The sequence below is a fragment of the Sphingobacterium sp. 1.A.4 genome (genome assembly GCF_002734245.1).
GTDB classification, from domain to species: domain Bacteria; phylum Bacteroidota; class Bacteroidia; order Sphingobacteriales; family Sphingobacteriaceae; genus Sphingobacterium; species Sphingobacterium tenebrionis.
Map to the genome: position 1 here is coordinate 1 of NZ_PEAZ01000118.1, position 57671 is coordinate 57671.

Genomic DNA, 57671 nt, shown 5'->3' on the forward strand with positions numbered 1-57671 from the left:
TGTAAGGGGAAAGGGACATATCTGCAAGATGGGGATGGGCCAGGTCAGAAAGGTGCTGTACATGGCGGCAATATCCGCCATCAGGAGCAACACCGCCTGCAGCGGGCTTTATGGGAGGTTGATGGAAAAGGGAAAACCCTACAAGGTCGCAATCATAGCAGTGGTGAACAAACTGATCAAACAGGCATTCGCCATCGCAAAATCTGGAAAGGGCTACATCGCAAAAGCGGCCTAATCAGAATATTATTTGGAGAAAATTTAATTTATTATTTGGATATATACACAGTTCATTGCGAGGATAAGCGTCATTGCGAGGAACGAAGCAATCTTTGAACGTCATAGTGAGGGTAAGCGTCATTGCGAGGAACGAAGCAATCTTTGAACGTCATAGTGAGGGTAAGCGTCATTGCGAGGAACGAAGCAATCTTTAGCCTTTGTCATCCTGAGCGCAGTCGAAGGATCTGTACGGTTACATACGAACAGATGCTTCGACGATGCTCAGCATGACATGCGGGAAGATTGCTTCCTCGTACCTCCTCGCAATGACGGGTAAAGTTCCTCGCAATGACGAAAACCTCCTACCTAAACAATATCCTGTTTAGCCATCAAATATCTTTCCGCTTCCAGCGCAGACATACAACCTGTTCCAGCTGCAGTAATCGCCTGACGGAAAACATGATCCTGCACATCTCCACAAGCAAAAACTCCCGGAATATTCGTCGCTGTACTATCTGCTTTGGTAATCAAATAACCAGTCTCATCCATATCCAAAACACCTTGGAACAATTCCGTATTCGGTTTATGCCCAATCGCCACAAAAAATCCAGTAATATCAATATGACTTACCGCCTCTGTCTGGTTATTCTTCACGCGAAGTCCAGTTACAACCTGACCATCTCCTAAAATCTCCTCAGTCTCGGTATTATACAATACCTCAATATTTTCGGTGTTCATCACGCGGTGAACCATGGCCTTAGAAGCCCTGAATTCATCACGACGAACCAACATATATACTTTTCTAGCCAATTTTGCCAAGTAAGTTGCCTCTTCCGCTGCTGTATCTCCAGCGCCTACGATCGCTACATCCTGACCTTTAAAGAAAAATCCATCACAAACCGCACAGGCAGATACTCCAAAACCATTGTACTTTTGCTCCGAATCCAATCCTAACCATTTAGCCGTTGCACCAGTAGCGATAATAACAGTCTCAGCCTCAATATGCTTAACCCCATCAATCTCTACTTTATGTATACCACCATCTCTTGAAAAATCAACCTTTGTCGCATAGCCGAAACGAACGGAAGTTCCAAAACGTTCCGCTTGCGCACGAAGATCTTCCATCATAACCGGACCAGTAATCCCTTGCGGATATCCCGGAAAATTATCTACTTCTGTAGTCTGGGTCAATTGACCACCTGGTACCATACCTGTATACACAACAGGTTTTAAATCGGCTCTAGCTGCATAAATAGCTGCAGTGTAACCCGCAGGTCCAGACCCGATAATCAAACAACTTACTCTTTCTATTTCTTCCTCAGTTTTCATCATAATATTATATTGGTTCTATTTCTTAAACTTATCTTGTAAACCTTTCAACATATCATCCGTGATCGGTTTTGCCGGTTCTTGTTTTTTATATGCCGGTTTTACCACATTAGACGGTCTTACAGGCTCACTTGTCCCTTGCTTATTTTCTTTTCTTTTGTTCTTGTAATCGTTCCATATATTCTCCAACACCTTTTTGGTGTACAAAGGGAAATCGCCATTCTGCATCCATGCATAATAACTTGGCTCCACCTCGAAAATATCCACCACCTTTCTGCCCTTATGTTTACCAAAGTTGATCGTTGGATCACCATCTTCATCAAATACCAAACGGCCAGCAAAATCCACTGGCTTGCTCAAGTTGGTAAAACTATGCAAAGCTTCCACATCATTCACCACCGGTTTACTTACCTGACCGTGCTTGTCTTCATAATCTACCCCATCGTATTTACTTAACTGGGCTTTTAACACTTCATAGGTAGCTCGCACATCCGCCTCTGCCGTATGGGCATTCGTCAGGTCTTGATCACAGTAAAATTTATACGCCGCCTTCAATGTCCGCTGTTCCATTTGATGGAAAATATTCTGTACATCCACAAATGCACGGCCATCCAACGAAAAGTTCACGCCAGCACGAAGGAATTCCTCCATCAGCATAGGCACATCAAATTTATTGGAATTATAACCAGCTAAATCAGCGTCGCCAATAAATTCTGCAATTTCTTTTGCACGAGCCTTGAAAGGAGGCAAATCTTTTACATCTTCGTCATAGATACCATGAAACATGGATGACTCTGCTGGAATAGGCCTTTCAGGATTTACCTTAAGCGTCAATGTTTCTTCTTTTCCTCCAGGAGAAACCTTTAATATCGACACTTCAACAATTCTATCGGTAGCAACATTCACACCGGTAGTCTCCAAATCGAAGAATGCTAAAGGTCGCTTTAAATTCAATTCCATGCTGTTTTTTTAATTACGGTTTTTCAAAGTTCCCAAAAATACAAAAACTATCCATCAGAACAGCCTAGTAGCACGACTAAAAAATTAATTCATTGTAAAATTTTTGATTTCCCAATTCATGATTTACCTTTGTCGCATCAATGAAGAAATGGTTAATATATCTGCTTATTCCTGTTATGTTGCTGCAGAGCAACAGTACTTTGTTGATTTGTACCTCTTTTTATTACAACCAAAATTATATTGAGAAGTACCTCTGTATTCAGCGGAATATGGAAAACAACAATTGTCATGGCCAATGTTACCTGGCTAAAAAACTAAAAGCCCAACAGGAACATGAACAGGAAAACTTCAAAGTAAACCTACAAGAGAGCATTTCTATGCTTGAATTGGTGTTTTCTTTACAACGCCCGATTTCCGCGGAGATCGCTGAACAACCCTACAACCTCTTCGCTTCCAACCTGCATCCAAAACTATTGGTTGGAGGTCTTTTCCGTCCCCCTCTCATTTAATATTCTTTTTCAACCAAATTCCTATTACTATATCCATGATGTGGTCAGGAATCCTATTGAATATTTTATTTAAACGAAAAAACCATGAATATCAGATTATTCCTATGTTGCCTATTAATAGGTAGCACCTTATTCTCTTGTCAAAAAAATGACATCACTTACGATCAGAACAAAAAAGGATCCGTTAAGCTAAAGTTTGACCATATTGTTTCCGGAAAAACACTGCAATTGAAAACTGGCGAATACAGCAACAGTTTTAATGAACGTTACAAGATCGACATCCTTAAATATTATATCAGCGACATTAAACTGATCAATGATCAGGGCAAGGTGTTCATACTACCAAAAAAGGAATCCTTTTTTCTGATCGACGCGGAAAAACCGTCCTCCCTATTCCCCATGTTTGAGGTACCGGAAGGAAATTACACCCATTTGCAGTTTATACTAGGCATCGATGAAGAAACCAGTAAATCTCCAGCCGAAAATAGAACAGGCGTTTTAGACATTGCGACTTCAGGCATGTACTGGGGTTGGAATTCAGGTTATATCTTTTTCAAAATGGAGGGCATTTCTGACGCTGTTCCAAATGATAGGAAGCGGTTTGCCTATCACATCGGTTTATTCGGTGGCTATGATAAACCCACTAAGAACAACATCAAAACCATCGACCTGGATCTAGGCAAAGCTGGTTCCGCACAGGTTAAGGCAGGTTACAGTTCGGATATACATCTTTTGGTCGATATTGGTAAAGCTTTGGATGGCACAAATAAAATGAGCATCGCAAAAAATCCAATGGTCATGGTGAGTGGTCCTAATGATCTTATCGCCGATAATTATAAGGATATGTTCACGCACGACCATACTCACAACCAACAAAAACTCCCAAATGAATAGGCAGATCTTTTGGGTAATGGTGACGATTTTAAGTTTGGTATTTGCCTGCCAGAAATCAGAGGAAATCATTGAAAACAAGTTCAGGGGCTTTAAAAAGCCTCTGAATTTCCCTGAACCCACCTATAATTTCGCTGGTAATCCTATTTCGGAGAAAGGCTTTGCATTGGGAAAAAAATTGTTCTACGACCCAATCCTTTCAAGAGACAATAGCATTTCCTGCGGAAGTTGCCATATTGCGCAACATGCCTTTACACACCATGGTCATGATGTAAGTCATGGAATTGAGGACAGGCAGGGAACACGCAACAGCATGCCACTCTTCAACCTGGCTTGGAACAGATCTTTTTTTTGGGATGGCGGGGTATTCCACCTCGATCTATTCCCCATTGCCCCAATCGAGAACCCCTTGGAAATGGATGAAAAACTTAGCAACGTATTACAAAAACTCCAACAGTCGAATACATATCCAAGGCTATTCAAGGAAGTTTTTGGAACCTCTGAGATCAATAGCATCAACATGTTCAAAGCCATGTCGCAATTTATGGTCATGCTGGTTTCCGATCAGTCGAAATACGATAGAGTAATGCGAATGGAAGCAACCTTTTCGGCAGAGGAAAATGCTGGCTATGTAATTTTTCAAGCCAATTGCAATGCCTGCCATCAGGAACCTTTGTTTACAGACCAACAATACCGGGATAATGGTATTGGCGAAAACAGCATCAAGGATCAGGGTAGATTCGAAATCTCCCAATTAGAGGAAGACCGTTTGAAATTTAAGGTGCCGAGCCTACGAAATCTGCGATACACTGCTCCTTACATGCATGACGGGCAATTCAAAACGTTAGAAGCAGTCATCAATCATTACCGCAGGGAAATAAAGGCGACCAAAAATCTGGATCCCTTTTTAAAAGAAAAAATTAAAATCGAGTTATCAGATCTGGAAGTCCAACAATTAATGGCCTTTCTCAACACATTGAACGATGACAATTTTGTTAACAACAGCTTATATCACGAATTCTAATGAAAAAAATAATCTTATCCGTTTTTTTATTTCTCCATTTTGTACCCACCTTTGCTTGCGACATCTGTGGATGTGGCGTTGGAGGTAACTATATCGGACTTTTGCCCGATTTCAACAAGCGCTTTGTCGGATTACGCTATCAATTCAACAAATTGACGACACAGTTGGACGTACAGGGCAATCGATCAGTATTAACTACTGATGAAAAATATCAATCCATGGAATTATGGGGCGCATGGAACATCAAGGAGAAATGGCGAGTCCTCAGCATCATCCCCTATAACTTCAATGAAAAATTTACTGAAGGTAATAATTCGTTAAGGAGAAAAAATGGTCTAAGCGACCTGGTCATCCATGGTTATTACCAAGTGTTTGGTCGATCTAGTAGTTCTAAGCAGAATAAACTTATCGTACAAGGCCTTTGGTTAGGTATGGGCTTGAAGCTACCTTCGGGTAAATACGATGTTCAGGAACAAAAAAACGCACAATCCGTAAATCCCAATATTTTTCAATTAGGAACAGGATCTTTAGACTTCATCCCAAGTTTGATGTATGATATCCGGATTCAAGATTTTGGAATCAACAGTAACGTCAGCTATAAGATCAATACCGAGAACAAAGATCACTATCGTTACGGCAATAAAATAGCAGCCAATGCCTCAGCCTATTATAAGATCGCTTTGGGAAAGGACAAACGAATAGCTCCAAATCTAGGATTAGCCTATGAAAACCAATGGAAAGATCGGAATAATGATTTTTTGGTCCATGAAACCGGAGGAGATTTGCTGAATGGAAGTATTGGAGTGGAAAGCAACTGGAACAGGCTCTCCCTAGGGATTAATTTCCAAAAACCGATACATCAGGACCTTGGAAACCATAGGATACATGCTGGGAACAGGATCTTAACCCATATCTCCTATTCCTTTTAAATAATAAGCTAAAAAATTGGAGAAATTTTAATGTCGAATAAAAAAAGCAGCTTTTAAAAGCTGCTTTTTCTATATTTTATAAAGCTTATCTATAAGCTACAAGATTATTAACCTAAAACTTCCTTAAGTCGTGTAACTTGGTGATCCACCAATTTCTGAAGTGGGCCGGAAGCCATCATCTTCATCATCATATTCAGTTCAGCTTCAATAACAAACGTAGCTTTTGTAGTTGTTTCTGTTTCTGGTTCCACTTTCCAACGCAAGGTAATTGCAAATGGTGCTTCTTCCGATGGTACACTAACTAATTCTTTGTTCTCTATACGTTCGCTGATTCTCAACGCTAGTTTTGCCATGTTTTTGATGGTGAACTTCGCTTCATCAGCAGTTGAGGTCCAGTTATAGATATTATCTGGCATCAATTGCTCATGGTTGTTCAAATCTGCTAGAAATTGATAAACCTCTTCTAAAGGTTTATGGATAATGGTAGAATTTTGAATGATAGTCATAGCGAATAATTCAATTATTATAATTCAGGGTTCCAAGAAGCTGGATCTTGTCTCCATTTTTCCAACAGTTCAATATCCGATTCTTTGATATAACTGTTTGAGGCAGCTACCCGAATCAAGGCCTCATAATTACATAAACTGTGGAAAGTACATTTCGCATCTTCAAAGTTTTTGCGGGCTTCATCCAAACCGTAAGTAAAGATTGAAACCAACCCCACCACATTGCATCCTGCTTCGCGTAAGGCTTTAACAGCGACTAAGCTGCTTTTTCCTGTAGAAACCAAATCTTCCACCACAACTACACGTTGACCAGAAATCACCTCTCCTTCAATAAGATTCTGACGACCATGATCTTTCGCACTGCTGCGTACATAGGAAAAAGGTAAACCTAGATCCTGTGCTACAAGTACACCTTGAGGGATACCTGCCGTTGCCACACCCGAGATCATATCCACCGATCCAAATTCCTCTTGGATCAATTGGGAAAGCTTCTGACGGATGTATGTACGGATAGCGGGATGAGATAAAGTTACTCGATTATCACAGTAGATTGGTGACTTCCAACCCGAGGCCCATGTAAAAGGACTTTTAGGTTGTAATTTTATTGCTTTAATTTGCAATAAGGATTCAGCAACTTTTTGTTCAACCTCATTTAAATAATTCATGGCACAAATTTATAAAATTTATATGAACCAATCTCTGTTAATTTTGGCAGATTTCACCCCTCATATAAAAGAAAATGTTCAAACGATTGGTTTACAAGACATTGATTTGGAAAAACTTTTTATAGAGTCTTCAAAACTTCAAGAAAAAACAATCTACTTATACATACACGAAAATTTCCAAAAAGTTTTCAAGAATATCATCAGTACCACCAGGATTATTAAAGCTGCTGGAGGCTTAGTAAAAAACGGAAATGGCGAATATTTATTTATTCACCGATTGGGAAAATGGGATCTTCCAAAAGGTAAAGTGGAGGATGGTGAAAAGATGAAAGAAGCCGCCAAAAGAGAGGTGGAAGAGGAATGTGGCGTGAAGATCAACTACCTAGGAAAAAAAGTGGCCACTTCATACCATACTTATTACATGCGAGGAAAGTTTGTGCTTAAGCAAACAAAATGGTACGATATGGGTGTGAATAAAATCCCTAAACTTACTCCCCAATTAGAAGAAGATATTGATGCCGCGGAATGGCTTAAAGTCTCCGAACTGAAAAAAGTAAAGGATAATACCTATCCTTTGATCTATGATATCGTAAAAAGAATAAAAACCGAAGCCGCTATATTGTAGCCGTAGTAAAAGCAAGGTAAAAGCATCATGTAAGTATGGTGTAAGTGCCTTTTGGCACTTACACCTCACTTACATGTCACTTACACATCACTTGCAGTAAGAACCAAGTATGGTCTTGTCATAGTTTATTTCTACCCTCTGAAAACCGAAATTTATTCACCTTTTCGAGTTTAGAATCAAGAGATATACCATATATGCCCAATGATTTTTTAAGTTCCATCAGATCACTGGCTTTTAAGACTAGATCATATTTTGAATCATTTAGGATTCCTTTCCATCGAAAATAATTTCCGAAATTATCTTGTAAAACATCGGCAAGCTCTCGGAGTGGCACATTGTCAACTGCAATAATTTGATGTCCATCGGATGAACTAGTCCGACTGAAACCATTTTTATTTTTATTTAAGGACGTTTGAATTAAATTATTATCAAAAATTCCAAGTTCAAACACTTCAACTGTATGCAAATTGGAATCCATTTGGATGTTCAGTTTATTCAATAATGCATCCACTCGCCAAGCACTATCCAAATAACGATTACCTCCTTTATAACAATAATCTACTTTAAGGTTTTCCAAAGAATCTGATAGTTCAATTGAGGAGGTACTGATACCCATAAGTTCAGCGGCAAAGACACGGAATGGAACTGCTAATTTATAGGTAAATCTTGAATCTTGATGCTTGTATGAAAATGATTTTGAGAAATTATTAGAAGTACTCCTTTCCAAAAATAAATATTCTATAATTGAGGGATTATTGTAGATGGCCATAAATTCCGCTGCCATTTCCTTTGCCTTCTCCACTTGGCCACCTAGATTCGTATTTCTTACACTTGCTATGGCAGGAGGTTCGGAGTTAATGGATTGAATCTTGGTAGATTCTACCGTAATATCTTGATTGTTTATAAGCGCCTCAAGCATTTCCGAAGTGATGTCTTTAGGGTTACCTTTCCATTTCACCGTTCCTTTTCGATCTAATAAAATAGCTGTTGGAAGGGTTTTTATATCAAAGATTTTATGCAGATTTCCAGTACTGTCAGAAACGGCATGGGTTTCAAAAGAAAATCGTTCTACGATTTGTTTTGCTTTACCGACATGCTCATCAGTAATAGATAAGAAATATAAATCTTTAACCTGGCTAAATTTTTTCTGTAAACTATTGATATGTGGCATACCTTCTAAACATGGCGCACACCAAGTGGCCCAAAAATCAAGCAGAATATACTTATTCTTGAGATTATCTGGTTTTAGATCGGTATTTATACCTGCTGTAAAATGTAGGTCTTTACCAGGGGTTAAGGATTGTGCATGACCATCGATTGACGTGGAAGCTAGAAGTAGGGTATAAATGATTAAATTTCTGAATGCTTTCATAATAATTAGATTTTCAATAAAAATATATACTTTTAATAAAAATACGATTTTTTCGTAGATATTTGAAAAACGTTCATATAGGCTTCGCATTCAGGTTTTAACCGGTTTGAGGGTTTGCCTGACGTTTCTTGAAGATAATAACCAAAAAGGTTACTATACCCATTAAAAATGGATAGTATAAATATTGCATGACATCAACTGGAGACATCAGCGGTAGATTTTTTTCGGATAAAAGCACATTGGCTGCTGCCATAGCGGCCAATATTTGTGCTCCGTAGGGCACTATGCCCTGGATAAAACAGGAAACCGTATCCAAAATACTCGCCACCCGGCTGCCCTCCAATTGGTTCTTATCGGAAATTTCCTTGGCAATAGGCCCCACGATAACGATGGTAATGGTATTGTTGGCAATGGCTAAATTGACCAAGGATACCAGAAAGGCAATACCTAGCTCAGCAGCCCTTTTAGAATTGATTCTTTTGGTGACCATGTTCAATAAAAATTCAATACCACCGTTCATCCGGATAATACCCACTACCCCACCGATGATCAAGCATAATATACTCAGTTCGAACATCCCTGCAAAACCATCGTTAATAGATTTTAAAAATCCTAAGAAATCAATGGATTGGGTAAAGAAACCAATCAAGCCGGCGGACACAATGCCAATGCCTAGGGTCCAGATCACATTGACCCCTAGTAATGCCAATACAAAAACCAATACATACGGTACTATTTTGACGAGTTCAAATGAACCGACTTTGATATCTTCAGCATCTGCCAACATTTGCCAACCCATCACACTGTAAATAATAAAAACAAGGATAGCCACAGGTAATACCATTCGGAAATTTACCTTAAATTTCTCCTTCATGCCTATTCCTTGGGTCCGGGTTGCGGCAATGGTCGTATCAGAAATAAAGGAAAGGTTATCCCCAAACATGGCCCCTCCAATAACTGCGGCCAAGGCGATAGCCATAATCCCTTGGATGTTGTTTTCCAATCCTACGGCAATGGGTGCCAAAGCCACGATGGTTCCAACAGAAGTTCCTAAAGAAGTGGAAATAAAACAGGAAACCAGAAACAAACCGGCAATCACAAATTGCGGCGGAACGTAAGTAAGCGCAAAATTGATGGTAGATGATATGGCACCGATATTCTTGGAGACTTCACCAAAAGCGCCTGCCAATAAGAAAATCAAGATCATGATCAGGATGTTCTCATTTCCTGCTCCCTGGGCAAAACCCTTCAATTTTTCTTGGAATGTGATCTTAGGGAATTGGAAAAATGCTACAAATAATGCCAATACAAAAACGACCAAAACGGGTAATGCATAAAAATCACCCAATATATAAGAGCCTGCAAAATAGATTACTACAAAAAACAATAAAGGTAGTAAGGCCCAAAATCTGCCTTCTTTCATAAGCCTAGATTAATATTTACGTGGTTCAAAAGTAGCACATTATCATCAGAATCTATAAATCCATATTTAATTTTAATTAATTATTATTTCATTGGTAAAAAAATATATGTAACTTTAAGAACATCACCATTTTAAACTTAATGATAAACTAACATGAAAAGGACACCCTTGACCACTTTAGTACTCTTACTAGTTGTGGCTTTCGTTCTCGTATTTGCAACAACTTGCTTTGGTATACGTTAAGTCATTTTAAAACAGTAAAGGGGCTATTTCCATTGAAATAGCCCCTTTATTTATATCCTAAATTCAGATAGCTGATTGAACTAATAAGTGTCTTTTATTTTTTTTCATTGTTTTCTTCCCAGAAGTCAGCATTCTTGAGTCCAATAGCTTTTGGATCAAAAGTTGGATCTTCGATCCCGCGCTTGCGCTGTTCTTTATAGTCCTTCCATACCTTCATGGCAATTTTACTCATTAATAAAATAGCGATTATATTGACCCAAGCCATCAATCCCACACCCACATCACCTATCGCCCAAGCCGTATCAGCTTTACGGATAGTACCAAAATAAACCGTAGAAAGAAATACAACCTTGAAAAGTAATCCAACAATCTTTTTGGCTCTTTCATTTTTGATCAAGTAGGCAATATTGGTATCTGCATAATAGAAATACGCCATAATGGTGGTAAAAGCAAAGAAAAATAAAGCGATAGCTACAAATTCATTTCCAAAACCAGGAAAATGGTGGGAAATAGCGGCCTGCGTAAATCCATTATAATCTACTCCTGGAAGATTTTCAGTAATAAATGTAGTTGCTTTACCTGCCGCATCAACTTCTGTTACATTATACATCCCAGTGAACAGGATCATCAAAGCGGTAGCTGTACAAACAAATAACGTATCTACATAAACAGAAAATGCTTGGACAAGTCCTTGTTGTGCAGGATGGTTAACCTCTGCTGCTGCAGCAGCATGAGGAGCAGTACCCTGACCTGCTTCGTTTGAATATATCCCCCTTTTTACCCCCCAAGCAATCGCCATTCCTATAATTCCACCAAAAGTAGCATCCACACTAAATGCCGATCGGAAGATCAAGGAAAACACCTCTGGGATCTGTTGGTAATTCATTCCGATGATGATCAAGGTCATTAGGATATACCCTCCTGCCATAAATGGGACCACATATTCAGCTACAGTCCCCAATCGCTTAACACCTCCAAAAATGATGAGTACCAAAAGTATCACAATGCCAATACCGGTGTAATTGGTCGGAATTTCAAAGGCATTAAATGCGGATGATGCAATGGCATTACTTTGAACACCAGGCAATAATAACCCAGCACTGATTACGGTCAACACCGCAAATAGAATAGCATACCATTTAACACCTAATCCTTTTTCAATATAATAAGCCGGACCACCACGGAATTCGTTCCCTTCCTTCCGTTTATATAACTGCCCAAGCATTGCTTCCACAAAAGCAGAAGCAGATCCTAAAAAGGCAATAATCCACATCCAAAAAATCGCGCCCGGTCCTCCATAAAAGATCGCTGTTGCTACCCCGATAATATTTCCGGTACCCACACGACCGGATATGGCCAATGCAAACGCCTGAAACGAGGAAATCCCTTCATCAGATTTCTTTTTGGCAAATAAAAGCCGAAGCATATCCTTGAGGTAGGTTACTTGAAGAAAGCCGGTTCGGATTGAAAAATAAAGCCCTGTAATTAAACAAAGACCTATAAAGACTTCACTCCAGACTAGTCCGGAGAAGGTTGAAATAAAATTATCCATTAATTTGGTTTATTGAGTTATTTATCATAAAACATTGTAAAGAAACTAATTTTTTGAGAAATCATCGGCAAAAATCATTTTTTTTAATTTTATCATACTTTTATTCCATATTTGAGTGCGGAATCTATTCAAGTTAATTACACTAACACGAACCCGATTGATTATGCCTACACTAACTTTGCATCGAATTAAAATTCTTCTGCCTTTTATGTTAACAATTGGGCTGCTTTCCTCTTGCCGAAGCATGAAAAATTTGGAGATTAAGGATTTGCTTCAACATAGCAACTGTAACCAGCAGAACATCTATCAATATAGTTTGGATAGCCTTCCTATTCCCTTACATGAACGCGTGATATCACCATTGCTAAAGGATCGACTGTCTTTCAACAATCTGAACATGGCAAACGCCATTGGCATCCTGAATACCATTACCCGGTATGCTGAATTGCGAGCGAACCCAAAAAGCAAGGAAGATCTGCAATATCGAGTGGAGATTTTGGAACTTAAACAGGAAATCGATCATAAGATCAATATGTCTTCTCTGGAGATTTCAGCTATTTCCTCGGAAATGGATTGTGAAGAGGAGCGCACCAGCCAGATTGCAAATTACCTGATCGGAAGGAGTAATGAACGGGAATCGAAACTGACCATCAGTGCGATTGTGGTGGGCGCCTTAGGCGCCATTTTAACGGAAGGGATCATCAAAAATGACAAAGCCAGTTCCGTTGTGGGCATCAGTACGGGTTTGGCAGAAGCTACTTTTGGGGTGATGATGTTGATGAACGATGAATCCATAGAATTCCATCATAAACGGAATGCATTAAAGGATATCTGGTTTGGCTCGCCCGTTTCCCAGAACTTCCCTCCTGCAGTATGGTATTACCTAAATTATAAGAGCCCAGAAAATGGTTTAAATAATTCCTTGCGTGAGCAGATTGTTCAAAAATGGACGAGTTTTGGGCAGATCAACAAGAAGCCGGAACAGGAACTATTGGATTTGTATTTTGGTACGGGCGGAAAATATAGCAGTGAGCAACTGGAAAACCGTGCGGATATGTATGATCAATTAGAATCAAACATCAATCTGATGAAGCAAGATCTGAAAGCCCTTTCCTTGGAATTGGAGAAAATCTAGGCCAAATTCCCAGCTAGGAATACTGTTCTAATTATCAAGAAATAACCGTATCTTTGCGCCATGATTAATGTATCGAATCTATCCCTTCGTTATGGAAAACGTATTCTATTCGAAGATGTCAACTTAAAATTCACTCCAGGAAATTGTTATGGTATTATCGGCGCTAATGGTGCTGGAAAATCCACGTTCCTAAAGATCATTTCTGGTGAGGTAGACCCTACCTCCGGTTCAGTTGCATTCACCCCAGGTGAGCGTATGTCTGTATTAAACCAGAACCACTATGCTTTTGATGAATTCACCGTCATTCAAACCGTATTGATGGGTAACCAGGATCTATACAAAATCATGCAGGAGAAAGATGCCATCTATATGAAGGAAGATTTTTCGGATGCAGATGGAGAACGTGCTGGAGAATTAGAAAGCTTATTTGCCGAGATGGATGGTTGGAATGCGGAAAGTAATGCCGCTACTCTATTGAGCAATTTGGGAATCAAAGAAGAGCAACACTATAAATTGGTTAAGGAATTGGATGGTAATGAAAAAGTAAGGGTATTATTGGCCCAAGCTTTATTCGGAAAACCGGATATCCTGATCCTGGATGAGCCTACCAACGACTTGGACATCAACACCATTGCTTGGTTGGAGGATTTCTTGGCAAGCTATGAAGCGATTGTCTTGGTTGTTTCCCACGACCGTCACTTTTTGGATGCTGTATGTACGCATATTGTGGATATTGACTTCGGAAAAATGTCCATCTACACAGGTAACTATACCTTCTGGTACGAGTCTTCTCAATTAGCACTTAAACAACGTGCTGATCAGAATAAGAAAATGGAAGATAAGGTGAAGGAACTTCAGGAATTTATCCGTCGTTTCTCGGCCAATGCTTCCAAATCCAAACAGGCTACTTCCCGTAAAAAGGCGTTGGATAAAATCAATTTGGATGAGATCAAGCCTTCGAACAGAAAGTATCCAGCGATCATGTTCAACTTGATGGACCGTGAACCGGGAGATCAGATTCTGAACGTGGAAAACCTTGGTAAAACAGTGAATGGTGAAGTTTACTTCAAAAACATCAGCTTTATGATCAATAAAGGGGATAAGATTGCTGTACTTGCTGAGAATAACTTAGTTACTTCTGCCTTTTATGATATTCTTGCCGGAAGAGATAAGGATTACGTTGGGGAATTTAAATGGGGTATCACGATTACACCTGCGGATATGCCGATTGAAAACGCTGCTTTCTTTGAAGGCCGCGAAGAAAATTTGGTAGATTGGTTAAGGGATTATACCACTAAACCGGATGCGGATGAGCAATTTATCCGTGGATTCTTAGGGAAGATGTTGTTCTCTGGCGAAGAGGTATTGAAGAAATGTTCAGTACTGTCGGGAGGAGAGAAAATGCGTTGTATGTTCTCCAGGATGATGTTGCAGGGTGCAAACTTCTTGATCTTTGATGAGCCGACCAACCACTTGGATCTGGAGTCTATTACCGCATTGAATAATGGTATGAATGATTTCAGAGGATCGATGTTGTTTACTTCACGAGATCATGAGTTGACGCAGACTGTAGCGAACAGGATTATTGAATTGACGCCTAATGGAATTATTGATAAGTTGATGACTTATGATGAGTATATAAACTCGGAAGCTGTAAAAGCCCAAAGAGAGGAAATGTATAGGTAGGTAAACTGGTATTGCGTCATTGCGAAATATGCTTCATTGCGAGGACGAGTTTGCGTCATTGCGAGGAGGCACGACGAAGCAATCTTTAGCCATGTCATGGTGAGCGTAGTCGAACCATCTGTTCGTTTGTACCCGTACAGATCCTTCGACTACGCTCAGGATGACAAAAAAAAGAAAGGATGACATTAAAGAAAGATTGCTTCGTTCCTCGCAATGACGTTTTAGGTTCCTCTGACGTAAAAAAACTTTACCCCTTCCCTTCCAACTCCGCGATCAACTTTTTCTTCACTTCCTTCAAAGCAAAATCTTTTGCTTCCGCATAGGAAATCCCATAGATCCTTTCTTCAGGATGCAGATCAGCAGGAAACCTAACCAACAATTTATCATAATAATCATCCAAGGCTTCCCGAATTGGCATTTCATACGACAACCTCAACTGAAACCTCCTGATCAACGCAGAATCAATAATATCCACATGATTACTTGCAGCAATCAACACACAATCCTCCGGAAAATAATCAATCAATTGAATCAAGGTATTCACCAATCTACGCATCTCCCCTACATCATTCTCATCCTCGCCCCTAGCCTTACCAATCTGATCAAACTCATCCAAAAACAAAACGGCTTTATCCCTTCCAGCACGATCAAAAACCTGCTTTAAATGCTGCGAGGTCTCACCAATCCTGGCATTGATCACATTACTTAAATTCAAGATAATCAAGGGTTTTCCCAAGGCTTTTGCAATACCTTTGGCACTAGTCGTCTTGCCACATCCCGAACTACCAAACAACAATATTTTATTGCTTACAGGTAATCCATAGCGACTTAATTCCTCCACATAAAGATTTTCCTTAATCAATTGATTAATACTCTCCCGATTGCTTTCACTCAAGAACACATCCTGAATATCAATCGCCTCCTTATCCTTAATAATTAAATCCTGTATATGCATGGTTCAAAACTATGAATGCCAAAGGTACATAATTTAATTCTTCACCATCATCCGATTATCACTGGAATTCCTATCGATCAAAATGTTATTCGGATCAACGCCCACTTCAATCGGCTTTTGATCCAAGATCAATTTCACCTTATTATTGATCTTATCAATCTTCACTTTCTTCGAATAGATCGGATTATCTTCCATCTTCTTGGAAGCTTTCCCCTCTTTCTTATCCCCATAAACCGCAATCTCCACGTAATCCTGCAAAGGCAATGACTTAATTTCCTCTTTTCCATCTTTCCCTTTCAGCATCGTACCTTTCACATCCTCAAAGACCTCCTTCCCTTTCGGGTCGGTTCTATATTTGGATACCTGGAAATCCATGGTCAACTCGTATTTACCATTTTTAAGATCCTTTACGGTCACATCATTGACTTTATTATCATAAAGCGTGATGGTTTCGAACATATCCTTGATGAGGTATTGCAAAGAATCTGGCGTATGCTGTCTCAATAGACCAACAAATTCCAACGAAGTAGTATATGGCGGGTTTTGAAAGGCCGTCCTGTTCAAGTATTCTTTCAAAAAGTTATTGAATGGCTTCTCCCCGAGGTATTCACTCATGGCATACATCACCACAGAACCCTTGTTATAGTGGATATAACCTTGGTTTTCATTGAACATCAATGGATTTTCCCCTAAGTGCTCTGCTGCTCTACCTTGAAGGTATGAATCCAAGGCATCTTTCAAGTACCTACGCATCTGTCCCTTCCCATACGTTTGCTCCAACACCTTTAACGAGCTATATTCTGATAGGGATTCCGACATCATGGTTGCCCCTTTTACCTGTGCACCTATCACTTGATGCGCCCACCATTGGTGTGCAAATTCATGCGCAGTAACCGAATACGGATAATCGACCGCATCCTCCTTGCTTTCATCGATTTTTGCAATAAAACCGATGGCTTCCGAAAAAGGAACTGTATTGGCGAATGCCTGAGCAAAAGTACCCACAGTTTTAGGGAACTCGATCACACGCATTTGATTGAACTGATAAGGACTATAGTTAGCTTCATAATAATCCAAGGATTTTTTCATGGAAGCCATCATGCGATCCAAGTTGAAATCGTGGAATGCATGGTAATAAATCTCCAAATCCTTGCCTTTATACTTCTCCTTCTTAACGTTGAATTTAGCAGAAATGAATGCATAGAAATTGAGGATTGGTGCATCCATTTTATAATGGAAATAACGCTTCCCATCTTTTTCCCATTCCTTTTGCAGGTATCCAGGTGCAATGGCAATCTGATCGGTATTGGTGCTCAATATCGCTTCAAAATTGATCCAATCGGCATCTTGGCTGATGTAATTATTCCCTAATTTACTGCTGTCTCTAGGATCCGCCATGCGATCCTTTGGAGGCAATCCATATTTAGCACGAACATCGTTGTTCTCAACCTCCGCCATATGCACATAAGTAAGCGAAGGGAAGATACTATTATTGAAAAAGGTACCATTTCGAATCACTTCTGAACGATCATCGAGAAAAGTATGTGGCTTATTCTTGATCTGATAAACCACCTCCATGCTATCACCCGGCATCAATGGTTGAGCAAGTTTATAAAGTCGCACATGGAGTACACTATCGTTCAGGACTTCTTGGGCATTGTTCTTAAAACGAATATCTGTAAGCAGATCACCTTCGGAATAATTCAGGAAAATCGAGTCGATAGCATGATCGGTTTTATTCTGGTAGGTAAAACGCCCATTGATGAACAAGTTTCTGTTTTTGGGATCCATATCCACCTCCACAAACACACCCGTCAACCGAGGAGCAGCCATTAAACTGTATTTTTTGTATTTCTTCTCGTAATCTACCCGCTGCAGTTCATAATCTTTGGAGGAAAGAAAAGGTTCCGCTATATTATTATGGTGATAAATCGCATAACCTAACCCCACAAAAGCAACTAAACTAATCAACATAGGGATAGCAATGGCTGGTTTAAAGCGGTTCATCGCTAAAGCAAACTTTTCTTTGATACCCGAAACAATACCTCTTCGCCAGAATATCAAGGTGATGGCAAACAAGACAAGCCCTAACAACATCCAATATAATCGATAATATAGGAAAGGTCTAAGATTTCCATAACCATTCATATCTGAATAGTCAAATCCCGGATCGGCATTAAAAATAAATATACGTTGCTCTACGCCGATCTGAGGTAAAAATGGCGCACCAATAATCACAAAAAGGCAGATGATAAATCCGATAAAATAGTTCTTAAAGAAGCTATGGACAAAAAGTGCAAAAAGGATCAGAAAAATAAAGGACAAACTGCCCAACACATAGATTTCATAAAGGTAGTGCCCGATTTCGAAATGATAATATCCTTGATAGATCTGATAGATCAAACCATTCAATAAACTGACGGTAAAAACAGTAAGTACCATTTTGTACAAAGCCAAAGCCTTTGAAAGGAGCTGTACCCAGTTTGGTACCGAAGTAGCATCCAACAACAGGTTCATATTCGCTTGTCTGGAACGTTGGATCAACATACCGGCAAATAGCATCACCATGATCAACAAGAAGAACTGGTACATGCCGGACATGGTTTGCAACATCTGCCAAGTAACCGGATAAGTCGTGGTTCCATACAATTGTCCACTGATGCTCAAGGCCATCAATACGAACAAAAAGGCAAATGCCATGAGGATATAAAAAGTCCAATTCCGAATCAAGAACTTATAATCGATATGTGAAATCCGCCAACTTAACTTCAGGTTATCCCAGAAACCATGGTTATAAGTAACCTTAGGAAGATTGATCGTAATGATACTTCCGAAATTATCTTTTACGGTTCTAATTCCCTCTTTTGCACGTTTGAACGTAAAGGCCGATTGGGAAAAACTGAAGGTTTTATAGACAAAAGTTAAGATGATCAAAGCTACCCCCATCCAGATCAATCGGTTATAAAGCAGGACACCTTTGATTGGCAAGAGGTTGACATTTCGCTCATTCACACTCCAATATTTGGTATAATACTGAATCGGTTCAAAACCAAAAGGATCCAGTAGGGCCACCATATACCGATTGTCCACATCGCGCGTATAGATATCCAACAAGCTTTGAAGCAATAAGAGGATCAATACGGCAATAAACCCTACATAGATACTCCTTGTAAAAGTGACCAAGGCGAAGATGATACTGCCAAACAACAGAAAATTCGGGAATATGGTCGCAAAAAATCCTTCTACATAAGCCCTAAAATTGTTAGGTCCCAATAATTGAGCATTAATATTAGGGAAAAATTGAGCAGCATAATAACCTAAGGCACATAATAGGGCTATGATGGTCACCATGACCAAAGAGCTCAGGAATTTTGCCGATAAGTAGGTGGGTTTATTTAAAGGATAAGAAAATAAAAGGGTATGCACATTGTACATGTAATCCCTGGCCACCGATGCGCCAACAATGGTAGGCAACAGAAAGTAGATCAATGTGGCAAATGAATTAAAAAATGCCGCAATACTTAAAGGTGCATTGATATAAATTGGATTGGTTGTGGTGGAAGTAACACCATCAAAAGCTCCCAAGTTGGATAAAGAGGTAAACAAAGCCAATCCAAAATAAATGGCACAATAGACATAAAACACAGGTTGCTTCAACCAACGCTTTATTTCAAAGAAGAATATGGTACTAAACATGAACGATATCCTGCTTTAATGCAACAAAATAAACATCTTCCAAAATAGGCGTAGCCGGCTCGAAGGATTCATCCGGTCGAACATCATGGTAGACACGAATATTTAAGGTATTATCCTGGTTATAATTCGAGGAGATAATATTATGGATGCTATTCTGGGTTTCAAAATCAGCACGTTCGATTCTTTTCTTCCATATTTTATCCTGAAGATGGGTGGTGCCTTCCACAGAAGAACCACGGAAAAGTACTTTTCCCCCATTCATGATGGCCAATTCATGGCACAACTCCCGTACATCATCTACGATATGGGTAGAGAAGATGACGGTATGCTCAGCACCTATCTCACGCAGCACATTCAAAAAACGATGACGTTCTGCAGGATCCAGACCCGCAGTAGGCTCATCCACGATAATCAATTTAGGATTGTTCAACAACATCTGGGCAATTCCGAAACGTTGTTTCATACCTCCTGAATACCCGCTTACGCTCTTATTTCGGAATGCGGCAAGATTGGTGATCTCCAATACCTCGGAAACTATCTTCTTTCTATCCTGACGGTTGCTGATGCCTTTAAGGTTGGCAAAATAATCCAAAAGGTCTTCTGCAGAAAGGTTGGGATATACACCAAATTCCTGCGGAAGATACCCTAAAACTCTTCTTAATGCATTTTTTTCTTTTAGAACATTGATATCGCCGAATTGGATTTCGCCTGAATCTGGAGATTGCAAAGTGGCGATTGTCCGCATCAAGGATGATTTTCCGGCTCCGTTTGGTCCTAAAAGTCCGAACATGCCTGGGCCGATGTTCAGATTGACATTATCTAAAGCCTTAACACCATTATTATAGGTTTTTGTAAGGTTGCTGATCGTTAATTCCATAATTTATTTACTTAGTTTATAATTAGTCGTTGAAATAATGATTTCGTAACAGAAAATTATGAAATAAAAAAGGAGCGACCAAATGGTTCGCTCCTTAAGAGATTTTCTATTGTTGTTGAATATCTTTTATTTTTTATAATATTTCATCGCTTCAGGGATTAGTGATTGCAACTGATTGATACGACGGGCATCACTCGGGTGAGTACTTAACCACTCTGGAGGTGATCCGGTTTTACCGGCCGCCATTCTTTCCCAGAATTTAACAGACTCCCGTGGATCATATCCGGCCATGGCCATCAAGATCAATCCAGCTCTATCAGCTGCCAACTCATCCTTACGGGAGAAGCTTAATGAACCGATCTGGTAGCCAACACCATACAATTGGTTGATGATACCTAAATATTTGTTATCCGACATGGCACCAGCAGCACCCAATACCTGTGCGCCCAATTGAGCTGCCATTGCATTGGATACTTGGGCAACGGAATGTTCTTCGATCGCATGTGCAATCTCATGACCCATTACCGTAGCTAGACCAACATCATTTTGTGCGATAGGTAAGATACCTGTATAAACCGCAACTTTACCACCTGGCATACACCAAGCATTCACATCATCACTCTGCACTAAGTTAAATTCCCAGTTGAAATCGAATTGGTCTGCGAGACCTCTTTCCTGCAAATATTTGTTCGCTGCCGCAGCGATGTTATTTCCCACACGTTTTACCTGTGTTGCAGCGGATGTTCCTGTTACTACCTTAGATCCATTTTTGCTTAAAAAATCCTTGTATGCTAAAGCAGCCTGTTCGTTCACAGCTTTTGGATCCACCAATTTCAGGTATTTTCGACCTGTAATTGCCGATGTAGCACATCCCACCAACGAGACTCCCAAAAGGAACATGCTTGTGTATTTAAAAACCCTCTTCATAATATGTTGATTTAGTTTATCAATAGTTTTTCAATCATTTTGAAATACTTAACAAATCTTGTACCCAAAATGTTTAAACTTTTGATTTTTTCTTGAACAAGTAAATTTTAGACTCATGCCCTTTGAGTAGGCGTTCAATGTTTTTTTGATGGGTGACCAGGATCAAGGCACAGATAGCAATGCCATATAAAAGAATGGAAGGTACCGTTGTCTTAAAAATGAAAGCAATGCTGAATGGAAAGGTGAAACCCGCCATAATAGAACTTAATGATACATAATGGGTAACAAAAAGAACGATTAGGAACACCGAAACACACATTAAAGCGGCCGGCCAATGGATAGCCAGGACCATTCCGAATAGAGTAGCCACTCCTTTTCCACCTCTGAATCCTGCAAATATGGGAAACAAATGCCCTAATACGGCGATAACACCTAAGGCTAATTGGATATTGACAAATTGTGGGGCATCATGGTTGCCCACTAAAGAACTATCTAATAAAAATGGGAGATTGGTGGCTGTCCACCCCTTTAAGATATCGACAAACATCACAATGGATCCTGCCTTTTTACCTAAAACCCGGAATGTATTTGTTGCACCGGCATTACCACTACCATACTCCCGAACATCAACCCCATAAAATGCCTGCCCAAACCATACAGCCGTGGGAATAGAACCAAATAAATAAGCTAATATGACGATTCCTACCAGGTAAAATGATATCATATCCAGCAATTTACTAAATAAGTTTAGCTTTTAGACTTAAATCCAGGCTTTTAACAGAATGTGTCAAAGCACCCACCGAGACATAGTCAACCCCAGCTTTGGCATAGGCCGCAATGGTGTTCAAGGTAATACCACCAGAAGCTTCAGTAACCAATCGACCAGCAACTAGTTCTACCGCTTCACGCACCTGATCTGGAGAAAAGTTATCGAACATGACGCGATCTACTTTTTCCAGGTTCAAAACTTCTTTTAATTCCTCAAAATTGCGAACTTCTACCTCGATAGGTATGCTTAGGTTATTTTCTTTTTTATAGGCAAATGCGCCATTTACAGCTTGTGTGATTCCACCTGCGTAATCCACATGATTATCTTTGATCAGGATCATATCGTATAGACCAAAACGGTGGTTCACCCCGCCCCCGATCACTACGGCACGTTTTTCTAAAAATCTTAATAAGGGAGTGGTTTTGCGGGTATCCAAGACTTTGCAGTTTGTGCCTGCGATAGCTTGCACATATTTTGAGGTCTCCGTGGCAATACCCGACATGCGTTGCATGATGTTTAATACCAAGCGCTCACCTTTTAAAATATCATGGATCTTGCCTTTTAAACGGAAAGCGATTTCACCATACTTGACAGCAGTACCATCTTGGATTAATTTTTCAAATTGAATGGAAGGATCTAAATAGTGAAAGATTTCCTCGGCAATATCAACACCTGCCAATATCCCCTCTTCTTTGACCAATAATTGGGCTTCTCCTAATTGAGAGTCATCAATTGTAGATAAGGTTGTAAAATCGCCATTCCCCACATCTTCAATAAATGCTTCTTTTACAAATTGTAATAGCTTTTCTTTGAATTCTCTATCCATTTAGCAACATAAAATTAAGCGAAGATGAATAAAATTAAATTTATATGGAAACTAAAAGCTAATAAAATTAAACATTATTCTATTCGAAGCTCAGTAATAAGGGATTCCCCATTGTGCTGGTTAAACTTCAGAAAGATTCGGTATGTACCAGAATTAGCTTTTAAGTTATAAACAATATAAAAACTCGAATTGTTACGGTTAGTGTGCTGCAGTTGTTTGATTTCGGAAGTCTTGTTGGACCGGAAATAATCGCTCAATAAGAGCTCGGCTTGGAATTTCGTGTATTGACCAGAGTCATTCTTGATGGAAACAGCGACGTTCTGCCCAAAAAAATTGGCTATTGCTTTCGCGTTATTCGTCTTAAATGCCTCTGCGATCTGCCCACTCAGATTGCTCTGCCAGAATGTGAAAGACATTAGGGGCAAGATTAAAAGCACTACAATAACTCGCAAGAACTTAAAAGAAAACCTGTTTAAAATTCGTATCATGATTGACTTGGTGCACAAAACACGCGCTAACTAGCAAATAAAAATTCAATTAATTTCCAAAAAATCAAATTTTTCGCAACCAAAACTATGCCAAGGCATAATATTTCAAGTATATTTGTGTAATGAGTTCTGAAAATAGTAAAGTAGCTTTAATAATCCTGGATGGATTGGGCTACGGAAAAAACGATCAATCAAACGCAGTATTAGCTGCAAGTACCCCATTTTTAGATCACTTACTTTCAACCTACCCTAACTCAAAACTGGAAGCATCAGGCGAAGCTGTGGGCTTGCCTGCTGGTCAGATGGGTAATTCTGAGGTAGGACATATGAATCTAGGTGCAGGTCGTATTGTTTACCAAGAATTAGGAAGGATCAACAAAGCTGCTCGGGAAGGTTTTTTTATGGAAGACCCTACGATACAGGCTGCCTTTGAATATGCAAAAACAAGTCAATCCAATATACATTTTATCGGTTTACTTTCAGATGGTGGTGTGCATGCACATATTGACCATTTAAAGGCTTTATGTGATGCCGCACAGGCAGCACAGTTTGGAAATGACCAGGTCTTTATCCATGCGTTTTTAGATGGACGGGATACGGATCCAAACGGAGGTGTTGGCTATGTTCGTGATCTACAGAACCACTTAACGCATTCGGTTGGAACCATTGCTTCTGCTATAGGACGTTATTACGCCATGGATAGGGATAACCGTTGGGAAAGGGTGAAAGAAGCCTATGATCTATTGACCAGAGGTTTTGGAACTCCTTCCACAGATCTTATTGCTTCGATCGAATCTTCATATCAACAGGAAATCACAGACGAATTCTTGAAACCGATCGTTATGGTGAATGCCGATGGTACACCTAAAGCGGTGATTAAGGATGGTGATGTGGTGATCTGTTTTAACTTCCGTACCGATCGTGGTCGAGAAATCACTCAGGCATTAACGCAGACTTCTTTCCCAGAATATGCAATGCATCCTTTGTCCTTATATTATGTGACCATGACCTCCTACGATGATACCTTCAACGGAGTACATGTTATTTTCCATAAGGACAATCTCACCCAGACCTTGGGCGAGACATTGGCATTGAATCAAAAGACTCAAGTACGGATCGCAGAAACAGAAAAATATCCGCATGTTACCTTCTTCTTCTCCGGAGGAAGGGAAGAACAATTCCCTGGTGAGCATCGTTTATTGGTACCATCTCCAAAGGTGGCCACTTATGATTTACAACCGGAGATGAGTGCTTACGGAATTACCGATGCAATCTGTAAGGATATGGTCGAGAATGCACCTGATTTTATCTGTCTGAATTTTGCTAATCCGGACATGGTTGGACATACAGGTGTTTTTGAGGCGGTGGTAAAAGCTGTGGAAACTGTTGATGCTTGTACAAGGAAAGTTGTGGAAACGGGATTGGAGAATGGTTATTCATTCATTATCCTGGCGGATCATGGAAATTCGGAATTTATGGTTAATGAGGATGGTTCGGTAAATACAGCGCATACAACAAATCTGGTTCCTTGTGTTTTGATAGATAAAACCTATAAACATATTAAGGATGGAAAATTAGGTGATATTGCTCCTACTGTATTGCGTTTATTGAATGTTCCGATTCCAACTGAAATGACTGGTGATGTCTTGGTTTATTAAAATATGTTATGGTGTAGTGGCTGTTGGGCTGCTTGGAATGCTGATGGCCTGTTCAGATCCTGCTACAAAAGATAATGGAAATTCGGAAAAGGTGCTGTATTTCGATCTACCCTCCTATTTCCAGAAAGAAATTGATTCGTTGAAGAAGTTGGATCCGATGGTGGACAAAACGGTGGCAAAGGATGAGCAGGAGGAAACCAAGAAATTGAAGATCAAGGATTGGGAAGCTGAATTTGCAAGCTTTAAGAATATTGATTTGAATAAATCGGCATATGCGGATTTTATTCAGGTTGATTCTAGTGATAATCTATTGGAATATAGTTTTAATGATCCTAAATCAGATCTTTCATGTGTGAGGATTGAACTTGATGGAACGGGTAATCCTAAGGTTATTACGGTTCAAAGGGATGTAAAGAATAATTTGTATCATACATCAGAGTTTTTGATGTATGAGAAAGGGAAGTATTATATCGTGGAGAAAAACCAGGATGTGAAGGTAATGGGCGCGAATAAGTATAAGGTGCAAGGGCACTTTGGTTCTTAGGGGCTCAGTCAATACATCCTGTACGTCATTGCGAGGAACGAAGCAATCTTTCCGTCATTGCGCCCCACTCGCGTCATTGCGCCCCACTCGCGTCATTGCGACCCACTCCGTCATTGCGAGGAACGAAGCAATCTTTAGACTTTTTCATCCTGAGCGCAGTCGAAGGATCTGTACGGTTACTAATGAACAGATGCTTCGACGATGCTCAGCATGACATGCGGGAAGATTGCTTCCTCGTACCTCCTCGCAATGACGTATTCGGCCGCGTTTACTCTTCCTGATACCTCACCAATGAAATCACATTTTCACTAAATCGGCTCAATCTTCCTGCGCTATTTAAAAAATCCAAACTAATCACAAAACAATAGGCGGCAATCTCCCCGCCCAATTTCTCAATAAGCTTACTTGCAGCCACTACTGTCCCACCAGTCGCCAACAGATCATCATGCACCAACACCTTTGTCCCAGGCAAAAAAGCATCCTCATGCATTTCAATAGTTGCCTGTCCATATTCCAGCTTATAAGATTCTGAAATACAATGAAACGGCAACTTTCCTTGCTTCCGAATAGGAATAAACGGTTTATTGAGCTTTTGCGCCAGCAAAAAACCAAAAAGAAAACCACGGCTCTCAATTCCTGCAATCACATCAAACTCAACATCCTTTAGCCCATCCGCAAAAGCCTCTACAGCTTCCGCCACTATTTCTGGATGCTGCAAAAGCGGAGTAATATCCTTAAATACAATACCCGGTTTTGGAAAATCATGGATATCCCTAATAATGGTTTTTAATTTTTCTTCGATCATAAATCCCTAGCAAAATCTAAATATGGCTCAATTTTACGCAAAAAATCCAGATCAAGAATAAGAATATTCCCTAAATCTTCAATTTTCTCGAATGGCCCGTGCTGTATCCTATAATTCACAATGGTCCTTGCTTTCTTATATCGGATATAGGGATGCTTTGCCAATGAATCAATTCCGATTCTATTGATGAAAATTTTATCATAAGCCAAAGGCTGATCAAGCAATTGTTCTTCAATCTTCTGAAATAACTCAGGCGTCATTCCATAATCCTCCATCAATTGTTCCTTTTTATGAAATCCACCAAGGGCATTCCGAAATTTAACAATCCGGCTGGAGAAAACCGGACCTATTCCGCGAACCTGCATCCAACCCGTAGTATCAGCTTCATTAAGACTGATTTTATAAAGCGGTTCTTTTTTACGAACAAAGGAATACTCCTCTTGAGATCCTGAACTCGGTTTTTGATGAAAACCACCACTCCCTATTTCTTCCTCAGCAATCCGAACAAAAGGAAGCAATTCCTTAAATTTTGATTCCGAAATAGAATACATCCTGGAAAGATCTTCCACTTTCCGAAATCTCCCACCCTTTTTTCTGTAATTGATAATTACTTTAGCTTGATCTGGACTTAAACCCAGCTTTACCCAGCCTTCTTTTGACAAATGATTAGGATCAAAAAAGAAATAATGAGGTATCATTTTTTTTCCAAACCCCTCCTTGGATGGTTCAAAGTCTTTATTCAAAGAATCAGAATAATTATGGAATTGATCCTCCTTATCCATATATCCCAAACCATCATCTGCAAAATCACCCCTTTCATCTTTTGACTCTTCTGAAAAAACCAAGGTATAGCTTAGACTTTCAGGAGACCTCCAAAAAGGCATCATCATCTTCAAAACGATCAAAAAAAGCAACAATACCAATAAAACAAAAATCCCCTTTTGCTCCTTCTGATTTAATTGGAAATAATCGATCAAGCGTTTCATTTGGTCAATAGTTTTGGTTCTAAACAAATCATGATTAAATTTGGGGCAAATTATCGAAGACCACAACATGCATTTTGTCCGTCCTATATTTTTTCTTAAATACCTTTATTCCAAAGCGATTTGGAGAAAAAGTAAACGAGAAAATAATATTTATTTAACCTTTGATGATGGACCTATCCCTGAAATAACAACTTGGATTTTAGACGTTCTAAAAGAAAAAGGAGTTAAGGCGACTTTTTTCTGTGTGGGAGATAATATCCGAAAAAATCCTGCCATTTATCAGCGATTACTTGATGAAGGTCATGCTGTTGGAAATCATACCTACAACCATAAGAAAGGTTGGGAAACTCCATTGGAAGAATACCTGGAAAATGTAGCGTCCTGCCAAGAGTTGACAAAAACCAAACTCTTTAGGCCTCCATACGGAAGAATTACCCAGAAGCAGTTGAATGTCCTTGCAAAAGATTATCAAATTATCATGTGGGATGTACTTACAGGCGATTACGATAAAAGGATCAGTCCAGAAAGATGTTTATACAACGCGACAACCTATGTCCGCAAGGGTAGCATTATTGTATTTCATGATAATATCAAAGCCATAGAAAATGTCCGTTATGCTCTTCCCAAAACCATCGATCACCTTTTGGAAAAAGGATTTAAATTCAGCCACTTCTAAAATCTTAGATCTACTTAAGAAAGGATTATTCTAAATCATCATCGTCCGCATCGGCGATGGTCACGGTATAATCCCGCACATTTGATATCCCAAAATATCCCAATGCTCCATTGCTGATGTTGCCTGTTGGATTGCCGGGTGCTGCACTGGCAGGATTGGTCAGCTGGTATTCATTCCAATAGGTATACAGCTCTTTGGAAACTATCTGTCTACGAACCTTAACCTTATCCCCTACTTTAAACTCATCATTCCTGCCCCCAATCTGATGGGTAACGACTTGGCCGTCGTTGAATTTATCATTTTGCACGGCATTAAATTTAAAAGGGCCATCATTGATGGAAACAGTATATAAGTAATAATTCGGCACTCCCTTTGGATCTTCAAACTTAAGATTCACAAAGTAATAATCTTCGTTGAATATATTCTCCTTGGTCACTCCCATCGAATCAATTTCTACATAGTCTACCATTGTCCCCTTACTGGAATAGGTCTTATTATCAACACTAACCTCTAAAGTATAGGTAATTTGCGTATTGACAAAGAAGTTGTTATTGGTGTAAAGGCCATTCCCTGCATGAGTAAAGGTATAATTTCTTCCATTACTACCTTTAACAACAACCGAAGCATTATCTACCTGATCGAATTCCGGGGAATCGAAATTAACCGTCCTACTCACTAAGATCTCCTGGTTTCTGTCCTCATTCGTTAAATTGGCTTCAATAACAATCCGTGGATCGGAATCATTCAGATCAATATCGATTTTCTCCTCACAAGAATTGAAAAAAAACAAAGAAACAACAGCTATATAAGTTAAGATACTACGCATAAGACTAAAATTTAAAATTCCAGGTAACAGAAGGGATTATTCCGAATAATGCGATTTTATACGCTTCGGTGATATTCGGGTTGGTTTCATTTTCACGGAAGTCGATGATGTAGGCATTCCTGCGGTTATAAGCATTGTAAAGGCCAAACGACCAACTGGAATTGAAACGTTTATCCTGATTCTTCGGCTCATAATTTGCCGAAAGATCCAAACGATGGTAAGCAGGCATCCGATATCCATTACGCTCCGTATAATAGAACATGGTCGTTCCATTCACCTGATATTTACCGCTTGGGAATGTAATTGCATTTCCCGTATTATACACAAAAGTTGCCCCTAAGTTCCATTTTGGACTTAGCTGATAAATCCCAACGATAGAAATATCATGCGTCCTATCCTGGCGTGCTGCATACCAATTCCCATTATTGATCTGATCAAATTGTCGTTCGCTCTTCGCCAAGGTATAACTTACCCATCCATTCAATTTACCTTTGTTCTTGCGAAGCAGGAACTCCACCCCATAAGCCCTACCAATACCATACAGCAGGTCGCCTTCCATATATTTATTGGCCTGCAGGTCCGCTCCATTTCTAAAGTCGATCTGGTTATCCAATTTTTTATAATAAGTTTCCACGGAAAATTCATAGGCATTGTTCGCAAAATTCTGGAAATACCCTAAAGCCACCTGATCGGCAATCTGCGGTTTGATGTTCAAGCTGCTTACCACATACTGATCCGTTGGAAGACTGGAGGTAGTATTGGTCAATTGATGAAGATTTTGGGCAATGCGGTTATAACTCGCCTTAATACTATTTCGAGGACTTAAAATATAGGCCATAGAGGCTCTCGGCTCCACGTTTAAATAGTGCTTGATCACCTCGTTGCCATAAGTTTTCTCTGCAATAGGCTCTCCATCCTGGTCAAAATCATAAAATGTTCCAGGTCCTAGGACCATAAAATCATTAAAGCGAAGGCCATAGATAATAGAAAGATTTTCAATCGGCTTCCATTCATGGGATACATAGGCTGCCGCTTCTATTCCTTGTCTGTTATCTACGGCAATGGAATTGACTGCAGAACCCGCCTTGGCTTCCAAACTGGCAGGACGGATGCGCTGTTGCAATAGATTCACCCCAAATTTCAAGACATTATTATTGTTGGAATAATAGGAGAAATCCTGCTTCAGGTTCCAGTTCCTGATTTTTGAGGCAATCGTAAAATCCGAATCATCGTTATTGACATTCACATTATAGGTAAAATCACTATAGATCAATGTCGTATTACTGAACAATTGGTTGTTCAACACATGGTTCCAACGTACTGTTGCTGTTGCGTTTCCCCAATCAAATCCAAACAGGTCAGAATACCCAAGATCATCCTTGCCAAAATATCCGGAAAGATAGACCGTATTCCGATAGTTCAATTTATAATTCACCTTAGCATTCAGATCATAGAAATAAAGCTTACTCTGATTGACGGTTTCATCCTTCGATAATTTCAGGAACATATCCGCATAGGTTCTACGACCACTCAACATAAAGGAACTTTTATCCTTAACTATTGGACCTTCCACCTTCAATCGCGACGCGATTAACCCTAAACCACCTTCCACAGCAAATTTCTTATTGTTTCCATCCAACATATTGATGTCCATAACAGACGAAATCCTGCCACCATATTGTGCCGGAATCCCTCCTTTATAGAGATTTGCATCTTTTACCGCATCGGAATTGAATGTAGAGAAGAATCCCAATAGATGGGATGCATTATACACCGTAGCCTCATCCAAAAGAATAAGGTTTTGATCTCCTCCCCCGCCTCGTACATAAAAACTCGAACTTCCTTCACCTCCAGAAGCTACCCCAGGCAATAATTGGATGGTTTTAAGAATATCGCGCTCGCCAAAGATGACGGGCACATTCCTTACCTCCTCCATCGTAAATTTCAAAGAGCCCATCTGCGCGGAAGTAACATTTCCATCCTCCTTTTTTGCAGAAACAACCACCTCTTCAATGGTATTTGAGGTCGAGATCAACTCAAAGTTCATTTGCTTTGAGGCATCCACCTGCAGGGTATCCTGATAAGTTCGATAGCCAACAAAACTTATTTCTACCGCGTGTTTTCCAGCAGGAATGGACACCGAATAAAATCCATAATTATTTGAATAGCTACTGAGTTTAAGGTCAGGAAATTTAATCAGGGCGGCGATAAGACTTTCGCCCGAACCTCCATCCTTGATATAACCGCTTAGGGTTACCTTATTCTGGGCATATACATGGAATACAGAAAATAGAACCATGATCATAGTTCCTAAAATCCGAAGTATGGGCAGTTTATTCATAGGGTGGGCAGCGTAAATTTACAGGAAATTATTTTTTAGCAGGTTGATAGAAAAAATCATGGAAAAACATCATCTGATATAAGATTGATTTACTCCAATAATCCCAATTATGAGCTCCAGGCATGGTCAGGAACCGATGTGGGATATTTAGGTAAGTCATTTTTTCGTGTAATTTCAAGTTCACTTTATAAAAGAAATCCTCCGTACCGCAATCAATAAACAATGAAAGTGAGTTCGGTTTGATCAAATGTGTCATCTCCATGACGGTATGTGAGTTCCAAGACTCTTGTTGCTCATGGTAAGGTCCTAAGCGTTTAGCCATTTCCCAATTGTTCGGAAAAGGACGAATATCTACTCCCCCGGCAGTACTACCAGCAGCTGCAAAGGTATCCTGATGTTTAATCGCTAAATACAATGCACCATGACCACCCATACTCAAACCGGTAATTCCTCGTTTGGAACGATCTTTAGCTACTGCATAATTACTTTCCACAAAGTCTACCAACTCTTTAGAAACAAAGGTTTCATATTGATAATTCTTATCATTCGGAATATCCCAATACCAACTTCCATACCCTCCATCCGGACAAACAACTATCATTTCCAATTTATCGACCAGCTCCTTGATCTTCGGAACTTTATCTACCCAATTAGCATAATTACCCGAATACCCATGTAAGAGATAAAGCGTAGGTAGGTTTTTAGACTTACTGTTTTCAGGTTGGATAACCACCGTTTTAATGGCTTTACCCATTGCAGTGCTTTTCACCAAAACCGTATCCACCTGAGCTGCTTGTGCGGTAAAGAATGCAGCAAGCATCAATAAGAATGTTAAACGTATATTCATCAATTTTGAGGTTTAGAAAAATTATATTGGTAAAGATAAGAATCTAATCCAAAGGGGCGCTCACTTACGGTAAAAAAGGTTTTACCAGAATTATCAAATGTAATTGCTTCACCTTGTGGCTCTTGTTGATAGGCTAAGCGTTTATATGGCTTAGAAAGGCTGTGCTGAATAGATTCATTCAATACACGATTCCAATAATAAATATCGGTAAGATTCTTTATCAAAATGGCATCGCCTGAAGGGCTGATATCAGCAGCAGTTACAAAGGTAAATGGTAATGTAATAAGAGGTTTAAGCATATGTTTTTCAACATCTTGAAAAATATCAGTTGAATAAACAATTGATTTAAATTCCCGCTTGCTGATCAGGTAAAACCGATTGTCCAAAGGATCTATGAAAAAAGCTTCTGCATCCCTGGCTTTACCATCGTGGTTAAGGATGATGGTTTGAATCTGCGAAGATTTGATAAGGTTCTCTTTTTTTGCCACCTTGCTCCCAAACAGGTTCTTCCAAAATATATAAGCGGATATCCTTTCTCAACCCTCGGTTATCCCCAATATCTCCCAAAACCAAATAGTTTTTCCCATCCTTCTTGAACTTACCGATCTCTTCCATATCAATGGCAATAACACCTTCTAAGTTCACAATCTGCAGCAGGTTAGCGGAAGAATCCACCAGGAAGATCCTAGCCTTGTCTCCACTATCATTGTGCATCCAAAAAGAACCGGGATTAGCATCAGATGCAATAACCCCGGAAACTTCCTTAAGCTCAGGTGCAATCAGTTTCCCTTTTGAAACCCGAGTAGTAGGAATTAAGTCCTGGGCAGTTCCAGCTAAGGCACTGAACAGGAACAATATGACGCTTAAAAGCGTAATGCTATTTATTCTAATCACTTTAAAAGGTTAGCCATTCCATTAATTCATTATTTTCCTTCAAAAGAAGCGATGATCGCCTTTCTATAGGTAGAATCCTTCTCTGTCAATTCAAAGGATTTTTTATAGGTATCTAAAACGCCAAATAATTCAGCAGGAGTACCCGTTCCATTCTCAAAGAAATATTTGAAAGAATAAGTTGCCGATTTTGATAGATCGACTTGATCCTTATTGGAAGAAAACACCAAAGGTAAAAGCGTTTGTGTGCTCATTTTCCCATCGGTTGGCAACTTCATCAAGGTTCCAAGGCTTTTCACAAAATTATCTGAAGGTGCCCCTATCGATGAAAACTTGATCGCTCCTTGTCTAAAACCAGCCTGTTCATCAGCAGCACCCATCGCCGTAACACCAGCAGGGATATTCTTGATCACTTCGACCTGAAAACCTACTGTATCTTGATTATATAAGGATTTTGCTTCATAAATCACCGAAGAATCCGTTTGGCTGTTTTCTTGAAGGTGGAAATACAAATGCAGAGACTCCGCATCGGTATTCGCTGTTAATTGATTAAGGGTTGAACCTGTAGCGCCAGTGGAATCACTTGTATTGTTATTGGTTTTTGAAGAATTTCCACATGACATCATGGCCATTACCGCTGTAAGACTTAATCCAATGTTTAATAATTTTCTCATAATCATATGTTTATTGTTAAACAAAAATAAGGAATTAATGTTTATGCTTTGTTAATTAAAGCGTCATAAAGTATTTCCACAGGATGATAGGATTTCCTTTCCAGACCATCTTTTATCTGATGCCTGCAGGATGTTCCTGCTGCGGCCACTACATATTCCTCACCTGTTTTTCTCAAAGTAGGAAACAACACCAATTCAGCTACTTTTTGGGAAACCTCATAATGTTCTTTCTCATACCCAAAAGAACCTGCCATTCCACAACAGCCCGAAGGGATCACTTCCACTTCATAATTCAATGGTAAGGAAAGGATCTGTTTGCTGTATTCCACCAGCTTAAAGGCTTTTTGATAACAATGTCCATGAAGTTTGATCTTTTGAGGCGCCGCTGTAAACTGTTCCTGATGTATCCTACCAGCAATCATCTCCTGAACCAAGAATTCATCGATCATCAGCGCATGTTTCGCCAACTCCACCGCCTTGGATTTTTTATCGGCATCCACCAGATCCACATATTCATCCCTAAAGGTAATAATGGCCGATGGCTCTACCCCCAATAAAGGCGTTTCCTGCGAAATAATAGCCGAAGCCAAATCCACATTGCTATTGGCTAGATCCTTTGCCTTTTTCACAAAACCCTTGGAGAGGTAAGTTCTGCCGCTCTCTTTAAGGTTTGGAACCAACACCTCATAACCTAAAGCCGTAAGTAATTTATAGGCAGTAATCCCTATTTCAGTATCATTATAATTCGTAAACTCATCGGCATACAGGTAAACCTGTCTTTTCCCTTGCCTCCGCTCCTTTTTATTGGCCCATTGGGTTAAGGTAGTCCCATAAACTTTTGGTAGGGACCTGTCGGGCGCAAAACCTACCACCTGCTTGATCAGGGAGGAGGTCAGCTTGTTGGTTGCGAAAAAGTTATAGATAGGTGCCACTAAAGATCCTAACTTTTGGGATTGGGTGAAGTTTGCTATCAGCTTGCTACGGAAAGAACTGCCGTTAGCATCGTAATAATGCTGCAGGAACTCAGCTTTCATCTTAGCAATATCCACACTGGATGGGCATTCTGTTTTGCAGCCTTTGCAGCTTAAACACAGATCCATCACCTCTTTCAATTCCTCATGGTTGAACCTGTTCTGTTCTGTAGAGTTGGTCAGAAACTGGCGCAGCATGTTGGCTCTTGCCCGTGTCGTATCCTTCTCATCTCGTGTTGCCATAAAAGATGGACACATGGTACCACCCGTAATCTCCGTTTTGCGACAATCACCAGAACCCGAACATTTCTCCGCCAACCTCAAAATGCTCTCCTGCTTGGTAAAATCAAAGTAGGTTTTTATTTGGGAAGCATCTGTTACTTGGTCATACCGCAGATGCGTATCCATTGGCGGCGTGTCTACAATCTTCTTGGCATTAAACACCGCATTAGGATCAAATATTTGCTTGACTTCCAATAACAACTGATACACTGTATCACCTAATACTTTACCAATAAATTCCCCTCTTAAACGACCATCTCCATGCTCGCCACTTAAGGAACCATTGTACTTCAATACCAGATCAGTGGTTCTTTCCAATATCCGACGAAACTGTTTTTTTCCTTCTTCCGTCTTCAGATTGATGAATGGTTCTATATGCAATTCCCCTGCTCCCGCATGTGCATAATAAGAAGCATGAACCTTTTCTTCTACCAGCAATTGTTGTACATCTTCCACATAGGCGGGAAGATCTTCAGGCGATACCGCACAGTCTTCAATCAGATTAACAGGTTGTGAATCTCCGGGAAGATTCCTGATCAATCCCAATCCCGCTTTCCGAACATCCCAAACCAAATTCGTCTGTTCAGCTCCTAATATCAGCGGATAGGCATAGCCCAAACCTGCAGCTTTTAATTCAAGAATTAATTTTTCTGCTTTTGCCTGTATTTCAGCGACCGTATCTGCTCTGAACTCAACAATCAATAAAGCTTGAGGATCGCCTTCAATGAAGAAACGGTTATATTGATAGGTAGGATGTCCTACCGTGAAATCAAGAATATATTTATCCACCAATTCGGAAGCCTCCGGAAAATTTCGGAGCGCCACCACATTCCCATGCATACATTCCACCATATCATGAAAGTGTATACAGACCAAGCCAATTTCCTTCGGAGGAAGCGGCATAAGGTTGATCTTAGCTTCGGTAATAATCCCGATCGTCCCTTCTGACCCTGCTAATAGTTTACAGAAATTGAAAGGCTCACTGGTATCTGTCAACAGGTCCAAAGCATATCCGGTATTTCTACGCGTGATATCTTTTTTAGGGTATCCCGATTGAATCGCTGCCAAGTTATCTTGCTTGCTTATCAATTCGTTGATCCCTCGGTAAATATCACCTTCTCGACATGTTGAGGTTAATTTCTTAAAATATTCCTGCTCATTCAATGCTTCAAATAAAACTTCCGAAGCATCATCTAATAAGACATTTGCAGCGATAAGGTTCTGCCTGGTATCTCCCCAAACGATGGAGTGCAGACCCGAAGAGTTATTACCTATCATACCACCGATCATGGCGCGGCTGGCCGTCGAAGTTTCCGGACCAAACATCAACCCCATCGGTTTTAAATAGGCATTCAGATCATCTCGGATCACCCCCGGTTGGACACGGGCCCATTTCTCTTCTACATTGACCTCCAGGATCTGATTGAAGAACCGTGAAACATCTACAACGATTCCTGCTCCAACCACCTGCCCCGCTAAGGAAGTACCTGCTGTCCTTGGAATGAGCGTAATATTATTCGCTTTTCCAAAATGGATCAGTTTTACAAGATCCTCCTTTGTTTTTGGTATACAAACCGCTAAAGGCAATTCCTGGTAAACAGAAGCATCTGTAGAATAGGCCAAACGCATGGTTTGGTGCGATGCATTCTTTTCATCAAAAAACAAATCTCCCTGTAGGGATGCTGATAATTCAACTAAATTCGACTTTATAGACACTGTAAGTAAAGATTGAACAACAAAACTAAGCATTGTTACACAAATAAACCCAATTAGAACCCATTTTAATTCCTAAAGATTATTGATTATATTAGTAAAGTATTCGCTATCTAATACTTAAACCGATAAAACTATCCGTCAGATCACAAACCTCAAAACTGAATAAAATTCATTTTTACATTAATTAATTTGAATTTAATTCGGAATTATCGATATTTGCGCCATTATGGCAAAATTAGAAATTACCCTTGACCAGATTGACCTTCAAATCCTGCGTATCATGCAGGATAATGCAAGGACCAACAATGCTGATATTGCCCGTGAATTGGGCATGGCACCATCTGCAATTTTGGAAAGGGTTAAGAAATTAGAACAGCGCGAAGTTATCCTTCAATATAATGCCCGCATCAACCCAGCAGCAATCGACCAAAAGATGCTTTCCTTTATCTTTATCAAGACCCAAGATATCATTGGTGTTCAGAAAGTAGGTGTTCTCCTGGCAGAGATCCCTGAAGTATTAGAGGTTCATGATATTGCAGGCGAGGACGGCTATCTGATCAAGGTACGTACGAACGATTCGGCAGGTCTGGTAGACCTTATGCGCAATTCATTGAGTAAGATTGATGGCATCATCTCCACTCGTACGACCATCGTACTGGAAACAGTTAAAGAGGACAATAAATTAGTGATCCCATTTAAGGATTAAAATACATATGGTAAAAGCTACTACCCCGTCTACCGCAACGATCATCTTTGCCTATTTAGTGGTATATATCGTTTGGGGATCTACATTTTTCTTTATTGAGAAGTCTTTGCACGCCTTCCCACCCTTTGTGTTGGGATCGATAAGATTTATCATTGCAGGAACCCTATTGATGGGCTATTGCTACTTCAAAGGATATAAGATATTTATCAAAAGTGCTGTAAAGGATGCAGCAATGGTTGGGTTTCTATTATTGTTCGTCGATATGGCAGCCATTATCTGGTCTGAGCAATACATCTCCAGCGGTATTGTATCCATCCTATCGGCAGCAACTGCCATTTGGTTCATCATACTCGACAAACCGAAATGGAAGGAGAATTTCACCTCTGTTCCTACTCTATTGGGATTGATCCTGGGATTTCTGGGCGTATTCATGCTTTTTGCGGAGCAGATATTTTCACCCAATGCTCATTCTGCCGATAATGATAACAAATTGACCGCCATGATTGTCCTCACTTTGGGAACGATCGGTTGGACGGTAGGTTCCTTATTGTCCAAGTACAGCAAGGAAAAAAGGGACCAGAAAGCAGCTGTAGAAAATGGCCCTAAAGCAGAAGCTGAGGATTTGAATGTCATGGTCAAGACCGCTTGGCAAATGGTAGTAGCCGGAACGGCATTTACAACCGTTGCCCTGTTGAACGGAGAATACGCCAGATTTGACTTTTCTGCTGTCGCTATAGAATATTGGGGAGCGATGGTTTACTTGGCCTTAATGGGCTCTATTTTGGCTTTTAGCTGCTATATTTTCCTTCTTCAGGTAAGACCTGCAACCGAAGTGAGTACCTATGCTTACGTAAATCCTATCGTCGCCTTGATCCTGGTTCATTTTTTCACAAACCATGAGGTGACCAAAATGCAGATCATTGGATTGGCCGTTGTTTTGTTTTCGGTTCTATTGATGAACTGGAACCTCTATGTGAACAGTGAACTGATCAAAAAATACAAACGCAGCCGTAAAATTAAAAAATTACGTCATATGGCACCGAAAAGTAGTATACCACGAATTGTAGAAGTAGCTGAATACGGCAAGACACGCCTTAAAAAGGCTAAAGAAAACAACGAATCTGAAAAGAAAACAACAGCAAAACCAGAATTCGACTTGGATAATCCAGATGGATTAGGTGATCAAGAGCTTTAAGGCAATAAAACTATCGCCTATCAAAACAAAGAGCCCATTACAATAGTAATAGGCGCTTTGTTTTATTAAACCAATTAGGAAGGTTTAAAAACCGATAGTTCGACCATGTTGGATCACGGCATTTTTCTTCACCACAACTATCCCATCCCTGATCGTATATTCTTCAAAATCACCATCCGGAAGGTGTTTTCCTCCTTTTATCCGAACATCATTACCAATACGGCAATTCTTATCCAAAATCGTGTTTTCTATATAACAACGCTCCCCAACACCAATTGGAGGCGGTTCCTGACTGGAAGCAAGCTCCACAATCTCATTCAGTTCCTCATAATAATCCGAACCCATCATATAGGTGAATTTCACCACTGTACCCGAACCTATTCTCGAACGGATACCGATAACCGATTGTTGGATTTTCTCGGCCAAGATAATGCAGCCATCTGCAATGATCGCATGATTCAGGGTCGTTCCGGAAACTTTGGACGGTGGAAGCATACGCGCGCGGGTATACACCGTTTCTCCAAAAAGATTGAATGAAGGAATATCCTCTGTCAACCCGATATTTGCCTCGAAAAAGGAGGCAATGGTACCGATATCCGTCCAATAGCCATCAAACTGATAACTCAACACCTTCGAATTTTCAATAGCATCAGGAATGATCTCCTTTCCAAAATCCATCCCTTTGTTCTCAGCCAACATTCTGGTCATAACACCTTTGGAGAACACATAGATTCCCATGGAGGCCAAGTAGTTCCTACCCTGCTTCTCCAACTCATCAGGCACTTCTGAAGTCCATTCTGGCAATAAGTCCTTACTAGGCTTTTCGATGAAGGAAACCACCTCATTATCCTCATTGGATTTCAGGATACCAAATCCCGTTGCTTCCTTCCCCGTCACCGGAATGGTTGCAATAGTGATTTCGCCTTTATTTTTCACATGAAAATCAACCATAGCGGAATAATCCATCTGGTACAATTGATCTCCAGAAAGGATCAACACATAATCATAGTCTACATTGACCAGATTTTTCTGCGTCCTTCTCACTGCATCAGCAGTTCCTTCAAACCACGAATCTCCCTCACTAGTCTGTTCTGCTGCCAAAATATCCACAAAACCCTTACTGAAAATACTGAAGTTGTAGGAGTTTTTGATGTGTTTGTTTAACGAAGCCGAGTTGAATTGGGTCAAAACAAAAATCTTGTTGTAACCGGAATTCAAACAGTTAGAGATAGGAATATCCACTAATCTGTATTTACCTGCAATCGGAACTGCAGGCTTAGACCTTTGATCGGTCAATGGGAACAGGCGGGTGCCACGACCGCCTCCCAGAACAATAGATACTACCTTGTGCGCCATATTATTTAAGTAATTGGTTATATAACTCTACATATTTTGAAGCTGATTTATCCCAGGAAAAGTCCAGTTCCATGGCTAAATCTCTTGTTTCATTTAATTTCTTAGGCTCTTGAAGATAATCCAAGGCACGTTCTACCGCTTGGGATGCCTCTGTTGCATTAACATCCTCAAATTTAAATCCGTAGCCACCCTCAGAAACATCAATAACCGTGTCTTTTAGTCCACCGATGTTCCTAACTACCGGTATGGTCCCGTATTTAAGGGCATAGAGCTGGTTCAAACCACAGGGCTCAACCCTGGAAGGCATGATCAGCATATCCGAAGCCGCATACACCTGATGGGCCAATTGTTCATTATAACCGAAAAAGACAGCAAAGCCTTCCGGAAACTCCTTTTCAAGTTCTGCAATCTCTTGTTGTATGGCTGGATCGCCGGAGCCAAGTATAAAGATATTCAGTTTTCCAGCTACTTTATCCAAAAGCTTTCTTACAATTCCCGGCAAAATATCCGCACCCTTTTCCGTGGCAAAACGCCCTATATAGCTCAATAGGGGTAAATTAGGATCTAAACCATATTCCTTACAGAATTTGCTTTTATTTTCATATTTACCTTCCTGAACATTGATTGGCGAATAATTATCCGTAATCTGTTTATCCGTTGCAGGATCCCAGTAAGCCGTATCAATTCCATTCACAATACCCCAGGCTTTCCCTCTTTCATCATAGAACAGGCGTTGAAGGCCATTTGCTTCTACAAACAATTCGCTGAGGTAACCCTCTGAAACGGTAGTATAGGCATCACAGCATTTAATCGCTGTAGCCAAAGGGTTGATAACACCATCCCAATCCAACAGCCCCCATTTCCAGGTATCAAATGCAGGCAATATAATCCCTCTGTTCCAGTTCATCCAGCCTTGATATTGTCCATTATGAACGGTAAATACCGTTTTAATGTCTGAAAATTCTTTATAATCCGTAGCGTTCCTCGTTAAAAAAGGAATTAATCCTACATGATGGTCATGGCAATGGATAATGTCAGGTTTTATACCATTATGCTTTAGGTAATGCAGGAAAGCATGTTGAAAGGCAATCCATTGTTCCGCTTCATCCGCATAGCAATACACTTCCTCCCGATCCAATAAGCCAGGAATCCTTATCAAATACAATGGAAAACCCAGTGCATCAGTGCTTTCTTTGAGCACCTCATAATCCATCAGGATAGAACCTTGATAGAATTGCCCAGTTGCTACCGTTTCAAAGCTGTGCTCCTGCACAAACTTCCGGTTGAAATAAGGCATCACCACCGAAGCGTCAACCCCTAAATGATTTAAATATTTAGGCAATGCGCCGACAACATCGGCAAGCCCGCCTACCTTGGCGACCGGAAAACATTCTACACTCAGATGGATTACTTTCATTTCTTGATTTTTCGTTTAAAGATCAGTCCTGACAATGGCGGTAAATCCAAGGAGAAAGACTGATTTTGGTTCATCCAAAAAGTCGGATCAGTACTGACCTGCTTCTTAACCCCTACCGCACTGCCATTGTAACTCATGTCATCCGAATTCAACAGCAATTCCCATTCGCCTGGATGGGGAACCCCTATCCTAAAATTTCTCCGTACAACAGGAGTTAGGTTCAAGACAATAATCAAATCGTTTTCCCAATCATGACCACGTCTACAGTACACAAAAACACTGTTCGCTTTATCTTCTAAATCAATCCAAAAGAACCCTTCCGGACTGAACTGTTTTTCATATAATGCTGGATAACTCTGGTAGATCTCGTTCAATTTTGAAACGAACTTCTTCAGGCTCTGGTGTGGTTTGAACTGTAATAAATGCCAATCCAACGATTGGTTCACATTCCATTCGGATGTTTGTCCGAATTCACCGCCCATGAACAACAGTTTGGTTCCAGAAAAAGTATACATAAAGAGGTATAAAGCCCTCAGGTTGGCAAACTTCTGCCATTCATCCCCCGGCATCTTATAGATCAACGATTGTTTTCCATGAACCACCTCATCGTGGGACAATGGCAACATAAAGTTCTCCGTAAAGGCATATACCGACGAAAAAGTAAGTTTATTATGATGATAAGAGCGATTGATCGGATCTTCCTTGAAATAGGATAAGGTATCATGCATCCAACCCATCATCCATTTCATGCCAAATCCCAAACCGTTATTAAACGTCGCCCGGCTTACGCCTGGCCAGGAAGTGGATTCCTCCGCAATGGATTGTACCTGCGGAAAATATTTGGAGATCGCTTCATTGAGTTCCTTTAAAAAGGAAACTGCCTCGAGGTTTTCATTCCCTCCCAGCTCATTGGGTTCCCATTCCCCTTGCTTTCTGGAGTAATCCAGGTAAAGCATCGATGCTACGGCATCTACGCGTAAGCCATCCACATGGTAACGGTCGAGCCAAAAGAACGCATTGGAGATGAGGAAAGACCGGATCTCGTTTCGGCCATAATTGAAAATATAGGATTGCCAATCGGGATGAAATCCCTTCTTAGGATCCGCATGCTCATATAAATGCGTACCATCAAACTTATACAATCCGTGGCTATCGCCCGGAAAATGCGATGGCACCCAGTCCAGAATGACACCAATATGGTGTTTATGCAATTCTTCTATAAGATACATCAGGTCCTGTGGTCCACCATACCTTGAGGTAGCAGCAAAATATCCTGTGATCTGATATCCCCAAGAAGGATAATAGGGATGCTCCATCACCGGCATAAACTCCACATGGGTATAGTTCATTTCCTGCAGATAGGGAACCAAACGCTCTGCTATTTCCTGATAGGAAAAAAAGCGATTGGGATCTTTTGGATCACGCATCCAGGAACCCAAGTGCATTTCATAGACGGTATAAGGCCTGTCGAGCGCATTATGTTCCCTTCGGTTGTACATCCATTCCGAATCCTGCCAAGAATACCAAGTGGTCGCAACAATCGAAGCTGTTTTTGGTGCTACTTCAGCATGTAATGCAAATGGATCGGCTTTTTCCAAACGCTCGCCTGTACTGGAATGGATATGGTACTTATAAACCTCCCCATTTTCAAGACCAGGGATGAAACCTTCCCAGATACCCGAACTATCCCATCGAACTTGCAAGGGATGGGAATGTGGATTCCATCCGTTAAAATTTCCGATCACGGATACCTGTTGGGCATTCGGTGCCCAGACAGCAAAGTAGACCCCTACTCGGCCATCTACCCGGAGTTCTCGTGATCCAAATTTTTCGTACAGTTTATAATGTCTTCCTGACCGGAATAAGAACACATCAAATTCCGACAACAAGGAATGTGCTTCTACAGCGTTTGACATAATTAGGTTTATATGATTAATATCTTCTATTAAGCTATTCTGTTTAGTTTATTTAGTTATTATTGAATGATGACCTTTTTGAAGTCGCGTTCTAATTTGATAAAGCTCAATCCATCTTCGTCCTTGCTAACATTTACCTTCATACCATCCACAATAACCTGCTTCATATCAAATGGTAATCCGACCAAGTAAAGATTAAAGTCCGAATAATATGGTGTATACAAGCCCTGTTCCCCCTGCACGATCTGAACCGTGTTTTGGGTAGACTCTGCAATGAAATTTTTCTCTACATACACCCCTTGCTCATAAGCAAAGGTTTCTCCATGATCGGAATACAGGTGCGATTCATGCTGTCCTTCCGCAAAATAGAACGTCATCTTTAAGGACTCAATTTTACGCTCTCCGGTAAATTGCATGACCGGAAATTCAGGGATGATACTTCCCCCTCGAACAAAGAATGGCATTTCATCCATCGGTGTATCGATGGTATGTTCTTGCCCACCGGCATATGGAGTATGATCGAAATAGTAATACCAGCTTCCTTCAGGAAGATATACAACCTTGTTCAACTGACCAGGGTGCAAAACAGGCGACACTAATAATTGATGACCGAAGGTAAATTCTTCCTCACGTTGCAGGTTTTTGGCAATATGCTGTTCCAGAAGGGATATCGGCCTAAGAATAGGTTCCCCATACCTATGCTGCATCCAAAAGCAGGTATAGATATAAGGAAGTAGTTTATACCTCAATTCAATGAACTTCTTACAGATCTGCTCCCAATCTGGCCCAAAACTCCAAGGCTCCCTGTCGCGGGTATCGCCTGCCGAATGCACACGCATGAACGGGGAAAACACCCCAAACTGCATCCAACGGGTATAGAGTTCACCATCAGGCTCGCCCGTAAACCCACCGATATCTGTGCCACAGAAAGAAAGCCCAGAAACCGATAATCGTTGCAACTGTAATGTCCCGATGCGCAAGTGTTCCCAAGTAGCGATGTTATCTCCGGTCCAAACAGACGAATAGCGTTGTGTACCAGCATAAGCCGCTCTGGTAATGGTAAATGGACGTTTATTCTTATATAATTTCTTCAACCCATCGTAGGTTGCACGAACCATCTGCATGCCGTATATATTATGGGCCTTACGATGTGATCCGCGATGACCTTCAAATTGATGCCTAACATCATCAGGGAATGTTCCTCTTCCAAAAACAGCCGGTTCGTTCATGTCGTTCCAGAATCCTGCAACGCCATCATCTACCAGTCCTTTGTATAAGGTTCCCCACCAGGTCCTCACCTCTGGGTTGGTGTAATCCGGGAATTGACAACGGCCTGGCCAAACAAAACCTTCCATAAAATAATCATCACCCCGACGACAGAAATAGTTGTTCTCCTGTCCCTGCTTGAATACCCAGTAGTTTTCATCGACTTTGATTCCTGGATCGATCATTACCACCGTTTTGAAGCCATTGGCATTCAGATCGGCGATCATTTTCTTAGGATCTGGGAAATAACGCTTGTTCCAAGTGAAACAACGATACCCATCCATATAATCTATATCCAGGTAGATCGCATCACAAGGGATCTCGCGCTTACGGAATTCGTAGGCCGTTTCTCGAACCTTGTTCTCCGGATAGTAGGACCAGCGACATTGATGGTAGCCGATTGCCCACATGGGCGGCATATAATGGGTACCGGTTAAACTATGGTATCTTTTTACTACATCCATCATCTGCGGACCGTGGATATAATAGTATTTTAGTTCGCCACCTTCTGACCAGAAACTTGTTTGGTTCGGATGCTCCGAAGCGAAATCAAAATAGGTCTTGAAGGTATTATCAAAGAAAATTCCGTAGGCCTTTCCTTCGGTTACCCCAATGTAGAAAGGAATCGTTTTATAGAGCGGGTCTTGATTGAACGCATAGGAATAGGTATCCGAATTCCAATTCTTCACCCTTCTTCCTCTTAGATTGAGGTTGGAGGCTTTATCGCCCAATCCATAAAACACCTCATCGGATTTGGCCTCCTTGCTACAGTAAACATAATATCCGCCATAGTCAACATTCTCCTCCCAATGCATGGCTGCATGGTCGCTGTTCAGAACGGTATCATCCTCTTCAGAAAAGGAAATGAAGAAATTGTCCTTTTTGATGGAGCAGGTCACTGCACTGGTTTTTACCCGGAAATAGGCTTCATCTTCTGTTACTTCGCAGTTTACAAAGACCTCTTCCTTGAAACTCACCGCATAGGAAAAATCTTCCAAAAACACCCCTTCAGGCGCCAATCGGATACGGATGATCTCCTCAGAGAATACTTTGACTTCTACCTTTGATCGCCCATCGGTAAAGAAAAAGGAATTACGTTCTTGGATATAACCCTGAACCTTAGCAAGGTACTGTTTTTCGATGCGTGGTAAATCCAAAACAGGATTGTTCACATGGTGCATCTCTTCTAAACTCTCGGTATCTGGAAGTAGGTCGTTTGCAAAATCTTCTTTTCGTGTGCTGTCTGCCATAAAAGTTAGTTTCTGTGGAATTCAAGGCATTTCAAATGCCGTTTTAAATTACAATATATTTTAAAGAATCCAATATTAATAAATAAATTCTTACAGAAAAGTAGGTATTATCTTATATGACAGTGTAATTATTTAATTTTTCGTACTTTTGTAAGCCTTTATAAAATCTAGCCCCAGTAAGGCTAGAGGGCAATAAATACTGATTCATATAAAATGAAATTATCTCAATTCAACTTCAATCTACCGGAGTCTCTGCTAGCTTCTGAACCATCTGAACAAAGAGACGAATCTCGTTTGATGGTTTTACACCGCGATTCTGGAAAAATCGAACACAAAATCTTCAAAGATGTATTGGATTACTTTGATGATAAAGATGTCATGATATTGAACAACACCAAAGTTTTCCCTGCCCGTATGTATGGAAACAAAGAGAAAACTGGTGCTACCATTGAAGTATTCCTTTTAAGAGAATTAAACAAAGAATTACGCCTATGGGACGTGTTGGTAGATCCAGCTCGTAAAATCCGTGTAGGTAATAAATTATATTTCGGAGATGATGATTTATTAGTAGCGGAGGTAGTAGACAATACCACTTCTCGCGGCCGTACCATCCGTTTCCTTTTTGATGGAACCGATGAGGAATTCCGCAAGAACATTGAAATCCTTGGCGAAACTCCTCTTCCAAAATACATCAAACGTAAAGCAACACCAGAGGATAAATTCCGTTACCAAACCATCTACGCTAAAAATGAAGGTGCAGTTGCTGCTCCAACAGCAGGACTTCACTTCTCGCGCGAATTGATGAAACGTTTGGAACTGAAGGGGGTTGATTTTGCAGAAGTAACCTTGCACGTTGGATTGGGAACATTCCGTACCGTGGAGGTAGAAGATTTGACTAAGCACAAAATGGATTCGGAGCAATTCATCATCTCTGAAGAAGCTGCTCGTGTGGTGAACAAGGGAATCGATGCTAAACGTCGTATCTGTGCAGTAGGTACTACTTCTATGCGTGCTATTGAATCTTCAGTTTCTGCCGACAAACACCTGAAAGCTGCAAACGATTGGACAAGTAAATTTATTTACCCTCCTTACGATTTTAGTATTGCAAACTCGATGATCACTAACTTCCATACGCCTCAATCTACCCTATTGGTGATGATTGCTGCCTTTGCAGGTTATGAGAACGTCATGAATGCTTACGAAGTAGCCGTTAAAGAAAAATATCGTTTCTACAGCTATGGCGATGCGATGTTAATCATCTAAGATAAATAATTCAACAATTGATTAAGCCGTATAAAACTATGTTTTATACGGCTTCTTTTTTAATGGCCTTTACCTTTCCTGCTATCGTTTTTCCTATGTAAACCCTATGTTTTCTTGGTAAATTTAAGGTTTTTTTTACCTTTATGACATGGAACAAAACTATGTCATTATTGTAGCTGCTGGAACTGGATCGCGTATGGGTGGAAACCTCCCGAAACAGTTTATTCCGATAAACGGTAAACCTATTTTAATGCATACTTTGTTAAAGTTCCATTTATCAGAAACCAAGCCAAAGATTATGCTGGTCCTCTCTTCCGAAATGGAATCCTATTGGAAGAAGCTCTGTCTGGAATATGATTTTCAGGTACCACATGAGCTCTGCCATGGAGGAGACAGTAGGTTTCAAAGTGTAAAAAATGGGCTGGCAAAGTTGAGAAGTTTGATTGAAGTTCCAGCGAATGCCATAATTGCAGTTCATGACGCAGCTAGGCCTCTCCTTTCAACGCAGTTGATCGATGCTTTGTACCAAGAAGTTGCCAATGGACCTCATGCGGTAATCCCTGCTGTTCAGAGCAGCAGTTCTGTACGATTTGGAAATGAAAATAAGAGTGAAGCGGTAGATAGAAACCAGGTCTGGTTGGTTCAGACGCCGCAGGTATTCCAAGCTGCCTTATTGCTGGAGGCCTATGACCAAGAGGAATCAGCATCTTTTACCGATGATGCATCGGTGGTGGAAAATTGGAATGAAAATAAAATGAGCAATAACCTCCTCATCTTTCCCGGTGAACATCAGAACCTGAAGATCACTTATCAAGAGGATTTAGCTATTGCTCAGCTGTTATTAGAATAATCTATCTAGGCGTTACCTCGTATAACCCTAAGTAAAATAACAATGATGGCGATCACCAATAAGATGTGAATAATACCACCTGTTGCATAACCTCCGAAGAAGCTGATAGCCCAGATAATGACTAAAACTACTGCGATTAAATACAAAATATTTCCCATAGCAAATCAGTTTTTAAAGTGTTTAAATAATTAATTCAATAAATGTGATTTCATATGGTTGAACAATGAAAATTCACAATTGTTTTGAAGGATGAATTATTTTTTATTATTCTTCGATAATTAACTGATCGTAAGCCACAAAAATGTTAGGGGGAAGTAAAGCGGAAATTTCTTCATGGGTTCCAAATCGATGGCTGATATGGGTTAAATAAGTCCTTTCTGGTTGGATCCGTTCAGAAACTTCTATGGCCTCTGCTAAAGTAAGATGGGAAATATGTGGTTCTTTTTGGAGCGCATTCAAAACCAATGTCTTCACACCTTTCAACAGCTCAAAAGATTCTTCAGATATGGTTTTTGCATCGGTTATATAGGCAAAATCATCGATCCGAAAACCCAATACCGGCATCTTGTAATGCATCACCTCTATGGGTAGGATTTCTTTTCCGTACAATTCAAAAGATTGGCCAGGGAAGATTTCCTCCAGTTCTAATTGCGGAACTCCAGGATATTTGAAATCGCTGAAGGCATAATAGAATTCCTTACGAAGGGCATCGTGGGTCGCCTTATTGGAATAGATCGGAATGGATTGCTGTTGCTGATAATTGAAAGCCCGAACATCATCCAGACCCGCCACATGATCCTTATGGGAATGGGTCATCAATACGGCATCCAGCTGCTGCACCTGGTCTCTTAACATCTGATACCTGAAATCAGGACCGGTATCCACAACAACGGTATGGTCGTTATATTCCAACAGAATGGACGACCTCAAACGTTTATCATGTCGGTCGGTAGATCGGCATACCTTACATGAGCATGCGATAACCGGGACCCCCTGTGATGTACCTGTACCTAAAAATGTTATTCTCAAACCGTAAGTTTTGTTTTTTTAATCTGTTGAAAGAATGGCTTCAACTTATCACTTAACAAGCTCTCTTCAATGGGGATAGTCTGCAATAGCTGAAGTAGGGATTGCACCTTCATATCCACACTGGAGAATTTATTCACCACAATGACCTTTGAATTTTGAAGCATACAAGCACCGGTTCGGAAAGAACCTTTCTCAAATCGCAATCGATACCCCTGCTCTTTGAACAAAATTTCTAATTTATCTAAACTACTTTGTGTAAGCGCTATCATGAATTCTTCTTTTCTGGATACAATAGCTGTTTACTATACTGACTGATAAAGCCGGAGCCATAAGCGATCAATTGCGTAAAGGCCGCAACCACCGCAAGAACGGCTACTTTCAAGCTCCTGCAGGTTATCAAGGCATGCAAGAACAGCATTATTGTATACAATAATAACAAACAATTACCAAGAGTTCCTAACAAACTCAGGATATATATCCCATTCATCGTTAATAAATTGATGACATTGATCATGAACAACACGACCAGTCCCAAAACAAAAACGGATGGTAGGGCATGCACGGGTTTCAGTTCGGCAGGATACATCTTATAGATGTCTATCCTCCCCTTTCCAAAACTATGGGTCTGTTTATAAAATTGTGCGAAGCTGGTCCTTCTTTTATGGTAAACAAAGGCATCAGGAATCAATCCAACCTTAAACCCGGAATTGATCATCCGGATACTGAATTCAATATCCTCCGACCTGCGAGAAAGTTTAAAACCACCTGTTTGTTCCCATACTCTTCTGGAAATACCAAGGTTGAAACTTCGCGGATGGAATTGGCCCACATGTTTTTTATTACCGCGGATTCCTCCAGTGGTAAAGGGGCTGGTCATGGAATAGCTGATGGCTTTCTGGATAGCAGTGAACGATGGATGCGCAGCATCCGGTCCTCCGAAGGCATCGAGTCCATCCTTTTCAATCCCTGCCTTAACTTTTAGCAGGTAATCGGAAGGTACAATGATATCGGAATCAAAGACGATGAAATAATCGCCTTTCGCCCGTTCAAAACCATAGTTCCTAGCGAATCCCTGACCTTCATTTTCCTTAAAGAAATAATGGACATCCAATCGATCCTTGAATTGATCGATGATATGATCGGCCTTGTTCCTGGATCCATCCTCCACAATGATCACTTCGAAATCCTGGTATTGTTGATCCAAAAGGGATTGCAACAATTCCTTGATCTCTACCGGTCGGTTGTATAAAGGAATAATGATTGAAAAGAACATCTTAGATTACCTGGTCGATATGATATTTATTTCGGTCTGTACCGTTACGGGATACCAGCTCGGCAATGAAACCTGTTAGGAACAATTGTGAACCGATCAAAATGGCTACCAACGATAGGTAGAACAAAGGTTGATCCGTCACATTCCGGTAGGCTGTACCATTGGCAATGCTCATCAATTTCTCGATGATGAGGTAAATGGTGATAAAAATCCCGATCAGGAAACTGATCACGCCCAGCGGTCCAAAAAAGTGCATCGGTCTTTTGGCAAATTTACCAACAAAGAAGATCGACATCAGATCCAGGAATCCTTTTACAAACCTGCCCGGACCGAATTTGGTCGTCCCATATTTACGTGGAAAATGCTGAACTACCTGCTCCTGGATATTACTGAATCCTGCCCATTTCGCCAATACGGGGATATAACGGTGCATCTCGCCATATACCTCGATGCTCTTTACCACATCTTTTTTATAGGCTTTCAGCCCACAGTTGAAGTCGTGCAGATTATCGATACCCGACATGCTGCGGGTAACGGAGTTGAACAGCTTGGTTGGAATGGTCTTGGTCAATGGATCATAACGTTTTTTCTTCCATCCAGAAACCAGGTCAGCACCTTGGTTCTTGATACGATCGTACAATTCCGGGATCTCATCAGGGCTATCCTGAAGATCGGCATCCATGGTAATGACCACATCACCCTGTGCTGCGGCAAAACCAACATTCAATGCGGCCGATTTCCCGTAATTACGACGGAACCGAACGCCTGTAACATGCTCATTCTCCGCTTTCAGCGATTGAATGACCTGCCAGGACTTATCCTTACTCCCATCATCAACCATGATGATCTCGTAAGAGAACTGATGCTCATCCATAACACGCTTGATCCAAGCGCAAAGCTCCGGAAGAGACTCTTCCTCGTTGTATAAAGGTATGACTACTGATATATCCATAAGTAATAATGACAAAGGTATCATTTTTAGATGATACCTTTAATCAAAAAATATTGAGGTAATAGGATTATTAAGCTTCGGGATTATTTTGCCAAGGATGTGCAGAATCTGTTGCTACCTGTTCCTTGAACATTGGTTTTTCTTTTTTGAAGATGGCAGCAAAGATCAGGGCCAACACAAAATAAACCAAGAAATAAATGAACAGACCCAAGACATTCTGTCCGATGGACAATGAGCCTAAGGCATCGCGTTGTTTATCCAATTCCGCTACGATGGTATCGATTGCTTCATCAGAAGCATTGATGGACTCGTAATACTCGATGGTCATATTGCGGGTTTTATCCAATACCTGTTCCTGCAACTGAGGCATGGTCCAGTTCATGATCATGGTTGCCAAGGTACCGATCAGTGCGGTAACTGCCAACATGATGAAGATATTTTTAAGGGCTACAGAAAAGCTCCAGTAACCACCATTTGCCGTACGAAGGGATTTTGAAAAAACCGCTACCAAAATCAAGAAAGGGATATAGTTAACCGCTCCTGCCTGTATAGCCGAACTCATTAGTGTGGTTCCATTAATGGTAATATACATAGAAGCTATAGCCAATACCACCGAAACCACCCCAAGGATAATCCCATAGGTAATTGCTTTCTTCTTCAATAACGGATTTTCGTTAGTTGTCAATTCCATAATTTATTTGTTAAAGTTGATCATTAATTGATATAAGGCTAAAGATAATGATTTATTTGCCGCATACTTAGAAAAATCTCCCAATTGTCCTTCATTTGGATTTTGCTCGTAAAAGAAAGAAACCAAAGGATAAAACAGCTCATAAATCTCCTCATCTTTCGACTGGCTATCGGCAACCTTAGCGATCTGCTCATAAGAGCTCTCAACTAACAACTGATTGGCAATCACATTTTCATAAATTTCGTATTCATCTTGGAATTCATCTTCTTCCACCAATAGGAACTCTTTCAGGAAATCATCCAAAGATGGTTCGATCTCATCATCTGCACATTCTTTTAGGTATAAGAGGATGTTCAGCATCTCCGAACCCCTTTCAATGGTCTCGTCTTCGATGGCTTCCCATTCTTCCGACTCCAGGTAATCCTCTTCCAGTTTCAATACATCTTCTGCGAAGAAATTGATCATGAGAAGATCAAACGTGTATTCACGCAATTCTTCAAATTGCTGATGGTCATCAAAAACCGCATCCATATCTGCCACCTTATCCATAAATGGTTTTTCGGCATTGAATACATTTTCCAACGCTGTCTTTACCACAGACGCATCGATATTTTCAGAGTTCGCATAGGCATTAAAACTTGCCTCAAATGCTTTTTTTACTTTCGCTTCCATATTGTTTAGTTTATGATTACCTGGTTGTTATTGATCGTTGCCAAGACCTGGCCTGTCAATTCCTTACCAAATAATGGTGAATTAGTCGATTTGGACTTATTGCTGTTATTATCTAAAGTCCATTTTTTATCCATACTGAATAAAACCAAGTTAGCATCCTCACCCTCTACGAGCTGTGGAACTGGAAGATTCAATACCTTACGCGGATTTTCTGCCAATTTTTCTACAATCGATTCTGGGTTGAAGCCGGCTTTAATCAGTAATGGAAGAACAGTTTGCGATGCGATGATGCCATCTTTTGCAATCTGGAATTCTACTTCTTTGAATTCAATTTCGTGTGGGGTATGTTGCGAAACCACCGCATCAATCACACCATCTTTTAGACCTTTGATCAAGGCTTTTACATCACGCTTGGTGCGTAATGGTGGGCTCACTTTATAGTGGCTATCAAAAGATTTGACATCTTCATCGGTAAAAACCAAGTTATGCGCAGCCACATCACAGGTAACCTGGATTCCTTTTGCTTTTGCTTTTTTGATCAGATCTACCGATTCTTCGGTAGAAATCGTACTGAAGTGGATCGGTGATTCATTGTATTCGGCCAAGAATAGATCACGGGAAACCATGATAGACTCTGCCAAGTTAGGGATACCTTTCATGCCCAGGTAGGTACTCACCTCCCCTTCGTTCATTTTATTTCCAGCAGCAATGGATTCATCCTGCGGAAAGGTCATGATCAATCCTTGGAAACCTTTGGCATATAATAACGCTCTTCCCATCAATCCTGCCTGCTGTACACTGCGGTTACCATCGCTGAAGGCTACGGCACCATTGATCTTCATATCGAACAGTTCGGCCAATTCATTTCCTTCCCTTTTTTTGCTCACTGCTCCAACGGGAAAAACATCAACGAGGTTACCCTTTGCCGTATTGACGATCAGGGACACTTCTGAACGGGAATGGATCGGTGGATTGGTATTCGGGTGTACAGCTACACCGGTAAAGCCACCAGATGCTGCCGCAGCAGTACCTGTTTGGATATCTTCCTTGGTTTCATAACCCGGTTCGCCAAAGTTTACATTCAGATCGAAAAAACCGACAGAAAGAAAACTTCCCTTCCCGTTGATCTCCTGAACCTTCCCTTCCGCCTTTACAGACTTGCCAATTTTCTCAATTTTTCCATTTTTAACCAATACATCAACAGATGTTAGGTGTAGCGGATGGCCTGCCGAAACCAATGTTGCAGAAGTAATTAATATTGTTCCCATGAAATATATTGAAAATCAAAAATATAGTGATCGTAATTTTTGTTGGATATAACGAATGCTAATAAAGATAGATACAGCTGTTTCATTAAAAAACAAAAATACAAAATCCTTTGGATTACGAGGATAAAATTATGGTTTTTCTATTTACCCCAGCGGTAGGTCTGCAGATCAAAACCGGCCATATCAAGGACGCGGTCTATTACCGTAGCTGCCAATTCCTCAAAAGTTGCGGGTCTGCTGTAAAAAGACGGCGATGCTGGACAAACGATTCCTCCTGCCTGGGTTACTGCCTGCATATTATTGATGTGGATCAAACTTAATGGCGTTTCCCGAGTGATCAAGATCAGTTTTCTACGTTCTTTCAGGATAACATCAGCCGCTCTGGTGGTAAGGTCTGACGAAGTTCCTTGCGCAATCCTAGCCAAGGTCCCCATGGAGCAGGGAGCTACGATCATGGTCTCAAATTTAGCGGATCCTGATGCAAATGGCGCCATGAAATCATTCTTCTGGTAGAATTTGAAGGAATAATCATTGTAACTCTCATCTCCCAGTTCAAATTTCCAGACATCCTTGGCATTATCCGACATTACCACACCAACCTCTTCCACCTGATCTTTCAGAAGGGTAAGTTTATCCAACAATATTTTGGCATAAATGGAACCTGAGGCACCTGTAATCGCAACTATTATTTTAGACATGATGTAAAATTAGTATTTAGTATTTAGTATTTAGTAAGAAGTACTAGTATTTAGTATAAAGTATTTAGAATTTAGACAGGAGAGCTACTTGCTGGGGATGAGGGATGGTTGGGAATAAAAAAGGGTCGAATAGAGACTTTTACATTACGTATTAACTATTTAAATATCAATAATTTATACATATCAATTGATTTTTCCACTCCTATACCACACAAAACTCTACCGTTTATTATATTTTTCAATTAATTGATGTGAATAAAAAATATGTGTTAAACATTTTTGACAATTAAATTTGGATAATTGTTTAGTTTTGTTTAACTTTGTTTAACAAATAGAAGATAAACTCATTTTTGAACCAAAACATCACAGAACATGAAAACTTTATTATTCACAATCGCTCACAAAGTAAAAGCAATTTTCGAAAATTTTTCTGAAGCTTTAAAATATGCTTGGAAAGTTATCAAGTTAAAATCAAGAATGACAAAATCAGTTGTTGCTTTCAAATTCAAAAAAGTAGATGGCTCGATCCGTGAAGCAGTAGGTACATTGCAAAAATCAATCGTACCTCAGACCAAAGGTGCTGGATCAAGTCCCACAGTATTCACTTACTTCGACATGGATAAGAATGAATATAGATGCGCTAAAATTGAATCGTTAATTTTTTAATGCTTAAAAATATAAAATAAGTTTTTATCTATTCAATTTATTTAAAAACTAAAATTGATTTAAAGGAATTATCAATTAATTAAGCTTAAAATCACTAATTAACCAACCATAAGTAAGGTATCTTTGAGTTGATTAGGTAACACTTTTCAACTCTTAATTTTTATTAAATAATATGTGTTTTTCACATTTTATGCATAAATGGAAGTAAGCAAATACATAAGTTCACAAGTGGTTGAAATAAACAGGTCTGAAATAATGCCTGCCAATTACAACCCTCGTAAAATTTCGGACAAATCCCGAAAGCTCCTAAAGGACAACATCAAACGTCTTGGAGTAATGGGAGGTATTGTATGGAACGAGCTTACACATAATCTTGTTGGCGGTCATCAGAAACTTAACATTCTGGATGAACTCCATAAATACGATGCAGAAAAACAAAAGAATGACTACGTTTTAAGAGTAGAGAAAGTTCAGCTATCATCTAAGGAAGAAATAGAGCAGAACATTTTCCTAAACAACAAAAATGCTCAAGGGGAGTTTGACCAGGACCTATTGGATGACATTCTGCCCGACATAGATTTAAAGTTTGCCGGACTTGAAGATTTAAACCTTGATGTTGATTTTGGAGAGCCTGAACCATTAGACAGTAGCGGATCTTCCGAACCAAAAGAAGATGGCATCAATAATTCAGATGAAGGCGACAACTATGTAATGCTATCCTTCAATGACAACGAAAGCAAAATAAAGTTCATGCAAAGGTTTGACCTGGAAGAAAGTCTAACTATCATAGATGGTGATGACTTCAATGAACGAATAGAAAGAATAGATTAAAAGCACTATGATAGAATTACCAATATTATGGCTTAGCGAAGAAGAATGTGAAAGGGAAAACATGGGATTGCCTTTAGAGAAGAAAACCGATCATTCAAACACAGTACTTCACACTTTCTTTCATATAAATGCAATTGCCCCTGTTATAGTAGATGGCAAAGAGTACACTAACATCTATTTCAATGGCGATTGTGTTACAGCAACAGTACCATACGATAAAGTAAAGAGAATGATTGAGGAAGATAACTTACCTCAGTTGATTATTAATTAGAAATAATGGATAAGAAAATAGCAGTCCTTGGAAGTGTAAAATCATTTAAAAGGTTTTTAGATTCAGTCGAAAACAAAGAGGTTTTCCATTTTGTGAAAGACGAGTTTAACTTATTTGGCAAGCGGTTTTCAAACTACATCCTTTTATATGAATGGGAAAAGAACTACCAAGATTATAACAGAGTGTTGTCCATAGTTAAGAATAGAGTAATATTATAGATATGGCTAAACCACAACATGAGTATGAAAGCGAAGCCTTTTTAAAAAAGGTTGAGGAGTATGCCAAAAAAGGATATACCGATAAAGAAATTGCTTACGAATTGGATTTGCATCCAGCAACATTCAGTGAGCATAAGACAGTCAACCATCCACAAATTGGCGAAGCGTTAGCGCGTGGACGTGCAAAGATCAACAACATTGTTCGTCAAAGATTGCTTGCCGTTGGCTTGGGAGGATTGAAAACTAAAAGGGTCTCTAAGAGAAAAAGCGAAATGGGCGGTGAGGAAGTTATGTATGAAGAAGAAACGGAACTTGCTCCTAATCCCCAGGTTCTATCTACTTGGTTATTCAACCATGATGAAGAATGGAGAGCATCGGTAATGGAAGGCAAAAGGCTTGACGTTACTACTAACGGAAAAGATGTTAATGCCAATCCATTGGTTTTTGTATCTGCTGATGATTTGGAAAAAGATCAATTGGATGGATTGATTAAGGCACAGTTGGGAGGAAGTGAAATAGATGCCGATAGCGGTAACGACACAGGTTCATGATGAACTGATACAGGCATATAATGAAAAGAAGTATAATGTTTTCGTTTTAGAGGGAAGTTCAAGGAGTTCTAAAACACATAGCATTATACAATTTCTCATTAAGTATGCCACACTAAACAGGGGAAGGACAAGACGTGTCGCTATATGCCGTTTGAAAGGCACTTGGATTGAAGCAACTGTTTTATATGATTTTATCAATGTCTTAACGGCTTATGGGATTTACAACCCAAAGCACCACAATAAGACTAAAAAAATCATAAAGCTCTTTGATACGGAATTTTGGTTCATGGGATTAGATGATCCGCAAAAAGTCCATGGCTTTGCTTCGGATCTGTTTTGGATTAATGAGGCAATAGAAGCTGGATATGATGACTACACCCAACTTATGCAGAGGTGCAGCGGTTTTGCTATCCTTGATTATAACCCAAGTGAAGAAGAACATTGGATATACGACAGGATTTTAAAACGACCTCAATCTTGGTACAGCCATTCGACATTCAGGAAGAACAAGT

General features: G+C 40.2%; 55 protein-coding genes and 1 pseudogene (1 of these 56 running past the window's edge). 20 read left to right on the top strand and 36 right to left on the bottom strand.

Features of this window, described 5'->3' with window-relative positions:
- Window positions 1-235 (top strand): annotated as a pseudogene (locus CRJ00_RS17350) (IS110 family transposase); the annotation flags it as partial.
- Between the two features lie 347 nt (window positions 236-582).
- Here the strand turns inward: CRJ00_RS17350 and trxB are convergent.
- A complete protein-coding gene (gene trxB, locus CRJ00_RS17355) occupies window positions 583-1545 on the bottom strand; it encodes a thioredoxin-disulfide reductase (protein WP_099368121.1) in 963 nt (320 codons plus the stop codon).
- Window positions 1546-1563: 18 nt separating this feature from the next.
- Window positions 1564-2505, bottom strand: a complete 942-nt coding sequence (locus tag CRJ00_RS17360; RefSeq protein ID WP_099367990.1) for a 3'-5' exonuclease — start codon at window positions 2503-2505, stop codon at window positions 1564-1566.
- A gap of 140 nt (window positions 2506-2645) precedes the next feature.
- Between CRJ00_RS17360 and CRJ00_RS17365 the strand changes: the two genes are divergently transcribed.
- The 4 genes from CRJ00_RS17365 (at window position 2646) to CRJ00_RS17380 (ending at window position 5858) form a co-directional block, all read left to right on the top strand.
- Entirely contained in the window at window positions 2646-3014 is a 369-nt protein-coding gene (locus CRJ00_RS17365; protein ID WP_099367991.1) for a hypothetical protein, read from the top strand.
- 84 nt (window positions 3015-3098) lie between these two features.
- On the top strand, window positions 3099-3908 hold the full coding sequence (locus tag CRJ00_RS17370; RefSeq protein ID WP_099367992.1) for an MbnP family protein: 810 nt from the start codon (window positions 3099-3101) through the stop codon (window positions 3906-3908).
- Window positions 3901-4929 carry a cytochrome-c peroxidase gene (locus CRJ00_RS17375; protein WP_099367993.1) on the top strand — a complete coding sequence of 343 codons (1029 nt, stop codon included), beginning with the start codon at window positions 3901-3903 and terminating at the stop codon, window positions 4927-4929. The genes CRJ00_RS17370 and CRJ00_RS17375 overlap by 8 nt, the downstream gene beginning before the upstream one ends.
- Window positions 4929-5858, top strand: a complete 930-nt coding sequence (locus CRJ00_RS17380) for a hypothetical protein (RefSeq protein ID WP_099367994.1) — start codon at window positions 4929-4931, stop codon at window positions 5856-5858. Before CRJ00_RS17375 ends, CRJ00_RS17380 begins: the two co-directional genes overlap by 1 nt.
- Window positions 5859-5965: 107 nt before the next feature.
- On the opposite strand, the gene CRJ00_RS17385 is transcribed toward CRJ00_RS17380, so the two are convergent.
- Together CRJ00_RS17385 and pyrE are read right to left on the bottom strand one after the other, a co-directional pair.
- The gene (locus CRJ00_RS17385) at window positions 5966-6364 is read right to left on the bottom strand and encodes an SRPBCC family protein (protein ID WP_099367995.1); all 399 of its coding nucleotides are present in this window, start codon (window positions 6362-6364) and stop codon (window positions 5966-5968) included.
- Between the two features lie 17 nt (window positions 6365-6381).
- Window positions 6382-7029, bottom strand: a complete 648-nt coding sequence (gene pyrE / locus CRJ00_RS17390; protein WP_099367996.1) for an orotate phosphoribosyltransferase — start codon at window positions 7027-7029, stop codon at window positions 6382-6384.
- A gap of 22 nt (window positions 7030-7051) precedes the next feature.
- Between pyrE and CRJ00_RS17395 the strand changes: the two genes are divergently transcribed.
- Window positions 7052-7654 carry an NUDIX hydrolase gene (locus CRJ00_RS17395; protein WP_245153219.1) on the top strand — a complete coding sequence of 201 codons (603 nt, stop codon included), beginning with the start codon at window positions 7052-7054 and terminating at the stop codon, window positions 7652-7654.
- Window positions 7655-7772: 118 nt separating this feature from the next.
- On the opposite strand, the gene CRJ00_RS17400 is transcribed toward CRJ00_RS17395, so the two are convergent.
- From CRJ00_RS17400 to CRJ00_RS17410, 3 genes are all read right to left on the bottom strand, one after another.
- Window positions 7773-9026: a TlpA family protein disulfide reductase gene (locus CRJ00_RS17400; protein WP_180268525.1), complete on the bottom strand. Its 1254-nt coding sequence runs from the start codon at window positions 9024-9026 to the stop codon at window positions 7773-7775.
- A 97-nt stretch (window positions 9027-9123) separates the two neighbouring features.
- Window positions 9124-10449: a Na+/H+ antiporter NhaC family protein gene (locus CRJ00_RS17405; RefSeq protein WP_099367999.1), complete on the bottom strand. Its 1326-nt coding sequence runs from the start codon at window positions 10447-10449 to the stop codon at window positions 9124-9126.
- A 337-nt stretch (window positions 10450-10786) separates the two neighbouring features.
- On the bottom strand, window positions 10787-12244 hold the full coding sequence (locus CRJ00_RS17410) for an alanine/glycine:cation symporter family protein (protein ID WP_099368000.1): 1458 nt from the start codon (window positions 12242-12244) through the stop codon (window positions 10787-10789).
- Window positions 12245-12488: 244 nt separating this feature from the next.
- On the opposite strand from CRJ00_RS17410, the gene CRJ00_RS17420 reads away from it, so the two are divergent.
- Both CRJ00_RS17420 and CRJ00_RS17425 read left to right on the top strand, forming a co-directional pair.
- Window positions 12489-13379, top strand: coding sequence for a hypothetical protein (locus CRJ00_RS17420; RefSeq protein ID WP_099368002.1), 891 nt, complete (start codon window positions 12489-12491; stop codon window positions 13377-13379).
- 60 nt (window positions 13380-13439) lie between these two features.
- Entirely contained in the window at window positions 13440-15065 is a 1626-nt protein-coding gene (locus CRJ00_RS17425) for an ABC-F family ATP-binding cassette domain-containing protein (protein WP_099368003.1), read from the top strand.
- A 247-nt stretch (window positions 15066-15312) separates the two neighbouring features.
- On the opposite strand, the gene CRJ00_RS17430 is transcribed toward CRJ00_RS17425, so the two are convergent.
- The 7 genes from CRJ00_RS17430 to CRJ00_RS17460 form a co-directional block, all read right to left on the bottom strand.
- Window positions 15313-16020, bottom strand: a complete 708-nt coding sequence (locus tag CRJ00_RS17430; RefSeq protein ID WP_099368004.1) for an AAA family ATPase — start codon at window positions 16018-16020, stop codon at window positions 15313-15315.
- A gap of 33 nt (window positions 16021-16053) precedes the next feature.
- Entirely contained in the window at window positions 16054-19716 is a 3663-nt protein-coding gene (locus CRJ00_RS17435; RefSeq protein WP_099368005.1) for an ABC transporter permease/M1 family aminopeptidase, read from the bottom strand.
- Entirely contained in the window at window positions 19709-20593 is an 885-nt protein-coding gene (locus tag CRJ00_RS17440) for an ABC transporter ATP-binding protein (RefSeq protein WP_099368006.1), read from the bottom strand. Before CRJ00_RS17440 ends, CRJ00_RS17435 begins: the two co-directional genes overlap by 8 nt.
- A 126-nt stretch (window positions 20594-20719) precedes the next feature.
- Window positions 20720-21520, bottom strand: a complete 801-nt coding sequence (locus tag CRJ00_RS17445; protein ID WP_099368007.1) for a M48 family metallopeptidase — start codon at window positions 21518-21520, stop codon at window positions 20720-20722.
- Window positions 21521-21593: 73 nt separating this feature from the next.
- Window positions 21594-22244 carry a glycerol-3-phosphate 1-O-acyltransferase PlsY gene (gene plsY, locus CRJ00_RS17450; RefSeq protein ID WP_099368008.1) on the bottom strand — a complete coding sequence of 217 codons (651 nt, stop codon included), beginning with the start codon at window positions 22242-22244 and terminating at the stop codon, window positions 21594-21596.
- A 13-nt stretch (window positions 22245-22257) separates the two neighbouring features.
- Entirely contained in the window at window positions 22258-23115 is an 858-nt protein-coding gene (nadC, locus tag CRJ00_RS17455; RefSeq protein ID WP_099368009.1) for a carboxylating nicotinate-nucleotide diphosphorylase, read from the bottom strand.
- 74 nt (window positions 23116-23189) lie between these two features.
- Window positions 23190-23531, bottom strand: a complete 342-nt coding sequence (locus tag CRJ00_RS17460; protein ID WP_167554297.1) for a DUF4783 domain-containing protein — start codon at window positions 23529-23531, stop codon at window positions 23190-23192.
- Between the two features lie 194 nt (window positions 23532-23725).
- On the opposite strand from CRJ00_RS17460, the gene gpmI reads away from it, so the two are divergent.
- Both gpmI and CRJ00_RS17470 read left to right on the top strand, forming a co-directional pair.
- On the top strand, window positions 23726-25261 hold the full coding sequence (gene gpmI, locus CRJ00_RS17465; RefSeq protein ID WP_099368011.1) for a 2,3-bisphosphoglycerate-independent phosphoglycerate mutase: 1536 nt from the start codon (window positions 23726-23728) through the stop codon (window positions 25259-25261).
- Window positions 25245-25805, top strand: coding sequence for a hypothetical protein (locus CRJ00_RS17470; protein ID WP_099368012.1), 561 nt, complete (start codon window positions 25245-25247; stop codon window positions 25803-25805). Before gpmI ends, CRJ00_RS17470 begins: the two co-directional genes overlap by 17 nt.
- A gap of 268 nt (window positions 25806-26073) precedes the next feature.
- Here CRJ00_RS17470 and CRJ00_RS17475 read toward each other — a convergent pair whose 3' ends face one another.
- Window positions 26074-26610, bottom strand: a complete 537-nt coding sequence (locus CRJ00_RS17475) for an adenine phosphoribosyltransferase (protein WP_099368013.1) — start codon at window positions 26608-26610, stop codon at window positions 26074-26076.
- Window positions 26607-27596, bottom strand: coding sequence for a ComEA family DNA-binding protein (locus tag CRJ00_RS17480; protein ID WP_180268526.1), 990 nt, complete (start codon window positions 27594-27596; stop codon window positions 26607-26609). Before CRJ00_RS17480 ends, CRJ00_RS17475 begins: the two co-directional genes overlap by 4 nt.
- A gap of 40 nt (window positions 27597-27636) precedes the next feature.
- On the opposite strand from CRJ00_RS17480, the gene CRJ00_RS17485 reads away from it, so the two are divergent.
- Window positions 27637-28272, top strand: a complete 636-nt coding sequence (locus CRJ00_RS17485; protein ID WP_257213835.1) for a polysaccharide deacetylase family protein — start codon at window positions 27637-27639, stop codon at window positions 28270-28272.
- A 25-nt stretch (window positions 28273-28297) separates the two neighbouring features.
- Here CRJ00_RS17485 and CRJ00_RS17490 read toward each other — a convergent pair whose 3' ends face one another.
- From CRJ00_RS17490 to CRJ00_RS17520, 7 genes are read right to left on the bottom strand one after another with little or no spacing between them, the layout of a single operon-like run.
- Complete coding sequence (locus CRJ00_RS17490; RefSeq protein WP_099368016.1) at window positions 28298-29098, bottom strand: DUF4249 domain-containing protein; 801 nt, start codon at window positions 29096-29098, stop codon at window positions 28298-28300.
- Between the two features lie 4 nt (window positions 29099-29102).
- Window positions 29103-31439, bottom strand: a complete 2337-nt coding sequence (locus CRJ00_RS17495; RefSeq protein WP_099368017.1) for a TonB-dependent receptor — start codon at window positions 31437-31439, stop codon at window positions 29103-29105.
- A 28-nt stretch (window positions 31440-31467) separates the two neighbouring features.
- Window positions 31468-32286, bottom strand: a complete 819-nt coding sequence (locus CRJ00_RS17500; RefSeq protein WP_099368018.1) for an alpha/beta hydrolase — start codon at window positions 32284-32286, stop codon at window positions 31468-31470.
- Window positions 32286-32774, bottom strand: a complete 489-nt coding sequence (locus CRJ00_RS17505; RefSeq protein WP_099368019.1) for a hypothetical protein — start codon at window positions 32772-32774, stop codon at window positions 32286-32288. Before CRJ00_RS17505 ends, CRJ00_RS17500 begins: the two co-directional genes overlap by 1 nt.
- Entirely contained in the window at window positions 32719-33180 is a 462-nt protein-coding gene (locus tag CRJ00_RS17510; protein WP_144038194.1) for a hypothetical protein, read from the bottom strand. Before CRJ00_RS17510 ends, CRJ00_RS17505 begins: the two co-directional genes overlap by 56 nt.
- A 29-nt stretch (window positions 33181-33209) precedes the next feature.
- Entirely contained in the window at window positions 33210-33851 is a 642-nt protein-coding gene (locus CRJ00_RS17515) for a hypothetical protein (protein ID WP_099368021.1), read from the bottom strand.
- Between the two features lie 41 nt (window positions 33852-33892).
- On the bottom strand, window positions 33893-36820 hold the full coding sequence (locus CRJ00_RS17520) for an FAD-binding and (Fe-S)-binding domain-containing protein (protein ID WP_257213836.1): 2928 nt from the start codon (window positions 36818-36820) through the stop codon (window positions 33893-33895).
- Window positions 36821-37046: 226 nt separating this feature from the next.
- Between CRJ00_RS17520 and CRJ00_RS17525 the strand changes: the two genes are divergently transcribed.
- Entirely contained in the window at window positions 37047-37526 is a 480-nt protein-coding gene (locus CRJ00_RS17525; protein ID WP_099368023.1) for an Lrp/AsnC family transcriptional regulator, read from the top strand.
- Window positions 37527-37533: 7 nt separating this feature from the next.
- A complete protein-coding gene (locus CRJ00_RS17530) occupies window positions 37534-38721 on the top strand; it encodes an EamA family transporter (RefSeq protein WP_099368024.1) in 1188 nt (395 codons plus the stop codon).
- 84 nt (window positions 38722-38805) lie between these two features.
- Here CRJ00_RS17530 and CRJ00_RS17535 read toward each other — a convergent pair whose 3' ends face one another.
- From CRJ00_RS17535 to CRJ00_RS17550, 4 genes are read right to left on the bottom strand one after another with little or no spacing between them, the layout of a single operon-like run.
- Window positions 38806-40077 (bottom strand): glucose-1-phosphate adenylyltransferase, encoded by a 1272-nt coding sequence (locus CRJ00_RS17535; RefSeq protein ID WP_099368025.1) that lies wholly within the window; start codon window positions 40075-40077, stop codon window positions 38806-38808.
- Window position 40078: 1 nt separating this feature from the next.
- Entirely contained in the window at window positions 40079-41494 is a 1416-nt protein-coding gene (locus CRJ00_RS17540) for a glycogen synthase (protein ID WP_099368026.1), read from the bottom strand.
- Window positions 41491-43410 carry a 1,4-alpha-glucan branching protein GlgB gene (gene glgB / locus CRJ00_RS17545; protein WP_099368027.1) on the bottom strand — a complete coding sequence of 640 codons (1920 nt, stop codon included), beginning with the start codon at window positions 43408-43410 and terminating at the stop codon, window positions 41491-41493. The genes CRJ00_RS17540 and glgB overlap by 4 nt, the downstream gene beginning before the upstream one ends.
- A 59-nt stretch (window positions 43411-43469) precedes the next feature.
- Complete coding sequence (locus CRJ00_RS17550; RefSeq protein ID WP_099368028.1) at window positions 43470-45926, bottom strand: glycoside hydrolase family 31 protein; 2457 nt, start codon at window positions 45924-45926, stop codon at window positions 43470-43472.
- Between the two features lie 213 nt (window positions 45927-46139).
- Here CRJ00_RS17550 and queA point away from each other — a divergent pair, with 213 nt between their 5' ends.
- Entirely contained in the window at window positions 46140-47189 is a 1050-nt protein-coding gene (gene queA / locus CRJ00_RS17555) for a tRNA preQ1(34) S-adenosylmethionine ribosyltransferase-isomerase QueA (protein WP_099368029.1), read from the top strand.
- 148 nt (window positions 47190-47337) lie between these two features.
- Window positions 47338-48039, top strand: a complete 702-nt coding sequence (locus CRJ00_RS17560) for a 2-C-methyl-D-erythritol 4-phosphate cytidylyltransferase (protein ID WP_099368030.1) — start codon at window positions 47338-47340, stop codon at window positions 48037-48039.
- Window positions 48040-48044: 5 nt separating this feature from the next.
- On the opposite strand, the gene CRJ00_RS18690 is transcribed toward CRJ00_RS17560, so the two are convergent.
- The 9 genes from CRJ00_RS18690 to CRJ00_RS17600 form a co-directional block, all read right to left on the bottom strand.
- On the bottom strand, window positions 48045-48197 hold the full coding sequence (locus CRJ00_RS18690) for a lmo0937 family membrane protein (RefSeq protein ID WP_134777679.1): 153 nt from the start codon (window positions 48195-48197) through the stop codon (window positions 48045-48047).
- A 106-nt stretch (window positions 48198-48303) separates the two neighbouring features.
- Window positions 48304-49068 (bottom strand): MBL fold metallo-hydrolase, encoded by a 765-nt coding sequence (locus CRJ00_RS17565; RefSeq protein ID WP_099368031.1) that lies wholly within the window; start codon window positions 49066-49068, stop codon window positions 48304-48306.
- Entirely contained in the window at window positions 49065-49337 is a 273-nt protein-coding gene (locus tag CRJ00_RS17570; RefSeq protein WP_099368032.1) for a hypothetical protein, read from the bottom strand. Before CRJ00_RS17570 ends, CRJ00_RS17565 begins: the two co-directional genes overlap by 4 nt.
- Window positions 49334-50341: a glycosyltransferase gene (locus tag CRJ00_RS17575; protein WP_099368033.1), complete on the bottom strand. Its 1008-nt coding sequence runs from the start codon at window positions 50339-50341 to the stop codon at window positions 49334-49336. The genes CRJ00_RS17570 and CRJ00_RS17575 overlap by 4 nt, the downstream gene beginning before the upstream one ends.
- A 1-nt stretch (window position 50342) precedes the next feature.
- The gene (locus CRJ00_RS17580) at window positions 50343-51293 is read right to left on the bottom strand and encodes a glycosyltransferase family 2 protein (RefSeq protein ID WP_099368034.1); all 951 of its coding nucleotides are present in this window, start codon (window positions 51291-51293) and stop codon (window positions 50343-50345) included.
- Window positions 51294-51363: 70 nt separating this feature from the next.
- Window positions 51364-51984: a DUF4199 domain-containing protein gene (locus CRJ00_RS17585; protein ID WP_099368035.1), complete on the bottom strand. Its 621-nt coding sequence runs from the start codon at window positions 51982-51984 to the stop codon at window positions 51364-51366.
- A gap of 3 nt (window positions 51985-51987) precedes the next feature.
- On the bottom strand, window positions 51988-52656 hold the full coding sequence (locus CRJ00_RS17590) for a hypothetical protein (protein WP_099368036.1): 669 nt from the start codon (window positions 52654-52656) through the stop codon (window positions 51988-51990).
- A gap of 5 nt (window positions 52657-52661) precedes the next feature.
- Window positions 52662-53924 carry a dihydroorotase gene (locus tag CRJ00_RS17595; RefSeq protein WP_099368037.1) on the bottom strand — a complete coding sequence of 421 codons (1263 nt, stop codon included), beginning with the start codon at window positions 53922-53924 and terminating at the stop codon, window positions 52662-52664.
- Between the two features lie 140 nt (window positions 53925-54064).
- Window positions 54065-54622 carry a UbiX family flavin prenyltransferase gene (locus tag CRJ00_RS17600; RefSeq protein WP_180268527.1) on the bottom strand — a complete coding sequence of 186 codons (558 nt, stop codon included), beginning with the start codon at window positions 54620-54622 and terminating at the stop codon, window positions 54065-54067.
- 372 nt (window positions 54623-54994) lie between these two features.
- Here CRJ00_RS17600 and CRJ00_RS17605 point away from each other — a divergent pair, with 372 nt between their 5' ends.
- The 5 genes from CRJ00_RS17605 to CRJ00_RS17630 form a co-directional block, all read left to right on the top strand.
- The gene (locus CRJ00_RS17605; RefSeq protein ID WP_099368039.1) at window positions 54995-55288 is read left to right on the top strand and encodes an SH3 beta-barrel fold-containing protein; all 294 of its coding nucleotides are present in this window, start codon (window positions 54995-54997) and stop codon (window positions 55286-55288) included.
- A 198-nt stretch (window positions 55289-55486) separates the two neighbouring features.
- Window positions 55487-56119: a DNA methylase gene (locus CRJ00_RS17610; RefSeq protein WP_099368040.1), complete on the top strand. Its 633-nt coding sequence runs from the start codon at window positions 55487-55489 to the stop codon at window positions 56117-56119.
- A gap of 7 nt (window positions 56120-56126) precedes the next feature.
- Window positions 56127-56390, top strand: coding sequence for a hypothetical protein (locus CRJ00_RS17615; protein ID WP_099368041.1), 264 nt, complete (start codon window positions 56127-56129; stop codon window positions 56388-56390).
- 220 nt (window positions 56391-56610) lie between these two features.
- Window positions 56611-57159 carry a hypothetical protein gene (locus CRJ00_RS17625; RefSeq protein WP_099368043.1) on the top strand — a complete coding sequence of 183 codons (549 nt, stop codon included), beginning with the start codon at window positions 56611-56613 and terminating at the stop codon, window positions 57157-57159.
- On the top strand, window positions 57128-57671 hold the 5' portion of the coding sequence (locus CRJ00_RS17630; protein ID WP_099368044.1) for a PBSX family phage terminase large subunit. Its footprint extends 731 nt past the window's final position; 544 of the gene's 1275 nt are visible here — the first part of the coding sequence; its start codon is at window positions 57128-57130; its stop codon lies beyond the right edge, outside the window. The genes CRJ00_RS17625 and CRJ00_RS17630 overlap by 32 nt, the downstream gene beginning before the upstream one ends.

Excerpts from the sequence above, each read along its gene's own strand:
- trxB (WP_099368121.1), bottom strand. The coding sequence starts at position 1,545 with ATGAAAACTGAGGAAGAAATAGAAAGAGTAAGTTGTTTGATTATCGGG.
- CRJ00_RS17360 (WP_099367990.1), bottom strand. The coding sequence starts at position 2,505 with ATGGAATTGAATTTAAAGCGACCTTTAGCATTCTTCGATTTGGAGACT.
- CRJ00_RS17365 (WP_099367991.1), top strand. The coding sequence starts at position 2,646 with ATGAAGAAATGGTTAATATATCTGCTTATTCCTGTTATGTTGCTGCAG.
- CRJ00_RS17370 (WP_099367992.1), top strand. The coding sequence starts at position 3,099 with ATGAATATCAGATTATTCCTATGTTGCCTATTAATAGGTAGCACCTTA.
- CRJ00_RS17375 (WP_099367993.1), top strand. The coding sequence starts at position 3,901 with ATGAATAGGCAGATCTTTTGGGTAATGGTGACGATTTTAAGTTTGGTA.
- CRJ00_RS17380 (WP_099367994.1), top strand. The coding sequence starts at position 4,929 with ATGAAAAAAATAATCTTATCCGTTTTTTTATTTCTCCATTTTGTACCC.
- CRJ00_RS17385 (WP_099367995.1), bottom strand. The coding sequence starts at position 6,364 with ATGACTATCATTCAAAATTCTACCATTATCCATAAACCTTTAGAAGAG.
- pyrE (WP_099367996.1), bottom strand. The coding sequence starts at position 7,029 with ATGAATTATTTAAATGAGGTTGAACAAAAAGTTGCTGAATCCTTATTG.
- CRJ00_RS17395 (WP_245153219.1), top strand. The coding sequence starts at position 7,052 with ATGAACCAATCTCTGTTAATTTTGGCAGATTTCACCCCTCATATAAAA.
- CRJ00_RS17400 (WP_180268525.1), bottom strand. The coding sequence starts at position 9,026 with ATGAAAGCATTCAGAAATTTAATCATTTATACCCTACTTCTAGCTTCC.
- CRJ00_RS17405 (WP_099367999.1), bottom strand. The coding sequence starts at position 10,449 with ATGAAAGAAGGCAGATTTTGGGCCTTACTACCTTTATTGTTTTTTGTA.
- CRJ00_RS17410 (WP_099368000.1), bottom strand. The coding sequence starts at position 12,244 with ATGGATAATTTTATTTCAACCTTCTCCGGACTAGTCTGGAGTGAAGTC.
- CRJ00_RS17420 (WP_099368002.1), top strand. The coding sequence starts at position 12,489 with ATGAAAAATTTGGAGATTAAGGATTTGCTTCAACATAGCAACTGTAAC.
- CRJ00_RS17425 (WP_099368003.1), top strand. The coding sequence starts at position 13,440 with ATGATTAATGTATCGAATCTATCCCTTCGTTATGGAAAACGTATTCTA.
- CRJ00_RS17430 (WP_099368004.1), bottom strand. The coding sequence starts at position 16,020 with ATGCATATACAGGATTTAATTATTAAGGATAAGGAGGCGATTGATATT.
- CRJ00_RS17435 (WP_099368005.1), bottom strand. The coding sequence starts at position 19,716 with ATGTTTAGTACCATATTCTTCTTTGAAATAAAGCGTTGGTTGAAGCAA.
- CRJ00_RS17440 (WP_099368006.1), bottom strand. The coding sequence starts at position 20,593 with ATGGAATTAACGATCAGCAACCTTACAAAAACCTATAATAATGGTGTT.
- CRJ00_RS17445 (WP_099368007.1), bottom strand. The coding sequence starts at position 21,520 with ATGAAGAGGGTTTTTAAATACACAAGCATGTTCCTTTTGGGAGTCTCG.
- plsY (WP_099368008.1), bottom strand. The coding sequence starts at position 22,244 with ATGATATCATTTTACCTGGTAGGAATCGTCATATTAGCTTATTTATTT.
- nadC (WP_099368009.1), bottom strand. The coding sequence starts at position 23,115 with ATGGATAGAGAATTCAAAGAAAAGCTATTACAATTTGTAAAAGAAGCA.
- CRJ00_RS17460 (WP_167554297.1), bottom strand. The coding sequence starts at position 23,531 with ATGTCTTTCACATTCTGGCAGAGCAATCTGAGTGGGCAGATCGCAGAG.
- gpmI (WP_099368011.1), top strand. The coding sequence starts at position 23,726 with ATGAGTTCTGAAAATAGTAAAGTAGCTTTAATAATCCTGGATGGATTG.
- CRJ00_RS17470 (WP_099368012.1), top strand. The coding sequence starts at position 25,245 with ATGTCTTGGTTTATTAAAATATGTTATGGTGTAGTGGCTGTTGGGCTG.
- CRJ00_RS17475 (WP_099368013.1), bottom strand. The coding sequence starts at position 26,610 with ATGATCGAAGAAAAATTAAAAACCATTATTAGGGATATCCATGATTTT.
- CRJ00_RS17480 (WP_180268526.1), bottom strand. The coding sequence starts at position 27,596 with ATGAAACGCTTGATCGATTATTTCCAATTAAATCAGAAGGAGCAAAAG.
- CRJ00_RS17490 (WP_099368016.1), bottom strand. The coding sequence starts at position 29,098 with ATGCGTAGTATCTTAACTTATATAGCTGTTGTTTCTTTGTTTTTTTTC.
- CRJ00_RS17495 (WP_099368017.1), bottom strand. The coding sequence starts at position 31,439 with ATGAATAAACTGCCCATACTTCGGATTTTAGGAACTATGATCATGGTT.
- CRJ00_RS17500 (WP_099368018.1), bottom strand. The coding sequence starts at position 32,286 with ATGAATATACGTTTAACATTCTTATTGATGCTTGCTGCATTCTTTACC.
- CRJ00_RS17515 (WP_099368021.1), bottom strand. The coding sequence starts at position 33,851 with ATGAGAAAATTATTAAACATTGGATTAAGTCTTACAGCGGTAATGGCC.
- CRJ00_RS17525 (WP_099368023.1), top strand. The coding sequence starts at position 37,047 with ATGGCAAAATTAGAAATTACCCTTGACCAGATTGACCTTCAAATCCTG.
- CRJ00_RS17530 (WP_099368024.1), top strand. The coding sequence starts at position 37,534 with ATGGTAAAAGCTACTACCCCGTCTACCGCAACGATCATCTTTGCCTAT.
- CRJ00_RS17535 (WP_099368025.1), bottom strand. The coding sequence starts at position 40,077 with ATGGCGCACAAGGTAGTATCTATTGTTCTGGGAGGCGGTCGTGGCACC.
- CRJ00_RS17540 (WP_099368026.1), bottom strand. The coding sequence starts at position 41,494 with ATGAAAGTAATCCATCTGAGTGTAGAATGTTTTCCGGTCGCCAAGGTA.
- glgB (WP_099368027.1), bottom strand. The coding sequence starts at position 43,410 with ATGTCAAACGCTGTAGAAGCACATTCCTTGTTGTCGGAATTTGATGTG.
- CRJ00_RS17550 (WP_099368028.1), bottom strand. The coding sequence starts at position 45,926 with ATGGCAGACAGCACACGAAAAGAAGATTTTGCAAACGACCTACTTCCA.
- queA (WP_099368029.1), top strand. The coding sequence starts at position 46,140 with ATGAAATTATCTCAATTCAACTTCAATCTACCGGAGTCTCTGCTAGCT.
- CRJ00_RS17560 (WP_099368030.1), top strand. The coding sequence starts at position 47,338 with ATGGAACAAAACTATGTCATTATTGTAGCTGCTGGAACTGGATCGCGT.
- CRJ00_RS18690 (WP_134777679.1), bottom strand. The coding sequence starts at position 48,197 with ATGGGAAATATTTTGTATTTAATCGCAGTAGTTTTAGTCATTATCTGG.
- CRJ00_RS17570 (WP_099368032.1), bottom strand. The coding sequence starts at position 49,337 with ATGATAGCGCTTACACAAAGTAGTTTAGATAAATTAGAAATTTTGTTC.
- CRJ00_RS17575 (WP_099368033.1), bottom strand. The coding sequence starts at position 50,341 with ATGTTCTTTTCAATCATTATTCCTTTATACAACCGACCGGTAGAGATC.
- CRJ00_RS17580 (WP_099368034.1), bottom strand. The coding sequence starts at position 51,293 with ATGGATATATCAGTAGTCATACCTTTATACAACGAGGAAGAGTCTCTT.
- CRJ00_RS17585 (WP_099368035.1), bottom strand. The coding sequence starts at position 51,984 with ATGGAATTGACAACTAACGAAAATCCGTTATTGAAGAAGAAAGCAATT.
- CRJ00_RS17590 (WP_099368036.1), bottom strand. The coding sequence starts at position 52,656 with ATGGAAGCGAAAGTAAAAAAAGCATTTGAGGCAAGTTTTAATGCCTAT.
- CRJ00_RS17595 (WP_099368037.1), bottom strand. The coding sequence starts at position 53,924 with ATGGGAACAATATTAATTACTTCTGCAACATTGGTTTCGGCAGGCCAT.
- CRJ00_RS17600 (WP_180268527.1), bottom strand. The coding sequence starts at position 54,622 with ATGTCTAAAATAATAGTTGCGATTACAGGTGCCTCAGGTTCCATTTAT.
- CRJ00_RS17605 (WP_099368039.1), top strand. The coding sequence starts at position 54,995 with ATGAAAACTTTATTATTCACAATCGCTCACAAAGTAAAAGCAATTTTC.
- CRJ00_RS17610 (WP_099368040.1), top strand. The coding sequence starts at position 55,487 with ATGGAAGTAAGCAAATACATAAGTTCACAAGTGGTTGAAATAAACAGG.
- CRJ00_RS17615 (WP_099368041.1), top strand. The coding sequence starts at position 56,127 with ATGATAGAATTACCAATATTATGGCTTAGCGAAGAAGAATGTGAAAGG.
- CRJ00_RS17625 (WP_099368043.1), top strand. The coding sequence starts at position 56,611 with ATGGCTAAACCACAACATGAGTATGAAAGCGAAGCCTTTTTAAAAAAG.